The sequence below is a fragment of the Cupriavidus mimosae genome (assembly GCF_023952485.1).
GTDB classification, from domain to species: domain Bacteria; phylum Pseudomonadota; class Gammaproteobacteria; order Burkholderiales; family Burkholderiaceae; genus Cupriavidus; species Cupriavidus taiwanensis_C.
Genome location: NZ_JALHRY010000004.1, coordinates 1 through 55,065, shown reverse-complemented (window position 1 = coordinate 55,065; position 55,065 = coordinate 1). Strand labels below are relative to the sequence as shown.

The following is a 55,065-nucleotide window of genomic DNA, read 5'->3' as shown; positions in this document are numbered from 1 at the left end:
GCCAATCCGGCACGCGCACCATCCTGACCTGGTCCCTGTCCAGCCAGTATCCCTGCATTGGCTTCGACAATTTCGAGATCGGCGCGCAGGCTGCGCGCCATCTGTACGACCTGGGCCACCGCCGCTTCGGCATGATTTCCGGCATCGGCGCCCATAACGACCGCGCGCGACTTCGCACCGAGGGTTTCCTCGGCACGCTGCGTGCGCTGCGCGCGCCGCTGCCTCCAGGCGCCGTATGCGAGCAACCCTACACCTTCGCCGGCGGCCGGGCCGGCTTGCGCGCGGTGCTTGCCCATGCCCCGGCAACGCCGACGGCGATCTTCTGCGGCAACGACGTGCTCGCACTCGGCTGCCTGTTCGAGGCCACGGCCATGGGCCTGGAGGTGCCGCGCCAGTTGTCCATCGTCGGCTGCGACGACCTGCCGATCTCCGCCGAAGTCACGCCCGCGTTGACGACCATTGCGCTGGAAAGCAGCGAACTGGGCCGGCAGACCGCGCTCGCGCTGCTGCGCTGGCTGCAGGACGGCATCGAGCCGGGCCGGATGGAAATGCCGGTCGCGCTGGTACAGCGCGGCACCACCGCGCCGCCGGGCGAGCCAGCCTAGGTTGGCCGCGGTTTCACCCGTGCCGGCGCAGCGAACCAGCGCCGGCCTTTGCACAACCCTGAGGAGACACGACTTGACGATCCCATACCGATTCCCGCTCGGCCTGCTTGCCGCGGCAGCCCTCGTTGCTGCCAGCCCGGCCAACGCACAAGACTCCTGGCCCGCAAAGACCATCCGCTTCGTCGTGCCGTTCGCCGCGGGCGGCGCCAATGACCTGATGGCGCGCGCGGCCGCCGAAGGCGCCAGCAAGGCGCTGGGCCAGACCGTGCTGGTCGAGAACCGGCCGGGCGCGGGCGGCACCGTGGGCGCCGACCTGGTGGCGCGGAGCGCGCCGGACGGCTACACCTTCCTGATCAGCGCCGCCGGCGTGATCTCCAACAGCATGATCAAGAAGTCGATGCCGTTCAAGGACGACGCGCTGGTGCCGGTGGCGATGATCGGGCTGGCGCCGTCGGTGATCGTGGTGCCGAAGAACGCGCCCTACAAGGACCTGCGCGACTTCGTCGAGGCTTCGAAGAAAGGCAATGGCTTCAATTTCGCCACCGCCGGCACCGGCAGCACCCCGCATTTCGTCGCGGAGATCCTGAACGTGAAGTACGGCGCGAAGCTGCAGCCGGTGCCTTACAAGAGCGGATCGGAAAGCACCACGGCCGTGCTGGGCGGCCAGGTGGAAGGCACCTCCGAAGCCAGCATCATCGCACTGCCGCATATCCTGCACGACGGCAAGTTCAAGGCGCTGGCCACCACGTGGACGCAGCGCATCTCGGCCTACCCGCAGCTGTCCACCGCGGTGGAGCAAGGCTTTCCGGACCTGCAGATTGCGCACTGGGCCGGCGTCCATGCGCCCAGGGGCACGCCCGACGCCATCCTCGACAAGGTCGCCGCGGCAGTGGACAAGGCCATGAAAGATCCGGCCGCCGCCGCCAAGCTCAAGCAAGTGGGCATCGAGCCCGTCGGCGGCACGCGCGCGGACTTCATCAAGTTCGTCGACGCGGAACGCCGGCGCCTCGGTGAGATCGTCAAGGCGGCGAAGATGCAGGAGAAGTAGGCGCCTTGCCGCCACGCCGAAAAAGCGACCCGTGCCGGCCCCGGCTCAACCGGCAGTCGCCGCAGCGGCGTGGCGGCTGCCCCAGTTCTCTGCCTGCCGCTCCAGGTGCTGGCGGATAAAGTCCATCAGCGTGCGCGTGGCCAGGGTCGGAAAGCGGTTGGGCGCGGTCAGCATGTAGACGCTGTCGCCCACGCCTTCGGCTTCGCACTCGGCCAGCACCTCGCGCATCTGTCCCGATTGCAGTTGTCGCCAGACTGCATAGCGCGGCAGCAGCGCCACGCCAAGCCCTCCCATCACCGATTCGAACAGGAACGGATAGTCGCCTGACTGGATCCGCGGCGACACGCGCAAGGTCATCGGCGTGCCGGCCAACCATACCTTCAGCGTAAAGCGGCGTCCCAGCGATGCCGGCGCAATCATGTCGCAGCGCTCCAGGTCGGCTACGGTGCGCACCGGCCCGTGGCGGTCCAGAAACGATGCCGATGCGCACAGGCACCAGCCCACCTCGCAGATGCGCCGGGCCACATGGTCGTCGGGCGGCTGCGAAGTGATCTTCAGCGCCACGTCGACCTCGGCCGGAATCAGGTCGCCAATGTTGTCGTTGATCACCACGCGCAGCGAAATCTGCGGATAGCTGCGCGCGAATTCCAGCAGCAGCGGCGTCAGGTAGAGGTGGCCCAGCCCGGTCGGCAGGCGGATCCGCACGTCGCCGCGCACCACCTGGCCAAGGCTGTCGATGGCGGTATTGGCGGACTGCAGTTCATCCAGCATGCGCAGGCCATGCGCATACAGCAGCTGTCCCGCTTCGGTCAGCTCGACATGGCGCGTGGTGCGGCGCATCAGCTGTGCGCCCAGATGCTGCTCCAGCAGCTTCAGGCGGCGCGACACGTTCGAGCGCGTCATGCCGCTGCGCTGCGCCGCCGCCGTCAGCGTGCGCGACTCCACCATGGTGACGAAGAGCCGCACCAGGTTGAGATCGAAATCATTGTCAATCATCAGTCAACACCATTGGCACAAATCGAGGGATTGTTTCGGCGGAACGCCAACCCTAGCATAAAGCTCGTGTTTATCCCTGCCGACGAGCTCATGCCCCCACCCTCCACCACCAGCCCGGACGACACCGACCTGCCCTTTGCCGGCCTGCGCGTGCTGGACATCAGCCAGGGCATCGCCGGCCCGTATTGCGCCCACATCCTGTGGCAGCAAGGCGCGGAAGTCATCAAGATCGAGCCTCCCGCGGGCGACTGGGGCCGCAAGGTCGGTGTCTTGCGCGGCGATACCAGCGCGCTGGCACTGGCCTATAACGGCGGCAAGCGCAGCGCCTGCATCGATGCCACCACCGACACTGGCAAGGCCGTGCTGCTTGACCTGGCGCTGCAGGCCGACGTGCTGGTGCAGAACTTCCGCCCGCAGGTGGCCGGACGGCTGGGCGTGGGCTATGCGACGCTGGCCGAGCGACGGCCCGAGCTGGTCTATGTGTCGATCAGCGGGTATGGTCCGGACGGTCCGTATGCCGACTATCCGGCGTCGGACTCTGTCATGCAGGCGGATTCCGGACTCATGTTCGCCAACCGGGACGCCGATGGCAGCGCGCGCCGCATCGGCATGCTGCTGGCCGATGCCGCCACCGGCCTTTATGCCGCGCAGGCGTGCGCCGCGGCACTGTGCCGGCGCTATCGCAGCGGGCGCGGTGGCCATGTCGAACTGAACCTGTTCGAGGCCTGCTGCGCGCTGCAGGCCAACAACCTGCTCGAGCATGCCATCGGCGGCCCGTCCGCAGCGGGGCCAGTCAGCGCGCCCAACGGGGTCTATGCCAGCCGCGACGGCAGCCTGACGCTGCTGGCGCTGAACGACGCGCAGTTTGGCAAGCTGTGCCAGGCGCTGGACCACGCCGACTGGCTCGAAGACCCGCGCTTTGCCGACAACGCCGCGCGCATGGCTCATGCCGCGCTGCTCAACCAGCTGGTGGCGCGCTGCATCGCCACCCGCACCACCGCGCAATGGCAGGACATACTCAGCCGGCATGACGTGCTGCATGCCCCGGTGCGCACCTATGACGACGTGCTCGCGCATCCGCAGGCCGCGCATCGGCAAACCTTCCAGGCCATCGCGCAGCCCGGGCTGGGGCCGCTGCCCTTTGCCGGCATCCCGGCGCGCGGCTTGCGCCGGGATGCCGGCCCGGCGCCGGCCAACGGCGAACACACCGTCGAGATCCTGCGCGAGGCGGGCTTCAGCCAGCTGGCCATCGACGACTGGCTGCGCCAGGGCGTGGCGCGGCAGGCCCCAGCGGCCAGGGCAGGTGTCCAATGAAGGCGCTGGTGTGCGAACAATTTGGCAGTGTGCACGACGTCTCCGTGCAATCCATTCCCGAGCCGGCGCTGGCTGACCCGCACGCGGTCACGATCGCGGTCGAGTATGCCAGCGTAAGCCACGCCACCGGCCTGATGATTGCCGGGCAGTACCAAAGACGCCCGCCACTGCCTTTCGTGCCGGGGACCGAGGCCGTCGGCCGCGTGGTCGCCTGCGGCGATGCCGTCACGCGGCTGCGCCCGGGCCACCGCGTGGTGGCGATCGCGGACTGGGGCTGCTTTGCCGAACGGGTCACGGTGCCCGAATACACGGTCTATCGCGTGCCGGACGCGCTGCCCTCGACGGTCGCGCTGCCGGTTCCGATTTCGTACGGCACGGCCTATTGCGGGTTGGTGTGGCGCTGCGCGCTGCGCCCCGGCGATACCGTGCTGGTGCTGGGCGCGGGTGCGGGCGTGGGGCTGGCCGCGGTGGAGATTGCGCGCGAGCTCGGCGCCACCGTGATCGCCTGCGCCAGCACCGAGGCCAAGCGTGCCGACGCGCTGCGGCGCGGCGCCACGCACGCAGTGGCGCCGGCGGACCTGGCAAGCGCGGTCAAGGCCCTGACCGGCGGCCGCGGTGCCGACGTGGTGGTAGATCCCGTCGGTGGCGAGCTGTTCCAGCAGGCGCTGCGCGCGGCGGCGGCCAACGCCCGCATCCTCAGCATCGGCTTTGCCAGCGGCACCATCCCGCAGGCACCGGTGAACCTGCTACTGGTCAAGAACCTGACGCTGCACGGCTTCTTCTTTGGCCGCTATATCGGCTGGACGCCCGCCAACGAGCGCGCACAGCACGCCGCGGCGCTGCAGGACGTCATGGCAACGCTGTTCGACTGGGCCGCGCAGGGCAAGCTGGCGCCGACCGTGTCCGCGACGTATCCGATCACCGGCCTGGGCGATGCCCTGGCCGCGCTGGAATCCCGCCAGGTGGTGGGCAAGGTAGCGATAAAAATCAAGGAGACAGAGACGTGAACACCCGATATCCGAAATCACGTGCGATATGGACGCGGCTGCGCGCGGCGCTGGTGCTGTCGGCCGCCAGCGCGCTGCTGCCCGCTGCCGCCGGCGCGGAGGAATTTCCGCAACATCCTGTGCGCATGGTGCTGCCCTACCCGGCCGGCGGGCCCACCGACCTGCTGGCGCGCGTGGTGGCGGTCAAGATGGGCGAAAGCCTGGGCCAGGGCGTGGTGGTCGACAACAAGCCTGGCGCCAGCGGCATGATCGGTGCCGAAGCCGTGGCGCGCGCGGCCCCCGACGGCTACACCATCCTCGCCAATGCCTCGCTGCACGTGATCAACCCCAGCATCCAGCCGAAGATGCGCTATGACGCATTCAAGGATTTCGTGCCAATCACGCAGCTGGCCGATGTACCGCTGGTGCTGGTGGTCGGCAACGCCTCGCCGGTGAAGACCGTGCAGGACCTGATTGCCTATGCCAGGCGCGAGGGCGGCGCGCTCAACTTCGGCTCGGCGGGCAATGCCTCGGCCCAGCACCTGGCGGGCGAATCCTTCAAACTTGCGGCCAGGGTGCCGATGCAGCATGTTCCATACAAGGGCAGCGCGCCGGCGCTGACGGACCTGATGGGCGGCCAGATTCAGCTGATGTTCGATTCCATGCCGTCGGCCATGCCGTTCATCAAGTCGGGCAAGCTACGTGCCATCGCTGTTACCACCCCACGCCGCGCAAGCGCGCTGCCCGACATCCCGACCGTTGCGGAGTCGGGCTTGCCCGGCTTCGACATCAGTACCTGGTATGGCTTGTGGGCGCCGCGCGGCACGCCGGCAGCGGTGGTCGAGAAGCTTGCCGCGCATGCGGCTGCCGCGCTGAAACGACCCGATGTGCGCCAGCAATACGCGGACATGGGTGCTGAGCCGGTGGGCTCGTCACCCGCCGACTTTGCCCGCTACAACGCCGCCGAGGGCAGGAAATGGGCGGAAATCGTGCGCCGTTCGGGCGCGAAGGCAGACCAGTAGGCAATAGCGGCGACCGTCGCCTCCTCACATGACTCCGCCATCGCTTGCCGCCCTCACCGCCTGAACCACAACATCGACAACCCGCACGCCAACGCCAGCAATACCACCGCCCCTGCAGCGAACAAGGCACCCAGCTCGGTTTCCCTGCGCTCCAGTGCAAAGCGCGCGCTGAGCTGGCGGTACACCTGGCTCAGATCGGCCGCCGAGCCGGCGTGGAAATACTCGCCGCCGGTGATGGCGGCGACCGCGCGCAGCGCCGGTTCGTCCAGTTGCATGAAGTAGGCCAGGCTGGACTCCGGCGCGGACGTGACCTGCTGCGAGCCAAAGCCGACGGTGTAGACGCGCACGCCACGCTGGGCGGCCATGCGTGCCGCGTCGAGCGGGTCCGGGCCGGTGGTGCGCCGGCCGTCGCTGAGCAGGATCACCGCGCCGTGCGGGTACGAACCGGGCTGCGCCGCCTGCTGGTTCTGTTCGCGCCGGCGCGCGGCATCGGCCGCGGCGGCCTCGTCGAGCGAGGTGCCGCGTCCGGCGCGGTCCGAGCGGCTGCCGAACAGGATCACTTCGAGGTCGATGCCGTCTTCTGGAAACAGCACCGCCAGCGCCTGGAACAGGCCGCTGCCGGTGGCGGTGCCGCGCTGCAGCTGGAAACGATCGATCGCGTCGAGCATGTCTTGCCGGTTGTCGGTGGGCGGCAGCACCACCGCCGTGGTGCCGGCGAACGAGACAATGCCCAGCCGCACGCTGGCCGGCAGCCCGACCACGAGGTCGCGCGCGGCCTGCTGGGCGGCGCTGATGCGGTTGGGCGGCACGTCGGCGGCCTCCATGCTGCGCGAGGTGTCCATCGCCAGCACCAGGGTCACGGTGTCGGCCGGCAGCGTGATGGTGGCGCTGGGACGCGCGCAGGCCAGCAATGCCGCGGCCAGCGCGAAGAAGAACAGCAACGGTGGAATGTGGCGCCGCAGGCGTTGGCGCGGGCCGAGCGCGGCGCGCGGCAATGCAAGGCTTGCATACAGCACCGCGGCCTTCTTGCGCCGCGCGAGCAGGTACAGGTAAGCGGCTGCCAGCACCGGAAGCGCAAGCAGCAACCAGAGCATCTGCGGCCAGAGAAACTGCATGCCCTGCTCCTTGGCGCGTGGGTAAGAGGATGGTACTGTATTTTTTAAGGCGGGACGGGACCTCGGGGGCTGCGATGAAACGGGTGACGATCTACGGATGGGTCTCGGCGACCGTCGCGCTGGTTCTGGCCGCCGGCGTGGGCTCGGCGTGGCTGCTGCAGCCCAAGCCGCGCGCGCTGACGCAGAAGGATATCGACGCGGCCGTGCTGCACACGCTCGAGACCAAGCCCCTCCCGTCGCGCACCGCCATGGCGGCCGAGGCGGTGCGCGAGTCGGTGGTCGAAATCCGCAATTTCCCCGCGCCCGCGAAAAGCGCCGATGCGGCGTCCGCGCCGCAGGCCGAGCGTGATGCGGCCCCGCCGCCGGAAGCCCCATCCTCGACGCTGCCCGCCCCGACCGCCCCGCCCCTGCCCAACGAACGCCCGCCCGGCAACAGCGCGGAGAACCAGCCGGAATCCCGCCACATCGGCTCGGGCGTGGTGGTGACCGAGCGCGGCGTGATCCTTACCAGCCTCCACGTGATTGCGGGAGCGCGCCGCCTGGAGCTGACCTTCCACGACGGACACACCTCCGAGGCCACCGTGCTGCAGACGATTCCCGAGAAAGACCTGGCGGTGATCCAGGCCCGGTCGATACCCGACGACCTGCCCGCGGCAACGCTGGGTTCCAGCCGGGACCTGCTGCCCGGCTCCGAGGTGGTCGCGGTGGGATTTCCGTTCGGCATCGGGCCGTCGGTATCCGCCGGGGTGGTGTCCGGGCTGGACCGCGAGTTCGTCGCGTCGGACAACAAGCGGACCCTGGACAAGCTGATCCAGTTCGACGCCGCGGTCAATCCGGGCAACTCGGGCGGCCCGCTGGTGAACATGAACGGCGAGGTGGTGGGCATCGTCACCGCCATCCTCAATCCCGGCAACAGCGGCACCTTCATCGGCATCGGCTTCGCCACCACGATCGAAAGCGCCGGCGTATCCATCGGAACTTCTCCTTTCTGACGCGGGGACCTATGAACGACCAAGCCAGGGGCGCAGCCGACAGCGCCAACTTGATGGAACGCCTGCTGTACGAGGTGAAACGCGTGGTGGTCGGGCAGGACCACTTTCTCGAACGGGTGCTGGTGGCCATCCTGTCCGGCGGCCACCTGCTGGTGGAGGGCGTGCCGGGGCTGGCCAAGACCCTGACCGTCAATACGCTGGCGCGGACCATGAGCGGCACCTTCAAGCGCATCCAGTTCACGCCCGACCTGCTGCCAGCCGACCTGGTCGGCACGCGCATGTACAACCAGGGCACGGGCGAGTTCTCCACGGTGCGCGGCCCGGTCTTTGCCAACCTGCTGCTGGCCGACGAGATCAACCGGGCGCCGGCCAAGGTGCAGAGCGCGCTGCTGGAAGTGATGCAGGAGAAGCAGGTCACCATCGCCGGCGAAACCCATCGCGTGCCCGCGCCGTTCCTGGTCATGGCGACGCAGAACCCGATCGAGACCGAAGGCACCTACCCGCTGCCCGAGGCGCAGGTCGACCGCTTCATGATGAAGGTGCTGGTGGGCTATCCGTCGGAAGAGGAAGAAGTGGTGATCGTCAACCGCGTCACCGGCCCGCGCATCAGCGTAAGCCCGGTGGCCACGCCGGAGCACCTGACCGCGCTGCAGGAGGCCTGCCGCAAGGTGTATGTCGATCCCAGCCTGGTCCAGTACGCGGTGCGCGTGGTCGCGGCCACGCGCAAGCCGGGCGACTTCGGCCTGGCGGACCTGGACCGCTACGTGTCGTTCGGCGCCAGCCCGCGCGCCACCATCGGCCTGGTCGAAGGGGCGCGCGCGCTGGCCTACCTGCGCGGCCGCCACTACGCCCTGCCCGAGGACGTGGCCGACCTGGTGCCGGACGTGTTGCGCCATCGCCTGTCGCTCTCGTATGAGGCCATGTCCGACGGCGTCACGGCCGACCAGCTCATCACCCGCATCTCGCAGGCGCTGCCGGTTCCCGAGCGGCCCATGGAATCCCATGTTCGGGCGGCGGCGGACTAAGCCCCGGGACGCCCCGGACACCGCGACCGGGGTTGCGTCCGGCGTTGTATCCGGCGTGGCGCCCGCCGGCGCCGGCGCGAACCAGACCGACGCGCTGCTGCGGCGCCTCGAATGGACCGTGGTGCGCCGCCTCGACGGGCTGCTGCAAGGCGACTACCGCACGCTGTTCCGCGGCTTCGGCCTGGACCTTGCCGACCTGCGCGAATACCACCCCGGCGACGACGTGCGCCATATCGACTGGAACGTGACCGCGCGGCTGCAAACGCCGCATGTGCGCGAATACCAGGAAGACCGCGAGGTCGCGGCCTGGTTCTTGCTGGACCTGAGCGGCTCGATCGACTTCGGCTCGGGCAACGTACGCAAGCGCGACCTGCTGAGCGACTTCACCACGGTGATGGCGCTGCTGCTGACGCGCTATGGCAACCGGGTGGGCGCCGTGCTCTATGGCGGGGCCACCAACACGGACGCCACCGTGGTGCCGGCGCGCGCCGGGCGCCGCCAGCTGCTGCACCTGCTGCACCGCATGCGCGCCACGCCCGCCGCATCGCCGGGCGACACCCGCCTGCGCGACCTGCTCGAACGCGCCCGCGCGGTGGCAAGGCGGCGCTCGGTGGTGTTCGTGGTGTCGGATTTCATCAGCGCGCCCGGCTGGCAGGCGGCACTGGGCATGCTGGCGCGGCGCCATGAAGTGGTCGCGGTGCGGCTGGTCGATCCGCTGGAAACCGCGTTGCCGGACCTGGGACTGGTGGTGCTGCAGGATGCGGAGACCGGCGAGCAGTTGTTCGTCGACACGCACGACCCGTCCTTCCGCAAGCGCTTCGCCGCCGCCGCCGAGGCGCGAGAGGCGGAGTTGCGCCAGGCCTTCGCGCGCGCCGGGGTGGCGTGCCTGACGCTGTCGACCTACGCCCGGCTCGACCTGGCGCTGCTTAGCTTCGCGCGCCAGCGGCGGCGCCAGCAAGTCAGCGCCAGGGCAGCGAACATCGCCCGGGGGGCCGCATGATCGACGCGATCAGCCGCTTGCCCGTGTTCAGCTTCCTGTGGCCAGGCATGCTGTGGCTGTTCGCTCTGGTCGGGGGGCTGGCGGCGGGCTATGTCTGGCTCGATCGGCGCAGGCGGCACGCTGCCGTGCATTTCCCGGCGCTGAAGACCGCGGGCGTTGCCACCCGTGGCGGCAGTGGCTGGCGCCGCCACGTGGCGCCGGTGCTGATCCTGCTGGCGCTGGCCGCTCTGATCGCGGCGATCGCGCGGCCCCAGGCCGTGATGATGCTGCCTTCGCGCATCGAGACGGTGGTGCTGGTGATGGACCTGTCCGGCAGCATGCGGGCCCAGGATGTCAAGCCCAGCCGCCTGGGCGCCGCCCAGCAGGCGGCCACCACCCTGCTGGAGGCGCAACCCGCCGGCGTCAGCGTCGGCGTGGTTGCCATGGCCGGCACCGCCGCCGTGGCGCAGGCTCCCACCCGCGCCAGGGAAGCCGTTGCCACCGCGATCGAGCGCCTGCAGCCGCAGGGCGGCACCGCGCTGGGCAACGGCATGCTGATTGCGCTGACCACGCTGCTGCCGGACCTCACGCCCGATGCCGAGCGTCTGATGAACGACGACACGCCGCCGCCAAGACGATCACGGGCCCTGGCCAATCCGGCCGGCGACAGCGACCCAGTGCAGCCCGGCTCCTATACCGCCGGCGCGATCGTGCTGTTCTCCGACGGCGAAAGCAACGCCGGCCCGGCCGCGCTGCGCGCGGCACAGCTTGCCGCCGAGCACGGCGTGCGCATCTATACCGTGGGCGTGGGCACCCCCGAAGGCGTGGTGCTCTCGGTCGACGGCTGGTCGGCCCGCGTCAGGCTGGACGAGAAGGTGCTGAAGGAAGTCGCCGATGCCACCGGCGCCGAGTACTTCCGGCTGGAGGACGCTACCGAACTGAAGCGCGTATACCGCGCGCTCAACGCGCGGCTGGCGTTCGACAAGCGCAGCCAGGTCGAGATCACCGCGTTGTTCGCCGCGCTGGGCGCGCTGCTGGCGGCCTGCGCAGGACTGTTGTCGCTGTGGTGGTTCGGGCGCGTGATGTAGCGGGCGGCGGCCGGCGAATCAGCGCGCCGTGCGCGGCGTGACCGAGATCGCGATTGCCTCGGTGTAGACCGCCTGCACCTGCTCGCCGGCGCGCACCGCCTTCAGCTGCTTCGGGTCGGCGACATGCACGTCCACCATCCGGCCCTGCGGCCCCTTCAGCGTCACCATGCCGGTCTTGGTGTCGACCGCCACCACGTCCGCGGTGACCGTGACCTCGCGCCCGACCATGCCGCCCGGCTTGGCGCCCGGCGCGGCGCGCTGCGTGATCTCGCGCTCGCTGCTGGAGCGGATGCCGCTCTGGCGGTTCAGGCTGACCGACAAGGCCTGCGTGTATTCCGCCGTGACCGCATCGCCCACGCGCAGCTGCCCGAAGTTGCGCACGTCGTCGCCCACCTGCACGTCAGTGAGCTTGCCCTGCTCGTCCTTGAGGGTGATGGTGCGCGTGGCCGCATCGATGGCCGCCACCGTGGCCGTGGCCTTGACCGTGCCGGTGGTGCGCGACGCCCCCACGCCGGAAACCGAGTCGACGCGGGTCTCGGGTTGCGTCAGCGCTGTAGCGGACGCGGCGGCAAGCGCCGCCGCCACGATTAGCTTGCCGGGTTTCATGCCGTTCTCCCTGGTTCCAAGGTTGCCGTGGGCCGCCGTGCGCGCTGCCGGCCAGGGGCCGGCGCGCGTGACGGAAAGGCCTGTTAACCATAGCAGAGGGAGCAGCAAGCCGTTGGCGGCGTGCAGGACAACTCCATATGCTCACAGCGGCCCGGGCAGCGTCTTCAGGCCCACCCAAAGCACGCCGATGACAACATTGACCGGCACGCACAGCGCGCCGGGCACGTAGAACAGCGCCGACAGCGCCGGTGCGGACAACATCAGCTCCACCGCGCTGCCCAGCGCGTAGAAGAACACGCCGCACCAAAGCCAGCGCCGCATGTAGGTCAGCAACCAATGCGCGCGCGCCTGGTTGAAGTGCCAGGCGCGCGTGCGTTCGGCGCGGTTGCCGCGGCTGGCGTCCCGGAACAGCCAGCCGAAGAAGAAATAGCGGTACAGCAGGGCGCTAAAGCTCAGCTCTTGCATGATCACTCCTTTGGCCGCTGCCAGCCGGGGGAGTGCAGAAATCACCCGCGCTCGGGGCGCAAGCAGCGATGGCAGCGGCAGGCATACCACCAGCGTACCAAAGAAGTTGCGCTAACCCGAGCCACCGATGTCCCGGCATGACCGGCTGCACTGAGACAGTGCAGCCGGTCATGCGATGATCGCACACCGATCACTGCAGGCTGATATCGAGCTGCTGCACCACGCGCTTCTCGCGCTCGAACTGTTCGGCCGCGAACCTGGTGTAGTCCGCGCTGTTGAGGTGGACCGGCTCCAGGTCGATGGCCTCGAGCGAGCGCAGGTAGGCCGGGTCTTGCGCGGCGCGGAAGAACGCATCGTGCAGCTTCCTGACCACTGCCGGGTCCATGCCGCGCGGGCCGACGATGCCCACCAGCGAGCTGGCGCTGATGTCGTAGCCCCGCTCCTTCAGGGTCGGCACATCCTTGAAGCGCGCAAAGCGCGCGTCGCCGACGATGGCCAGCGGCCGCACCTTGCCGGCGACGGCGAATTGGCCCCAGCCCGGGTCCAGCACGGCATCGATGTCGCCGCCCATCAACGCCATCATTTCCTCGGCGCCGCCCTTGTAAGGCACGAAGGTAAATTTGGCGCCGGCGGCCCGGCCCAGCTTCTCCATCGAGATATGTCCCGAGCTGCCGATGCCGACCGCACCGTAGGTCACTTTGCCCGGGTTCGCCTTCGCGTAGGCAAGGAATTCTTCCAGCGTCTTCCAGCGCGCGTCGGCGCGCACCACCAGGCCATAGCGGTAGTTGGTCAGGCCGATGATGTAGGTAAAGTCCCTGAGCGGGTCGTATGGCGTCTTTTGCAGGTGCGGCATGCGGAAGATGTTGGCCGCGACCATCGACAGCGTGTAGCCGTTCGGCGCCGCCGTCTGGGACATCACCTGGGCCGCCAGCGTGGCGCCCGCTCCCGGCTTGTTGATCGGCACCACGCGCTGGTCCAGTTCCTTGCCGGCGGCTGCCAGCAGCGTGCGCAGCGAGCCGTCGGTAGGGCCGCCGGGCGGGAACGGAATCCAGAACTCGATGGGCTTGGCCGGGAAATCGCCCGCCGCCGTCGCGGCCGGCGCTGCCGCCGCGCAGATCGCCATTGCCGCCATGGCCCTGGCCACGACCGATAGCAAACGCCCTCCCACTCCACGCCTTGCGATAGCCATGCGCTGTCTCCTGGTTGTCGTTCTGGTGTTGGCGCCCGGCGTGCCGGCCGCGGGCGTTTTCGACAGACGTTAGAGCGTTGCGCCAGGCGGGCCAATTGCCGTTCTGTTCAATGTCATTGGCCGAAACGCCCGGCATGCGGGGCCGGACGCGCGGGCCGCTTCACGGGCCCATCGCTGCAACCACCGTGCCCAGCACGCGCACGCCCTGCTCTATCTGCGCGCTGGTCAGGCTGGCGTAGCCCAGCACCAGGCCGGCCGCACGCGGCCGGCCCGCCCCATGCGGCCGGGCATACAGCGCCGAGACCGGGTAGACGCCCACGCCGGCGCCGCGCGCGGTGGCCACCAGTGCCGGCTCGTGCCGCGGACGCAGTGATGGCAGCCACAGCACCACGTGCAGCCCGGCGGCGGTGCCGCTGACCTCGGCATCGCCGGGCAGGTGGCGCGCAATGCCATCGAGCAGGGCCGCGCGGCGGCGCTCGTTCTCGCGGCGCATGCGGCGCACGTGGCGCTCGTAGGCGCCGCCGTCGATCAGCGCGGCCAGCACGCGCTGCTCAAGCACGGGCGCATGGCGATCGGCCAGTCGCTTGGCCTGCTGGAACACCGGCACCAGTTCCGGCGGCAGCACCAGGTAGCCGAGCCGCAGCTGCGGCGAGAGCGCCTTGGAGAAGGTGCCGACATAGATCACGCGACCATCGGTGTCGATCGCCCGCAGGGTGTCGATCGGGCGCTGGCCGTAGCGGAATTCGCCGTCGTAGTCGTCCTCGACGATCCACGCATCATGGCGCCGCGCCCATTGCAGCAAGGCCTGTCGGCGCCCGATCGGCAGCACGCCGCCCAGCGGGAACTGGTGCGACGGCGTCACGTAAGCCAGCCGGACCCGGTCCGCCGCGGGCAGGCTGGCGGTATCCATGCCATGCCCGTCCACCGGGACCGGCAGGCACGTCGCGCCGGTGGCCTCGAAGCAGCGCCTGGCCATCAGGTAGCCGGGGTCTTCAAAGGCAAAGGCATCGCCATCGTCCAGCAACAGCCGCGCGCACAGGTCGATGCCCTGCTGCGAGCCATGCACCACCACGATCTGCCCGGCATCGCAGGCCAGCCCGCGCGCGCGGCGCAGATAGCCCTGCAGCGCGCGCCGCAGCGATGCCTCGCCTTCCGGCGCGGCGTAGCACAGGCTGTCGTGCTGGCGCAGCAGCTCGGCCTGCCAGGCGCGCCGCCAGGCCAGCGCCGGGAAGTCGCGCCAGGCCACGGCGCCGTACAGGAAATCGAAGCGCACCGGCTCGGCCGGCGGCGCTGCCGGCAGCCCCAGTGCCGCCACGCGGCGGCCGAACTGCGACAGCGCCGGTACCCTGGCGCGCCGCGCCCCATCGGGCCGGGCCGGCGGGGACGCCGCCAGCGGGCTGGCGATGCGGGCCGCCCGCCCCCTCGCCGTGACCAGGAAGCCCTCGGCCGCCAGCTGTTCGTAGGCGGCGGTCACGGTGGTGCGCGATACCCCCAGCTCGGCCGCCAGGCTGCGCGTGGACGGCGCCGGCGCGCCCGGCGGCAGCGTGCCGTCGGCGATCTGGGCGCGCAGCAGCTCATAGATGCGGCGTCCCGCGCCCGTGGCGCCGGGCCGGGTGCCGGCGGACGGCTCAAACTGGCCCATTCAAATTCCTCGAAACTGGACCTTCCGATTGTGCCAGTTGTCGGCGACAGTATCGAGCATCCGATCGCCCCGAGCCCCAACGATGTACCTCCCCGAACATTTCGCCGAGACCCGCCCCGAGGCCCTTGCCCGCATCATCCATGCGCACCCGCTGGGCATGCTGGTCACGCACGGCCAGCACGGCCTGGATGCCGACCATCTGCCCTTCGAATTCGACCCTGGTGCGGGTGCCCTCGGCGCTCTCACCGCGCACGTGGCGCGGGCCAACCCGGTCTGGCAGCGGTGCCCGACCGGCACATCGGTGATGGTGGTGTTCCGCGGCGCCGAGGCCTATGTCTCGCCGAACTGGTACCCGAGCAAGCATGAGACGCATCGTCAGGTGCCGACCTGGAACTACGAGGTGGTGCACGTGCACGGCATCCTCACCGTGCGCGACGACGAGCGCTTCGTGCGTGGCCTGGTCGCGCGCCTGACGCGGCGGCACGAGGCCGCCGAGGCCCGGCCGTGGAAGATGGGCGACGCCCCGCCCGACTACCTCGACGCCATGCTGCGCGGCATCGTCGGCCTCGAGATCGCCGTGACATCGCTGGTGGGCAAGCGCAAGCTCAGCCAGAACAAGGACACGCGCGACCGCCTCGGCGCGGCCGACACGCTGCACGCGCGCGGCTGCGCCGAGCTGGCGCAGTCGATGCGCAACGCGGGCTGATCCGCGTGCATCGGGCATTACGCCTGGAACGGCCTGCCCATCGGCTTGAGCCGGATGCCAGGGGCCAGCCGGGTCCAGGGCAGGTCCGCCGGATCGGCCGTCATCGGGCCCGGTGCCTTGGCCACCAGCACGGCATGCGCGATGCCCTGGAAATCGGCGCGGAAGTGCACCGAGCTCTTGTTGACCAGGATCTTCATCGCCTCGGGCTCGACCCCGCCCACCCGGAACAGGTTGCGGTCGAGCATCTGGGCCTTGCCGGCACTGACCACCACCTGCACATCGTCGATACGCAACAGTGCCACCGGGCCGACATCGGCCTGCATGCCGTGCATCATCGGCCCGCCGTAGCGGCATACGCCGTCGGACAGCTTCAGCACCTCGAAGCGGCCCTGCAGCGGCGCGTCGCCGGGCACCCCGGATACGCCGCCCAGCGCGACCTCGATGGTCGCGCCCACGCCGGCGCGGTGCGCCTCGGCCACCACGGCCGGGTCCCAGATCAGCCCGATCGCCGCCTGCCGCGCGCCCTGGCGCAACAGCGCGCGCAGCATGCCCATGGTGTTCGAATCGCCGCCCGCGCCGGGGTTGTCCTGCGTGTCGGCGATGACCACCGGGCGCGTGGCTCCCGCGGCCAGCCGCATCGCTTCGACCACGGCCTCGTCGGGCGAGAGGAACGGCACCTCCCAGGCGGGCTCGTCGGCCAGCATCCGCTCGTACAAGGCCTGCACCGCCGCTTCGGCCGCGCCGGCGTCGTCGCCATAGCCCCAGATCACCGGCCCGCACTCCGGGAAATCGGCGGCCGGAAAGCCCGGCGCGAACGACAGCGACACCACCTCGCCGTGCTCGCGCTGCTGCAACAGCGCGTACATGGCGCGCGCCGGTTCCAGCATCGTGCACATGCCGTTGATCGGGATCAGGAACGGCAGCCGGCGCACCGCGCGGTGCAACGGCCCCTTGCGCGCCAGCAGTCGCTGCAGCAGCGCCGCGGCGCGCGCGCCGGTCTCGGCCATGTCCACATGCGGGTAGGTGCGGTAGGCCACCAGCGCGTCGGCCGCCTGCAGCATGGCCTGCGTGACGTTGGCATGCAGGTCGAGCGAGGCAACCACCGGCACCCCGGGGCCCACCGCCGCGCGGATGCGCTCGAGCAGCGTGCCTTCGCCGTCGTCGGTGTGCTCGGCCACCATGGCGCCGTGCAGGTCGAGGTAGACCGCGTCGAAGCCGCCCGCGCTGGCCGCGCCGACGATCTCGCCGGCGATGCGCTCATACGCGTCCTCGGTCACGTGCGCGGACGGGCTGGCGCCGGCCCAGATCACCGGTAGCAGCGTCCAGCCGTAGCGCTCGGCCGCGGCCAGGAAGCCGCCGGCCGGGATGTTGACGTCGCGCAGCGCGCGCATGTCGGCGCCGCGCACCATCGCGGGAAAGCCCTCGCCGCGCTCGAAGCTGGCGTAAGTTGCCTTTGACGGCGCAAAGGTATTGGTCTCGTGCTGGAAGCCGGCGACCAGGATCCGTGTTGCCAAGGTTCTTCTCCGTGAAACAAAAGTCCGGCGTCATGCCGGCGACACCGCGCCCTGCGGCGCCGGCATCCGGTTGGCCACCAGCACCGCCGCGCCGGCCAGCAGCAGCGCCACCATCACCAGCAGGCCGGCCTGCATGCTGCCGGTGGCCGTGCGCACGGCACCGATGATGGTAGGACTGAGAAAGCCGCCGATCAGGCCGATGGTGTTGATCAGCGCGATACCGCCCGCCGCGGCATCGCCCTTCAGGTATTGCGAAGGAATTGCCCAGAACACGGTATAGGCGGCCCACATCATCGCCGTGGCAATGGTCATGCACAGCAGCGACACCGGCAGGTTGCCGCTGGACTGCGTGGCCAGGGCCAGTGCCACCGCGCCGGCAAACGCCGGCACCGCGCTGTGCCAGCGGCGCTCGCCGCGGCGGTCCGAGCTGCGGCCGATCACCAGCATCGCGATCGCCGCGGCAATATAGGGAATCATCGAATACAGGCCGATCTGCATGGTGTCGGTGACGCCGTCCGCCTTCAGGATAGACGGCAGCCAGAAGCTCACCGCGTAAATGCCGCAGATCATGGTGAAGTAGGCAAAGGCCAGCAGGTACACGCGCGGATCGCGCGCCACCTGGCCGAACGAGTGATGCCCGCCCGCCGGCGCCTGCAGTTCGGCGGCCAGCATGCGCTTTTCCGCGTCGCTGAGCCAGCTTGCGTCGGCCGGGCGGTCGGCCAGCACGCGTAGTGCCAGCGCGCCAAGCAGCACGCAGGGCAGCCCTTCGACCAGGAACATCCATTGCCACCCGGCCAGGCCGTGCGCCCCGGACAGCGCCGTCATCAGCCAGGTGGACAGCGGCGAGCCAAAGATGCCGCCGATGGGGCCAGCCAGCATCACCACCGCCATCACACGGGCCATGCGTTGCTGCCCGTACCAGTAGGTCAGGTAGAAGATCATGCCGGGGGCGAAGCCGGCCTCGAACACGCCAAGCAGGAAGCGCAGCACATAGAACGTGGTTTCGTCGCGCACGAACATCATGCCCGCCGAGGTCAGGCCCCACAGCACCAGGATGCGGCTGATGGTCTTGCGCGCGCCGATCCGGGGCAGCAACAGGTTGCTCGGGATCTCGAACAGTACGTAGCCGAAGAAAAAGATGCCTGCGCCCAGCCCGTACACCGCGTCGGAAAAGCCCAGGTCGCTCTGCATCTGCAGCTTGGCGAAGCCGATGTTGACGCGATCCAGGTAGGCAAAGGTGTAGCACAGCAGCAGGAACGGCAACAGGCGCCAGTTCAGCTTGCGGTACAGCGCCTGCTGCGCGGCGCTGGCGGCTGCAATGGCGGGGCGTGGGGGCAGGGTTGCGGACATGTCGATCTCTCCCGTGGTGGTCGGCTCTTGTGGACGCGATGTCTTTCGCTGGCAGGCGTTGATCGTCTGGCATCTGAAAAAACAGAGCAAGAGCAACTTAAGTCGGCTATCGTTGCCCTGCCGGCAACACAAAGAAACGCCGGCGCCTTCCACGCCAGACAACGAGGTCCCGACATGCGCGAACTGAACCAGCGCAGGCTGCGCTATTTTCACGAGGTACTCACGCACGGTTCGATCCGTGGCGCGGCCGACAGCATCAACACCTCGCCGTCGGTCATCACACGCCAGATCCGCCTGCTGGAAGAAGAGGTCGGCGCGCCGCTGTTCGACCGCCATGCGCGCGGCGTGCAGCCGACCGAAGCCGCCCAGCACCTGCTGGAGTACTGGCGCGGCTGCCGCGCCCAGCAGGAGCTGTTCGAAGACCGCCTGCAGGCCTTGCGCGGGCTGCAGCATGGCCAGGTGCGCATCGCCACCAGCGAGGGCTATGTCGACGGCCTGATGGATGAAGTGCTGACCGACTTCTGCGCGCGCTATCCGCGGCTGGACGTGACCGTCGACATCCTGCCGGTCAACAACGTGCTGCAGGAGGTGGCCGAAAGCCGCGCCCATATCGGCCTGGCCTACAACCCGCCCGGCCATGCCGACATCGCCTGGGTGGCGACGTCATCGCAGCCGGTGGTGCTGCTGGTGCATGCCGGGCATCCGCTGGCGCGCCGCGGCGGCAAGGTCGGCGTGCAGGAGCTGGCCGACTATCCGCTGGCGATGATGCCGCCGGCATTCGGGCTGGGACAGGTGGTGCAGATGCTGGCCTACGCGGAGAACATCCAGATCCGCCCGACGCTGACCACCAATTCGCTGGCGGTGCTGCGCCATTTCGTGAAGCGCCATGACGGCATCACGCTGATCGGCGGCTTTGCGGCCTACCGGGAATTGCAGTCCGGCGAACTGGTGACCTTGCCGATCGCGCATCCGCTGTTCGAAGCCGCCAAGGCGCGCCTGCTGGTCAAGGCGGGCCGGCCGATGGGCGTGGCGGCCAATACGCTGCTGGACTGCATCCTGCGCGACATGTCGATGTTCGCCAGCGCGCGCCGGCGCCGGAAGCGATAGGCCGCGGCCCGCTACTCCGGCACGAAGCCAATCGACCGCAGCAGCTCCGCCTGCCGCTCATAGGCCGCGCGGGCCTCCTTTGACAGCGCTTCGCTGCCGAGCGGCTGGCCGTTGTCCATGCCCATGTCTTCCACGTGCTTGCGGTAGCCCGGCTGCTGCACCACCGCCAGCGTGGCGTTGCGGATCTTCTCCTGCACCGCCGCCGGCACGTCCGGCGGCAGCCACAAGCCCATCCAGCCCGGCTCCGTCATCGCCAGGAAGCCGACCTCGGCGAAGGTCGGCACGTCCGGCAGCGCGGGAATGCGCTTCGGGTAGGCCACGGCATAGGCCCTGAGCTTGCCGGCCTTGATCAGCGGCAGCGAGGTGGCCAGCCCGTCGAACATCAGCGGCACGTGTCCGCCCATCACGTCCTGCAGCGCGGGCGGCGAGCCCTTGTAGCCGACGTGGCTCATGTTCACCCCCGCCAGTCGGTTGAACTGGACCCCGAGGGTCTGGCCGCGCATGCCGGCGGCATACGAGGCGTAGTCGATCTGCCCCGGCTTGCTCTTGATGTAGGCCAGCAGCTCGCTGAAGTTCTTCGCCGGCAGCTTCGGGTTGCCGACCAGGACCAGGCCGGTGCGCGCCACCTGGGCAATGGGCTTCAGGTCCTTGAACGGATCGAACGAGACCTTCAGCGCCAGCGGGGTCTCGGAGACGATGCCGCCCTGGATCAGCAGCAGCGTATGCCCGTCGTGCGGCGCCGACAACAGCGTGCCGACCGCGATCGCACCGGCGCCGCCGGGCTTCTGCTCGACGATCACCGGCTTGCCCAGCGACTGCGTCAGCCCCTCGGCGAGCAGGCGCGCGAGGATGTCGGCGGTGCCGCCGGCGGGACCGCCGACCACAATCCTGACCACCTTGGACGGCCACGCCTGGGCATGGGCAGCCGATGGTAACGCGGCCGGCAGCGCCAGGCCGAGCATGCATGACAGCAGCGCCCTGCGGCGCGCCGACGGTTGTGCTTGCTTCATGGTTGTCTCCGAATGTGCGAGGGTTCGGGTCAGCCAGCCGCCGCCCCTGCCCTTCTGCGGGCCGCCTGCCGGTGGCAGCCGGCCCGGTTCAGGCGGCCTTGCGCAGGAAGCCCTGGTTGCCGCCATTGCGGTTGGGCGCGAAGCCGTTGGCCGCCAGCGTCTCCTCGACCGTGTCGTAGAACACGCCGATCTTCTGGATCTCGCGCGCTTCCTGGGCGCTTGCCACCTTGCGGCCGAATTCGCCGGCAATGCGCACCAGCTGCTCGATCTGCTTCACGGTACTCATCTTGGCCGTGCGCGACTGGTTCCACAGGCAGTCCTCGGTCCCGCAGCGCACATGCAGCCCCAGCGCAATGCCCATCATGTTCACCGGCAGCACGTTGCGTACCGAGCTTTCGACGGTCAGCACCGCGCCGTCCGGCACCGCGCGGACGATGTTGGCCAGGTTGAACACGCTCGGCGCATCCATGCCGCCGCTGATGGCAACCCAGTTCATCACCAGCGGGCCTTTGTAGATGCCGCGCCGGATCAGCCGCTCGACCGATTCGAAGCTATTGATGTTGTAGCACTGGAATGCGCTCTGGATGCCGGCGGCGGACAGGCGGCGGATATGCTCCTCGACCCAGCCGGGCTGCGCGGGCACCGTCATTTCCTTGTACGCGTTGAAGATCGCAGGGTTCTCGCGCGAGGTGCCGCGGAAATCCGCCAGTTCGGCATGCTCGGTGACGTTCATCTGCGAGGTGTTCACGGTCACGGTGACCTGGTCCGGCACCGGATCGAGTTCGGCCAGCATATGGCGCGTGTCGTCGGACAGCCACTTCGCGGCATCGCCCTCGTTTTCCGGGGCGAAACTGATCGATCCGCCCACCTGGATGACCATCTCCGGCACCGCCTTGCGCACGCCGGCGATCAGTTCGTTGAACTTGGACAGGCGCTTCGAGCCCTTGCCGTCGAGTTCGCGCACGTGCAGGTGCAGCACGGTCGCGCCGGCGTTGTAGCAGTCAACGGCTTTCTGGATCTGGTCTTCCATCGTCACCGGGATATCTTCCGGGAAGTCGGACGGCAGCCAGCCCGGCGCATAAGGGGCCGCGGTGATGATCAGCGGCTGCTGGTTTTCAGGGAACAGGGACCCATCTAGGTAATGCACGGCATGTCTCCATTGATCGTGGCGTGGCCAGGCCTGCGGCGCTGGCGCGGCTCAGAACGGCTTGTCGCCGATGATGGCGGCGCGCTCCATCTTGCGCGGGGCCGGCCAGTAGTCCTGCACCGCGTAGTGCTGGGTGCAGCGGTTGTCCCAGATCGCCACGCTGTTGGGCTGCCAGCGGAAGCGCACGTGGTATTCGGGAATCGCCGCCTGGCTGATCAGGTAGTTCAGCAGATGGCTCGCGCCCGGGGTCTTGTCCTGCCCGTAGCGCACGTTCTCGGGCGTGTGGAAATTGACGAAGTGGGTAGAGAAGCCGCAGACATAGAGCACCTTCTCGCCGGTCTCCGGATGCGTGCGCACCACCGGGTGCTCGACCGCGGGGTACTGCGCCGCCAGTTTGGCGCGGTTCTCCGGGCTCATCGCCGCGCCGAAGGAATGCTCGATGCCGTGCTTGGCGCGCAGGCCGGCGATGCGCTGCTTGATTTCCTGCGGCAAGTGCTCGTACGCCGCGGCCATGTTGACCCAGATGGTGTCGCCGCCGACGGGCGGCGATTCGACGCAGCGCAGCACGCAGCCCATCGGCGGGCATTCGCGCCAGCTGCCGTCGGTGTGGTAGCTGTTCTCGTAGTTCTCGCGCTTGTCGCTGCGATAGATCTGCACCAGCCCGGGATGGTCGGGATCGCTGCCCGCCACCGGATGGTCCTCCAGTTCGCCGAAGCGCCGCGCGAACGCCACGTGGTCCGCGCGCGAGATCTCCTGGCCGCGCAGGAACAGCACCTTGTGCTCGAGCAGCAGCGACCTGATCTCGGCAAACAGCGCCGCATCGCGCGCGGCATCGGCCAGGCTGACGCCGCTCAGTTCGGCGCCGATGCTGCAGGTAAGTGGTTGGACTCGCATGAGGACGCTCCTTTACAGCACGAAGATCGATGAGCCGGTGGTCTTGCGCGACTCCAGGTCGCGGTGGGCCTGGACCGCATCCTGCAGCGCGTAGCGCTGGTTGATGCCGATGCGCAGCCGCCCGGCGGCCACGTGGCCGAACACTTCCGCGGCCAGTTCAGCCTTCTCGGCGGGATCGGCGATGTAGTCGGCCAGCGCCGGACGGGTCAGGTAGAGCGAACCTTTGCGCGCCAGCAGTTGCGGATCGAACGGCGGGATCGTGCCCGAGGCGGTGCCGACGCAGACCATCAGCCCGCGCCGCCTGAGCGAATCCAGCGAGCCCTGGAAGGTGCTGCGGCCGACGCTGTCGAACACCACCGATACGCCCGTGCCGTCGGTCAGTTCGCGCACCCGCGTTGCCACGTCCTCGCGGCTGTAGTCGATGACGTGGTCGCAGCCATGCGCGCGCGCCAGCTCGGCCTTGGCTTCGGTCGAGACCGTGCCGATCACGGTCAGGCCGAGCAGCCTGGCCCATTGCGAGACGATCAGTCCCACCCCGCCGGCGGCCGCGTGCAGCAGGATGGTCTCGCCGCCGCTGAACGGATAGATGCGGCGCATCAGGTAGGCCGAGGTCAGGCCGCGCATGGTCATCGCCGCGGCAGTCTCGAAGGAAATCGCATCCGGCAGGCGGATCAGCGGCGCGGCGGGCACCAGACGCTCCGTGCTGTACGCGCCCAATGTGTTGGTGAAGCCGGTATAGGTGACGCGATCGCCCTCCGAAATGTGGGTCACGCCGGGGCCGACGGCCTGCACCACCCCGGCAGCCTCCACGCCCATGCCGCTGGGCAGCGGCACCGGGTAGGTGCCGTTGCGGAAGTAAGTGTCGGCATAGTTGAGCCCGACCGCGACGTGGCGGATCCGTACCTCGCCCGGGCCCGGATCGCCGACTTCGGCGTCCTCGTAGCGGAGGACTTCGGGGCCCCCGGTCTCATACATGCGAATGGCTTTGGCCAAAGCTGTCTCCTGATTGTGGTGTCCTGCCCGCGCCGCTATCATTGGCGCGGCGCAGTCGATTGTCAGACAGCCGGGCCGCAGCGCCCTTGACCGATCGCGCCAGGATTTGCCATTTGACGACGGACACGACCAACGCCCCCACCCACTCTCGCGGCAGCCCCATGACCGTCCTTGTTCGCAGCGCATCGCTGACCAAATACCTGGGCATTGCCCGGGGCGCGGGCCTGGATCCGGTGCAGATGGTGGCCCGGGCCGGCCTGGACCAGGCGTGCCTGTACACGCCCGACCTGCGCATTCCCGAGCAGCGCCTGGCGCAAGTGCTGGAGACCTCGGCGCGCGAGACCAGCTGCCATTCGCTGGGCCTGATGGTGGGGGAATCGTGGCGCCTGTCGGACTTCGGCCCGGTCAGCCTGCTGTTGCAGCATCAGCCCACGCTGCGCGACGCGCTGGCCGAGATCGAGCGCTACCGCCACTGGCTGAGCGACTCGATCGCCATCCTGGTCACCGAGCATCGCGGTGTCGCGGTGCTGCACGTGACGCTGCAGACCGGGCGGCAACAGCCCGGCCGGCAGGCGATGGAGCTGACCGTGGCCGCATTGCACAGCCTGATCCGCGCCATCCTGGGCGAGTCGTGGATGCCGCACAGCGTGCATTTCGCGCATGCGGCGCCGGCCGACCTGCGCATCCACCGGCGCCTGTTCGGGCCGCGCATCGAATTCGGTTCAGACTTCGACGGGCTGGTGCTTGCCAGCGGCGACCTGGACCGCGTCAATCCCCTGGCCGATGCCAGCCTGGCCGGGTACGCGCGGGGTTTCCTCGACCTGCAGCCGGGGGCCGGCAAGCCCTCCCTCGCCGCGGACGTGCGGCGCACCCTCAACCAGTTGCTGCCGCGCGGACGCGGTGCGGTGGAACAGGTCGCGCAAAGCCTGGGCACCAGCCCGCGCACGCTGCAGCGCCAGCTGGAACAGGATGGCCTGACGTTCTCCGCACTGGTAAATGAAGTGCGCCGCGAACTGGCGCAACGCCATCTGCAGGATCCGCGGCGGCCGCTGGCGCAGGTCGCCACGCTGCTTGGGTTTTCGGAACCGAGCGCATTCTCGCGCTGGTTCGCGGCGCAGTTCGGCAAGTCGCCGACGCGCTGGCGCCAGCACGGCGCCTGAGGCGGACCGCTTACTTCAGGTACTTCATCGTGGCCACGCCGGTGGCCACCAGCAGCGCGCCATCCAGCCACACCTCGGCCCGTGAAAAGAAGATCGAACGCCCGCGGCGGTCGACCATCCCTTTCGCCGTCAGCAACTCTCCGGTCCCGTTGCTGAGGAAGTTCGATGTCAGCGACAGCGTGACCGCGTGCCGCGGGCTTTCGCCCGGCGCCGAGTAGAGCCCCGCATAGCCGGTGGCGGCATCGAGCAAGGTGCAGATCGTGCCGCCATGCACGACGCGGCTGCGGTTGAGCATATTGGGCGCGAGTGGCAGTTCCAGCTCGACATAGTCGTCGCGCCAATGGGTGATCCTGACCCCGATGCTTTCCAGTGCCGGATTGTCGAGGCTGTATGCCTCGCCCTTACATGCTGCCATTGCCGCGTCCATCGCCCAGATTTCCCTTTGCTTGATCAAGCCTCCTTTCTGCGCGATCTGCGTGTTTCCGACAATCTGTATTTCGCAAACCGGACCTTCCGCCTGCATGAATCCGGGCATGCGCCGCCGCACGCGCGGCTTTGACTCGGCCTGCAGAACGACCTAGGCTAGGTAGGCTTACCGCGCACTCGGCCACGCGCCAGGTGACGTACCGGCGATGTCGCGAGGTCCGCCAGGACCAGGGAGGGGCTCACCATGAACATGCGGCCAGATCCGACGTTTCACGCCTCGCCGGAGCTTGCGATCCACGCGCCAGCGGAATCCTTTGCTTACACGGTGCTGCTCAGCCCCGGCGGCGCGCAGCCCGACGCGCTCGCGGTAATCGACGTCAAGCCCGGATCGCCGACCTACAGCCAGGTGGTGCATACCGTGCCGATGACGCACCAGGGCGATGAACTCCATCACTTCGGCTGGAACGCCTGTTCGTCGGCGCTGTCGCCGCTGACCGGCCATGCGTTTCTGGAGCGGCGCTACCTGATCATCCCCGGGATGCGCTCGTCGCGCCTGTATATCGTCGACACCAAGCCGCATCCGACCCAGGCGCGCATCCACAAGATCGTCGAGCCCGACGAGATCTTCCGCAAGACCGGCTATTCGCGGCCGCATACCGTGCACTGCGGCCCGGAAGGCATCTATGTCAGCACGCTGGGCGGCGGCGGGCCGGACGGCACGGACGGCGCGCCCGGCATCTTCATCATGGACTGCGAAACCTTCGAGGTGCTGGGCCGCTGGGAGATCGACCGCGGCGAGCAGCAGAAGCACTACGACTTCTGGTGGAACCTGCCGCGCGACTACATGGTGTCGAGCGAATGGGCCCTGCCCCCGCAGTTCGAGAACGGGCTGGTGCCCGAGGATTTGCTGGGCAACCGCTACGGCCACAAGCTGCATTTCTGGGACCTGCGCGCACGGCGCAACGTGCAGACCATCGACCTCGGCGCCAATCACCAGATGGCGCTGGAAGTGCGGCCCGCGCATGATCCGGTGCGCGAGTACGGCTTCGTCGGCGTGGTGGTCGACACCACCAACCTGGAAGGCTCGATCTGGACCTGGTGGCGCGAAGATGGCAAGTTTCACGCCGAGAAGACGGCGACGATCCCGGCCGAGCCCGCCGATGCCAGCCAGCTGCCGCCACTGCTGCAAGGCTTCGGCGCGGTGCCGCCGCTGGTGACCGATATCGACTTGTCGCTGGACGACAAATTTCTCTATGTGTCGTGCTGGGGCACGGGCGAGATGCGCCAGTACGACGTCACCGATCCGCGCAAGCCCCGGCTGGCGGGCTCGGTCCATCTTGGCGGCATGGTCCGCCGCACCCCGCATCCCAACGGCAAGCCCTTCGCCGGCGGCCCGCAGATGGTGGAGATCAGCCGCGACGGCGAGCGTGTCTACTGGACCAACTCGCTGTATTCCACCTGGGACCAGCAGTTCTACCCCGACGGCATTCCCGGCGCGCAGGTCATGGCCCGCGCCGGAGCGGACGGCGGCCTGACGCTGGCCGAAGATTACTGGGTCGAGTTTCCCGAAGGCTACCGCGCGCACCAGATCCGGCTGGAAGGCGGCGACTGCTCGACCGATTCGTTTTGCTATCCCTCGGCCAGGGCTTGAGCGGGCACGACTGGGAACAGCTTGGCCTGTGGTCGGCGGTGCTGGCCAGCGGGCTCTATCACGGCGTCAATCCGGCGATGGGATGGCCGCTGGCAGTATCGAACGGCCTGCTGGCGCACAGCGGCCGCGCCCTGCTTGCGGCGCTGGGGTACCTGGCGGTCGGGCACGCGCTGGCGGTGCTGGCGGTGACGCTGCCGTTCGGCGTGCTGGCCGCGCTGGTCGCCTGGCAGGCGCAGATCCGCATCGGCGCCAGCGTGCTGCTGATCGGCGGCGGCATCGCGCTGCTGCTCAGGCGCGCCCATCCGCGCGCACTGGTGCGCATCGCGCCCTCGCGCCTGGCACTGTGGTCGTTCGCGGTGGCGATCGCGCATGGCGCCGGGCTGATGCTGGTGCCGATCTATCTTGGCCTGTGCCGCACCGATAGCGAGCCGGGGCACCAGGCGGCCGCCACGCTTGCCGGTGCCAACCTGGGCATGGCGCTGGCCGTCGCGCTGCTGCATACGCTGGCCATGTTTGCCATGGGCGGCGGCATGGCGTGGCTGGTCTACCGCTACCTGGGGCTGCAGTTCGTTTCGCGCAGCTGGTTCAACCTGGAGGCGGTCTGGGCCCTCAGCCTCATCCTGGTGGGGATGCTGGCGCTGGGGCTTGAAGCCTTTGGCTAGGCGCCAGGCTCAGCCGGCCAGTCGCGCCGCCAGCCGCCCGCGCGTGATGGCCGCGATCTGCGCCAGCGCCTCGTCCAGTTCCTGCTGCGTGCTGCGGCCGATGCGGCGCTCGAACGCGGCAAAGATACCTTCGCGGGTGTAGTGGCGCACGCAGATGATGAAGGGGAAGCCGTGGCGGGCCTGGTAGTCGGCGTTGAGCTGGTCCAGCGCGGCCTCCTGCTGCACCGACATCGCATCCAGTCCGGCGCTCTTCTGTTCGGCATTGGAATCCGCCGTCATGGTGCCCGCGCGGATATTGCGCGCCGACAGCTGCGGATGCAGGTTCAGGAAATCGCACTGGCGCGGCGCATCGAGCTTGCGCACCACGTCCATCATCGCGCCATGCAGCGCCGCCACCGAGGCGAACGGCCGCTGCGCCCATGCGCCTGCCGCGGCCTGCGGAAAGTGTTCGAACACGCTGCCGAAGGCCTCGGCAAAGGCCGCTTCGTCCAGGGCGTTGACCGACGCCAGGTCGAGGGGGTGAGACATGGAGGCTTCTCCCGTAGGGATTCCCGCAAGGGCAATCGTTGAATACGGGGCCGAGTATAGGAACGCCTCGCCGCAGCGGCGAGAGCCCGCGCCCTATAGATCGCATAACAGAAACCGATACCGCTAACGATGCATGTCGCGCAGGTCGCGCAGTGCCTGCGAGGCCGCGCTCAGCATGCCGCGCAACCACACGTGCGCGGCCGAGCGGTGGCGCGACGGATGCCACAGCTGGTAGAAGCGCATGAAGGGAAACTCGATCGGCGGCTCCAGCACCGCCAGCGGCACATGCTGCGCATGGTAGTTGGCGAAATGGCGCGCCGTGGTCAGGATCAGGTCGGTGCCGGGAATCAGGCTGGGCGCGAGGTTGAAGTAAGGACAGCTGATCCGGTTGTCGCGGTGCACGCGCATGGTGCTCAGGCCTGCATCCACCAGTCCGCGCTGGTCGCGCGAATACGGCGTCGGCACGATATGCGATGCGCCCAGGTAGGCCTGCGCGGTGAACTTGCCGGGCTGCGCGTGCACGCTGTCCTGCGCCACCACGCATACCACCTCGTCTTCCAGCAGCACCGACAGGTGCAGGTGTTCGGGCGGATTGGGCCAGTTGCCGATCACGATATCGACCGCGCCCGCCGACAGCGCCTGCTCATAGTCGAAGCTGGTCCCCAGCGGCAGCGCCGACAGCCGCGCATGCGGCGCGGCGCGGCGCACGGCGCGCACCACATGCGCAAAGAACGGCGGCGCCAGGTAGTCCGGCATCGCCACCACGAAGCTCTGCTCGGTGGTGGCCGGGTCGAAGCGGTCGTCCGACACCAGCAGGTTGTCCAGCGCGCTGAGCGCGGCCTGCGCGTTGCGCGCCAGCTGCAGCGCACGTTCGGTCGGCACCATCACGTTCTTCTCGCGCGTCAGGAGCGGGTCGTTGAAGATCGCGCGCAGGCGCTTGAGCGCGGCGCTGATGGCCGGCTGCGACTGGTTCAGGCGGATCGCCGTGCGCGACACGCTCTGCTCGGCGATCAGGATGCACAGCACGCGCAGCAGGTAGGTGTCGAACGGGTCGTCGGCGCGAATCATGTTGGGTCCGTGGCAGGGGAACAAAAGAAAGCATGGCGGGTGCGGCTGCCGCCGCTCGCGGCGGCGCGGGCACGTCCGGCCATGGCGACTTTGTAGCGTGTCGCGCACCGCACGGCAACCGGTGGAACCCGCACAGGCGCCGCCGCGCCGCGCGCGCGGCATCCCTGCAGCGGGCCGATCAGGGTAATCCATAGGTCCGCCGGCAGCCGCCGCGGATGTCCGCAAACCCGCGCCAGGCAAGGGTTGGCGGCCCATATCGGCGCTGCTATGGGGCCTATACCAGCCCCCTCGTTTCGCATCGGCGGGCCATTCATATACTTGCTCCCAACCCGGCGGACCGCATGCACCGCCACCAGGCCGCGGCCTGGCAGAACACCACAAGACAGGAGACATCATGTCGATCACGAAACAAGGGGTACCGGTCTTCGCCGGTACCGCCGAAGACGCCGAGGACAGCGTCTACCGCAAAGTTACCTGGCGCCTGCTGCCCTTCCTCGGGGTGTTGTGGGTGCTGGCGTGGCTGGACCGCGTCAACATCGGCTTCGCCAAGCTGCAGATGCTGGACGCGCTGCGCTTCAGCGAGGCCGTGTACGGGCTCGGCGCGGGCATCTTCTTCCTGGGCTACTTCTTCTTCGAAGTGCCGTCGAACATGCTGCTGCAGAAGATCGGCGCCAAGAAGACCATCATGCGCATCACCATCTGCTGGGGCGTGATCTGCATGCTGCAGAGCTTCGTCACCACGCCCACGCAGTTCTACATCCTGCGCTTCCTGCTGGGCGCGTTCGAGGCCGGCTTCTACCCCGGCGTGATCCTGTACCTGACCTACTGGTATCCGTCGCAGCGCCGCGCGCGCGCCTTCGGCACCTTCATGTCGGCATCCGCCATCGCCGGCGTGCTGGGCGGCCCGCTGGCCGGCTGGATCATGACCGGCATGGCGGGTGTCAACGGCATGCACGGCTGGCAATGGCTGTTCATCCTGGAGGGCATCCCGTCGGTGCTGGCCGGCATCTTTGCCTGGTTCTACATGACCGACAAGCCCGAGCAGGCGCACTGGCTGTCCGAGGCCGAGAAGCGCGTGGTGCAGGACGCGCTCAAGCGCGACCACGCCGCCATGGGCGAGCGTGGCGATGACTGGCGCGCGCTCTTCACCAACCCCAAGGTCTGGCTGCTGATCGCGATCTTCTTCTGCCTGCTGTGCGCCAACTCGACGCTGACCTTCTGGATCCCGACCATCATCAAGGACGTGGGCTTCACCACGCCGATGGCGGTGGGCTGGATCGCCGCGGTGGCCTACCTGTGCGGCGCCGCCGGCATGATCCTCAACGGCGCGCATTCCGACCGCCGCAATGAAGTGCGCTGGCACTTCAGCGGCGCGGCGCTGGTCGGCGGCGGTGCCATGGCCGTGCTGGCGGTGCTGCTGGGCGCGCAGGTGCTGTCGCCGGTGATCGCGCTGCTGGCCATGACCGCCGCGCTGGTCGGCACCATGAGCGCGATCCCGGTGTTCTGGCAACTGCCCAACCGCTACCTGGCCGGCAGCGCCGCCGCGGTGGGCGTGGCGCTGATCAACTCGGTGGCCAACCTGGCCGGCTTCGGTGCCCCGTACGTGATGGGGCTGGTCAAGAACACCACCGGCAAGCTCACCTCCGGGCTGTACCTGGTGGCGGTGATCGAAGTGCTGGCCGCGGTGCTGGTGCTGGTGGGCATCCGCCAGCTGCGCGGCAAGACCCCACCGGCAACTGTACGTTAAGGAGCCTGAGATGGACGACCATACCTTTGATCCTGCGCGCCGGCGCTTCGCGCTGCAATCGATGACGCTGGGCGGCGGCGCGCTGCTGGCCGGCGCCAGCTGGGGCGCCACGCCGGATGCGCCGGCGCCGAACCAGACCGCGGCGCCGGTGCAGCAAGGCGGGCTGAGCCCGCGCCTGACGCTGCATGCGCTGGACACCTACCACGGCACGCCCGCGGCCGGCATGCGCGTGGAGATGTTCCGCATCGACAATGGCCAGCGCGTGCCGCTGCAGACCGTCACGCTGGCCGCCAACGGCCGCAGCGAGCCGCCGCTGCTGATCGGCGACAGCTACCGCACCGGCACCTACGAGCTGATCCTGCACGCCGACGAATACTTCGCCGCGCGCAAGGCCAGCCTGCCGCAACCGTCGTTCCTGTCGAAGATTCCGCTGCGCGTGCGCGTCACCGACGCCGGCCAGCGCATCCACCTGCCCGTGCTGTTCGGGCCGTGGAGCTACAACTACTACCGCGGCAGCTGAGCGCGCGGCCCAATCCGGAGAGATCGCATCATGGCAGGTATCAGCACCCATGTGCTCGACGTATCGCTGGGCCGCCCGGTGGCCGGCATGCAGGTCGAGCTGTTCGACGTCGCGGTACAGCCGCCCCGGCTGCTCGCGCGCACCCGCACCAATCACGACGGCCGCACCGACGCGCCGATGCTGCCGCCGGCGCAGGCGCGCACCGGCGAGTTCGAACTGCGCTTCTGGGTGGCGGATTACTTCCGCACCCCCGACGTGTTCGCCGACATCGTGCCGGTGCGCTTCACCATCGCGGATGCCGCGCAGCACTACCATGTGCCGCTGCTATGTTCGCCGTGGAGCTTCGGCACCTATCGCGGCAGTTGAGCACCAGGGCGCAGGCCCGCGTCTACCGCGGCTTGCGCACCTCCGCCTCGTCGTGCGACAGCGCCTTGCCGTCGCCGGAGCGCGGCATCATCGGCGGCACCGGCTTGCCGGTGCGCTTTTCCACCAGTTGCGAGCGGCGCTCGCCGCGCGCGAACAGGTGGTGTTCCCCCCACTGGCGCAACGCCACCACGATGGGGAACAGGCTCTCTCCCATTTCCGTCAGCACGTACTCCTGGTAGGCACTGCCATCCGAGGCCGGCCGCGTCGCCAGGATGCCGGCTTCCACCAGCCGGCGCAAACGGTCGGACAGGATATTGCGCGCCACCGCCAGGCTGCGCTGGAAGTCGCTGAAGCGGTGCATGCCGTCAAAGGCATCGCGCACGATCATCAGCGACCAGCGGTCGCCGACCAGCGCCAGCGCGCGCGCCACGGGGCAGGTGTCTTCGCTCGGGTCCTTGCGGGTGACCATGTCTGGCTAGCCTTGGGCGCATCGCCCGCTGTCAAAGTAGTTGCATTTTAAAACCAGCCGGCTTACGCTTCAACTGGTTTTGATTTGCAACCACTTGGACGCGATATGGAAACCTGCTCGCGCGCACCGGATACGGCATCGCCCACCGTCCCCGCCGTCCCCACCATCCCCACCGCTCGCCCCGCGGCCTTGCCCGCACCGCTGTCGCGCGCCGCGGTGCTGCTGTTCGCCTGCGCCAGCGGGCTGAGCGTGGCCAACGTCTATTACGCGCAGCCGCTGCTGGACGCGCTGATGGCGGATTTCCACATCGGCGCCGCCGCCATTGGCGGCGTGGTCACTGCCACCCAGGCCGGCTGCGCGCTGGCGCTGCTGTTGCTGGTGCCGCTCGGCGACCTGCTGCCGCGCCGCCGCCTGATGCTGGCGCAGGTGCTGGCGCTGGCCGGAGCGCTGGCCGTGGTGGCGCTGGCTCCATCGGTCCCCGTGCTGCTGGCGGGGATGCTGCTGACCGGCCTGCTCGGCACCGCCATGACGCAGGGACTGATCGCGTATGCGGCCGCCGCGGCGGCGCCACGGGAACGCGGGCACGTGGTCGGCACCGCGCAGGGCGGCGTGTTTGCCGGCTTGCTGCTGGCGCGCGTGGTCGCCGGCGGCGTCAGCGACCTGGCTGGATGGCGCAGCGTCTATGTCTGCGCCGCCGCTGCCATGCTGGTGCTGGCCTTGCTGCTGTGGCGCTCTCTGCCGCTGCTGCCGGGCCCCGCACAGCGGATGCGCTATGCCAGCCTGGTGGGGTCGATGTTCGCGCTGCTGCGCCGCGACCGGGTCCTGCAGATCCGCGGCATGATCGCGCTGCTGATGTTCGCCGCGTTCAATATCTTCTGGAGCGCGCTGGTGCTGCCGCTGAGCGCCCCGCCCTACCAGCTGTCGCACACCGCCATCGGCGCCTTCGGGCTGGTCGGCGCGGCCGGTGCGCTGGCCGCGGCGCGCGCGGGGCGCTGGGCCGACCAGGGCCTCGGACAGCGCACCACATGCGCGGCGCTGGTGCTGCTGGTGGCCGCCTGGCTGCCGCTGTCATGGCTGGGCACCTCGTTGTGGCCGCTGGCGCTGGGCATCGTGCTGCTCGATCTGGGCGGCCAGGCCATCCACGTCACCAACCAGAGCATGATTTTCCGCGCCGACGCCACCGCGCACAGCCGGCTGGTCGGCGCGTACATGCTCTTCTATGCGACCGGCAGCGGCCTGGGCGCGCTTGCCGCCACGGCGACCTATGACGTTGCGGGATGGCGCGGCGTGTGCATGCTGGGCGCGGGGGTCAGCTTGCTGGCGCTGTTGTTCTGGGCCGGCACGCGGCGATGGATGGCGGCGCGCTGCTGACCAGTGCCAGCGGGGGCGCAACACCCGGCCGGTTCACTCGGGCTTGATGCCCGCGGCCTTGATCACCTTCGCCCATTTCACGGTTTCGCTGCGCACGAAGGCCGCCAGTTCCTCGGGCGTTGACGGCGAGGGTTCGCCGCCGCTGCGGGCAAAGTATTCGGCGGCAGCCGGACCGGTCAGTCCGTTGCGCATCAGGCCGCTCATGCGATCCACCACCGGCTTTGGCGTCCCGGCCGGGAAGAAGGCTGCCGCCCACGCCACCATCTCATAGCCCGGCAGGCCGCTCTCGGCCATGGTCGGCACATCCTTCAGCACCGGATTGCGGCGCGCGGTGGTCACGGCGACAGCGCGCAGCTTGCCACCCTGGATCAACGGCATGGCTGGCGATACATCACTGATCATGAAGTCGACCTGGTGTCCCATCAGGTCGGTGAGGGCCAGCGGCACGCCCTTGTACGGCACGTGCAGCGCCTGCACGCCGGCCAGCATCTTGTAGAGCTCGCTGGCGATGCGGGTGGACGAACTGCCGCTCGCAAACGTGAGGGCCCCTTGCCTGGCCCGCGCCAGCTCGGTCAGGTCCGCCAGCGTGCGCACCGGGCTGTCGGACGGCACCACCAGCACCAGCCCGCTCTTGACGATCAGCGATGCCGGCGCGAAATCCCTGACCGGATCGTAGGGAAGCTTCTTGAACAAGGACGCGTTGGCGGCATGCGTGGTATTGGTGGTCACCAGCATGGTGTAACCGTCGCCCGGCGCGCCGGCGGCCGCCTTGGCCGCAATGAAGCCGTTGGCGCCCGGGCGGTTGTCGACCACGACGGGCTTGCCGGTCTGCGCAGTGATGCGCTCGCCGATGAAGCGGGCGCTGCTGTCGGTGCCGCTGCCCGCCGGGAACGGCACGATCACGCGGATCGCCTTCTCAGGGTACGGGCCGGGGTCTGCGGCCCGCGCGGCCCCGATCGTTGCTGTCGCCGCCAGTGGCAGCAGCAGGCTGGCCACCGCTTTGCGCATGCATGGATGAATCATGGTTGTCTCCTCGTGCCTTTGGCATCTATTGATGGTTGGTGCGCTGGCTGCGGTCCGGGTCAGCCGCAGGCGTCGTGCGCGCGCACCAGGATGGCCTCGCACCCGCCAGCCAGCGCGGCGAAGCTGAAACGCCCGTCCTCCGGCACAAAGACCCAGTCGCCGGAATCCGCGGTGAAGCCGTGGCCGTTGATCTCGCCGCTGACCGACCCCGACTGCAGGAACAGCACCTGCTCGGTGCCCGGCACCGTATGGGCTTCGGCACCGCCAGAGGCTTGCACGGCGAGCTGGCAAATATCCAGGTGACGCGCATTGACCGTCTCGCGCGTGATAACGGGCCGGGCAAGCGCTCCGTGGTAGTGAGGCAGGCTGCGCGCCGCGGCGTGCATCGGCACCTCGCACACGGTGTCCGCGTGGGCGCGGCAGCGCGGGTCGTCCGCGCCATCGGCCACCATGGCGGCGTCGGGGTTTTCGCTGTATGGCGGCGCGTAGACCACCATGACCTGCACCGGCGCTTCGCTGACCACTTCGAAGCGGTGGAATACCCCCATCGGGTTAAAGCTCCAGTCTCCCGCACGCAGGAGGTGCGAGCGGCCCGCGCTCTCCCCAAGGCCCTCGCCCTGCAGCAGGTACGACGCCTGCTCCAGGTTCGGATGCGCATGGGGCAAGGCGCCGTGGCCGCGAGCGATCGTGCCCAGCAGCACTTCGACGCGCCGCGCGCCGACGGTCTCCCTGCCAATGACGCGCTGGTTGGCGGTGCCGGTATGGTTCGCCGGGGAATACGCGGGCACATCGGCCGCGCGCCGTACGAATGGCGATGTCATGGCTGGTCTCCTTGCTAGTCTTCTTCGCGGGCGGCGGCCTTGGGGATGGCCAGTTCGGGGTAGCGCTCGGTCAGCTGGGCTGGCATTTCCACGTCCAGGATGAAGCGGTCGCCGCGATACCAGAAGCGGCCTGCCGTCAGCACGTTGCCATCGACATCCAGCGTGGTGCGGACCATGCGCGCCACCGGTGCCGCGAAGGCGTAGTCCAGCGCGCGCGCCAGCATGGCATCGGCCGGTTCCACGGTCATGGTCTGGCGCATCATGCCAAGGCGGTCGCCCAGCTGCTGCCGCAACAGGTGGGCGATCTTGTGGTGATTCTCGGCGCCGCGCGGAAAGCTGGCGAACACCGGTTCCGCCACATACAGATCGATCAGGCAGAACGGCACACCGTCATGCACATGCAGCTTGCGCAGCATCACGTAGCGGTCCATCAACACGCCGCAAGTGGCAAGCCCGGGTGCCAGGCTCACACCCTTGCGCTTTTCCAGGATGCGGATCTCGAGATCGCCGGCGCCGACCGAGACATCATTGATCGCCGAGCGCATGCCCTCGCCGGGGCCTGACGGCGCCATGATGACGTGGGTACCCCGCCCGCGCTGGCTGCTGATCAGCCCTTCCTCGGTCAGCAGCGCATAGGCCTGCCTTACCGTGACCTTGGCAATGCCATAGGTGTGCGCAAGATGCTCCACCGTAGGCAACTGGTGCCCGACCGGATACTCGCCCGAGACGATCTTGTGGCGCAGCACGCTGGCCAGCTGGCGGTAGCGGGTCACGCCGCCGGCATTGTCGTCGCTCAGTGCAACGCCGTCGTTGGCCGCTATTTTTTGCGTGGCGCGCGTCATGGCAGCAGGCTCCGCGGTACGCGCACAGGCATGGTCAGCAGGATCTGCGCCATTCCCTTGCCCAGCGAGTCATTGCGCAGCGATGCCATGCCGCCGCCGTCAAGCGCGGATTCGCAAACGAAGTTCATCGCGTCAAAGCCCGGCAAGTCGTAGCGTGCAACGCTGCCCTTCACCAGGTGGCCCAGCCAGTCCGCCACCCGGCAGGCGGTGACTTCGGCGCGCAGCACGGGCAGGTACTCCGGCCGGCGTGCCATCAGGCCGATATTGGAGATATCGCCCTTGTCGCCGCTGCGCCCGTAGGCCAGCCGGATCAGCGGCACCTCGATGCAGTCGCCGCGGGCCGGCCCGGCGCTGGCAGCCGGCGCTTGCGCCGCTGCCGGCACGGCATCCTCTTCCGGCATGCGCGCGGCGGGACTGGCGACGGCGGTGCGCACGCCATCCATCACCACTGTGGGGGCCAACGCGGCCTTGTCCAGCAGGAATGCGTATTGCCGGATCGACGGCGATGGACTGGCGCGTCCGCCGCCCGATCCCGTGGTGCCCGGCGCCCAGCTGGTGCCGGCTGCCGCGATCTCGCGCGCGAACAGCTCCAGCGCCGCCTTCTCGGCATGCATGACCGCCAGCCGCATGATGGCCTCGCGGGTATGGCGCGTGGCCGCATGCGGCCCGAAACAGGATTCGGCGCCGAGGACTTCGACCCGGCTCCGGGTGTAGTCGCCCCAGCCGTTTTCCGCGAAGAGCCGGCGCGTGCGGGCGAGGATTGCTTCGGCCGTGCGCTCTGCCTTGGCCACGGCATCGATCCCGACGATGGTTAACTGGGCATTGCACCGGAACCCGTCCAGGTAGGTGGCGCTGACCTTGTAGCAGGGCCCCGGGGCCCGCCCCCGCGCGCCGCGCACTTCGACCAGGTTCGGCCCGGCCCGGCGCAGCGCCACCTGCGTGAAATCGCAGGTCACATCGGGCAGCAGGTAGGCCGCGGGGTCGCCGATCTCATACAGCACCTGCTCGCCCACCGTGGCGGTACTGACCAGCCCACCGGTGGCCGGCGGCTTGCCCACCAGGAAGCTGCCGTCCGCCCTGCACTCGAGCACCGGATAGCCGATGTTCGGCCAGTCGGGCACTTGCTCCCAGTCGGTATGCAGCCCGCCAGTCGCCTGGCAGCCGCATTCGATGATATGGCCGGCCAGGCTGCCCTGCGCGAGCCGGTCATAGTCGTCCGCCTGCCAGCCGAACTCGTGCATCAACACGCCCAGGGTCACGGCGCTGTCCACGCAGCGCCCGGTAATGACGATCTGCGCGCCCTGGTCCAGCGCCTGGCGGACCGGCAGCGCGCCAAGATAGGCATTGGCGCTGACCAGCTGGTCCGGCAGTGGCATGCCCTTCTGCAGGTCCGCAATGCCCGCCTGGCGCAGCGACGGCAGCAACGGCATGACATCGTCGCCCTCGACCACGGCGATGCGCACGTCGATGCCCTGCTCGGCGGCGATTGCCGCCAGCGCCTGCGCGCAGCCTTGCGGATTGATGCCGCCGGCGTTGCTGACAACGCGGATATTGCGCGCCACGATGTCGCGCAGCAGGCTCTTCATCGTCACCGTGACGAAGTCGGTGGCATAGCCAAGTTCCGGCTTGCGCAGCCGCGCCGCGGCCAGCACTGACATAGTCAGCTCGGCCAGGTAGTCGAACACCAGGTAATCGATGTCCCCATGGCGCACCAGTTGCGGCGCGCCCACGCTGCTGTCCCCCCAGAAGCCGGAGGCACCGCCGATGCGGACGGTCTTGTCATGCATGGTCCATTCTCCTTGCTTACTTGCCAGTCCAGTTCGGCTTGCGTTTTTCGCGGAAGGCGAGCTGTCCCTCGCGCGCGTCCTCGGTCATGGCGAACAGGCCGATCTGGCTTTCCGTGAATGCCATCGACTGCTCGAACGGCATGGCCTCGATGTGTTTGAGCGTGTAAAGGCCGCGCCGGATCGCCGCGGGCGATTTGTCCATCAGCCGGCGCAGCAGCCAGTCGAGCTTGCCGTCGAGGTCCGCGCTGACATGGTTGACCAGTCCGGCCGCCAGCGCGTCCTGCGCGGACAGCGGCTCGCCACACAGGCAAAGTTCATTGAGCACGCGCCGCGGCACCAGGTGCTGCAGCACGCTCAGCACCTGCGCCGGGAAGACGCCCACCTTGACCTCGGGCAGGCCGAACACCGCGCGATCGCTGGCGACCGCCAGGTCGCACATGGCCATCAGGCCCATGCCGCCGGCCATGCACGCGCCATTGACGCGCGCAACCAGCGGCACATTGGAGCGCCGCGCGCGGCGCAGCAGGTCGGCCAGCCGCTGGCCCGGCTCCGCGTAGTCGAAAGCAAAGGCCTTGCCGCTGTGCAGGTCGGCGCCCGCGCAAAAGGCCTGGTCGCCCGCGCCGGTGATGACCACGGCGCGAATGCCGGGGTCATCATTGGCACGCTCGATGCCTGCGTGCAGCCCGTCCAGCACCGCCGCATTGATGGCGTTGCGGCGCTCGGGCCGGTTGATGGTCAGCCACAGCACAGCGCTACGGACTTCGCTCAACAGTTCTTCATGCATGCTCCGCTCCCGCTTGTGCCGGTGACGGGCGCGCTTCGCAAGATGCGCCGCACGCCATCAGGCCGTCGATATCGGCTTCGCTGTAGCCGGCTTCGCGCAGCACCTCGCGGCTATGCTCGCCGAGGGAGGGCGCATGGCGACGCTGCGCCGGCGGGGTACCGTGCCATTCGCTGGGCACGGCCATTTCGCGGATGCGGCCCACCGCCGGATGGTCGGCTTCATTGAAGAAGCCAATGTCGTTCAGGTGCGGGTCATCGAGCAGCGAGGCAAAGGTGTGCATTGGAAACACCGGGATATCGGCCTCCTTCAGCAGCATCCGCCATTCCTCGGTGGAGCGCCTGGCCAGTTCGTCGCTGACCATGGCATAGAGCTCGGTAATGTGGGCGGTCCGGGTGGTCATGTCGGCAAAGCGGGGATCGCTGTCGTACAGCTCGGGCTTGCCGATGACCTTCAGGAACGCGCGCCAGTGGTGGTCGTGGTAGATCAGGCAGCAGACATGGCCGTCCAGCGTCCGGTAAGGCCGGCGCTCGGGGGACAGCAGCCGCGGATAGCCGAATCCGCCCCTGGCCGGCACGAAGGTCTCGCCATAGAGATGGTCGCCCAAGACGTAGGGCACCATGGTTTCGAACATCGGCACATCGACGCGCTGGCCGCGGCCGGTGCGCTCGCGCGCATAGAGCGCGGCGCAGATCACGCCGAAGGCATAGAGGCCCACGGAACGGTCCGCGATGGTCAGCGGCAGATAGCGCGGCATGTCGCCGGTGCCCAGGGCGACTGCCTCCGGCAAGCCGGTGGCGGCCTGGATCAGGTCATCGAAGGCCGCCTGGGGGGCATAGCGCCCGCGCTGCGAAAAGCCGAACATGCCGACATAGAGCAGCCGCGGATTGACCTGCGCCAGCGTCTCGTAGTCCAGTCCCAGGCGCTGCATGGCCTGCGGCCGCACGTTGTAGGCGAGCACGTCCGCGCTCTCGACCAGCCGCAACAACGCTTCGCGCCCCTGCGGCGACTTCAGGTCCAGCACGATGCTGCGCTTGTTGCGGTTCAGCCCCAGGAACAGCGGCCCCATCTTGTCATTGCCACCGGGCCCGATGCCGCGGGTGCTGTCGCCTGCGGGCGGCTCCACCTTGATCACGTCCGCGCCCAGGTCACCCAGCATCTGCGTGGCCGAGGGCCCCATGAATACCGCCGTGATATCCACGACCCTGACGCCAGCCAGCGCTCCAGTGCTTGTCTCCATCGTCGCTCCTGTCTTGTTTCTATAGTTCTATGTATAGAACTATATGCGAAAGAAGATCAGGGACGCAAGCGGGCGCCACGGCGTTTCGGCGGCAAGAAAGCCGTAGAATCCCCGCTGGCAACCTATCTCAAGACCGTGAAAGCCCTTTCCCGCCTCAACATCAAACCGTTCACGCTGGCCTGCGCCGCACTGCTGGCCTCCGTTTCCGTCCACGCCGCAACCACCGCAGCCCAGCCCGAGCCGGCCGGCAATACCGCGGCACCGCTGGGCCTGGAACTGGGCAAGGCCAAGTGCTCGCGCCTGTCGCCACCGCAGAACCATGCCAAAACCGGCACCTCCGAATGGGCCGGCGGCGATATGGTGGAATTGAAGCACCTCGAGCGCTTCCATCTGAACGGCCTGTCGCGCGTGGTGCTGAACTGCGATGCGCAGGATGCGGTGGCGCTGGTCACCATGACCTTCGAGCGCCCTGCCATGGAAGAGGTGCGCAGGAAGCTTGACGAACGCTATGTCCCCGTGCGCAAGACCGAAGGCGCGGCGGAGAACGGCTATGCCGAATGGAGTGCCGCCAATGGCAGCCTGGAGTTGCTCTACGGGCGCGACGGCAAGCACTTCACCGTGGCTTACTGGGCCAGGGGCGCCAAGGCCAGGTACTTCTCCTACAGCGGCGGCGGCAGGAAGCCTGCGGCCCCGCCACAGCCTGCGCCGCTGTAGCGCAGGGTCGCGGCGCGGACCTGCAGAGCCGCGTCGCCAGGCGCTCCCGGGCGTCGAAATCATCACTGCACAACTTTGATGCGCTGGATGATTCCTTTGTATGGAAGGCGCCGTCTCGCCTATGCTGTCCAGTGCGGCAACGAAAAAGAGAACCCGCGCAGCATCACATGCACTGAAAACAAGAAGGGGCAAGTCCCCACAAGCGGGAAGCGCAGCGGCTGGCGCCTCCCTGCTTTTGCCTTGGCCTGAGTCACGGGGTGGATCGATCGCACACGAGCATGTGGGGGCTCGTGGGCGGGATGCGCCGTTGACGACAACATGACAGACCAATTCCTGTTTAGTAAGCCGTTCACGTTTCTCGCCTGCGCCGGCATGACAGAAGTCAGGGACGGCATCGAGGCACTGGAAGCGCTTCCGGGCCACCTGTTCTGGCTGGAGAACGAGGATTTCATCCGTCGGGTCTACGTGCCCGATTTCCTGGAGCAAAGCCGCGCCGCCCTCGACGCCGCGATGCCGGGCGGGCCGGAGCTGATCGACGCCCTCGCGCCCGAGATCCGCCGCAGCCCGGCCGTGCTGCCGGCATTGCGGCAGCTATCCGCGGACCAGGCCGCGCTGGCCCACTCGTATTGCTACTGGGGCTATTGCGCCGATGTGGTCGGGCGCGCCCAGGGCATCCCGCGCAGCGCCATCGCGCGCCAGTTCGAGCGCGCCGCCGCCGCGCGCGACGGCGCGCACAAGCTGCAATGGCTGTGCCCATGCTGCGGCGGCCGGGCGCAGTATCAGGTCGATGGTTTGCTGGCATCGCAGCGGCCGGTGCGCCAGGGCGGCTTTTCGCTCGAATGCGCGCATTGCGGACACCAGGAGCGGCTCTATGCCGGCTTCCTGCACGCGGGCCGGCTCGAATGCCGCTGCGCGCTGTGCACCAGTTTTGTCCAGTCGCTGGCCGGCCAGCTGGCGCGGGCCGCGCGCAAGCTGTGCGCCAGCCTGGAAGACTATGCGTGGATGCACGCGGTGGACACCGCCGCGGAAATCGGCGAACTCAAGGATGCCTCGCTGCAACGGATTGCACACGGGGACAAGCCTTCCGCCAACGCGATGGCGTTTGCGGCAGCAGCCCAGTCCGGCGAGATGCGCGCCATGCCGGAACTGCTCGCCCGCATCGACCCCACGCTGGAGAACCGGCTCGACAAGAACCCCAGGGCCTGGGCGCTCTTGTGCGAGCTGCTGCGCGAAGGCGTGGTCGATAGCGAATGCGCCATCTATGACCACGACGGCCGCAAGCACGTGGCGCTTGAAATTGCCTTGCTCGACGACGACCCGGCGCTGGACGGCGGCACCGCGCAGGACTATCTCGCGACCCTGCTGCGCGGCTACCAGCCGGCCGAGCCCGAGGCCTTCGTCGGCTGGCTGAAAGCGATGAAGCGGCTGCGCCTGTGCACCGGCCGGTTCAATGCGGCCGTCGACGTATCGTGGAAACCCAACCTGGAGCACTGCCGCATCCTGACCGCGCGCTGGCTGCAGGACTCGGCGCCACTGGCGCCATTGGCCGCGCACGGCAGCGCCCCGTGGCCGCTAGCGCAGCGCGCGCGCACCCCGGAACGCCCGGTGTATCTCGACGCCGAACTGGAGGCCGTGCAGCTGCTCAAGTCGCTGGGCTATATCCTGCTCAGTCCGGAAGACATCCGTTCGCAACGGGATCCGGCCGAGTCCACCGGACTCGACTGAGCGATCGGTGGCGGCGCTGACCGCCGCGTACCACGCATATCGAAGCGCGGATTTATTCGTTGGTGCAGGGGCGCGGTCCGCGTACGTTCGGGGGTTCTGACATCGAACGCCCCGCACACCATGACCGCTTCCCGACGCCAGTTCCTGCGCCGCGGCGCCGCCGCCACGGCCGCGCTTGCCTCCGGCCCAATCCTCGGCATCACCACCTTCGCTGCCGGCCCCGCCCACGCGCAGGGACGCCAGGTGCTGAAGGCCGGCGACCAGAAAGGCGGCCTGCGCGCCCTGCTGGAATCCGCCAACGCGCTCGAGGGCCTGGCCTACGAGATCCAGTGGACCGAGTTCCCCGCCGCGGCACCGCTGGCCGAGGCGCTCAACGCGGGCGCGGTCGACAGCGGCCCGATCGGCGATGCGCCGGCCATCTTCGCGCTGGCCGCCGGCACGCGCATCCGGCTGATCGGCGCAAACCGCTCTGACCCCTACGGCACCGCGGTGCTGGTGCGGCCCGACTCGCCACTGCGGCAGGCGGTCGACCTGAAAGGCAAGAGCATCGGCACCAACCGCGGCTCGATCGGGCACCTGATCGCGCTCAAGGCGCTGGAATCGGCCGGACTGAAACCGGAGGACGCCAACCTGCGCTTCCTGCCGCCCGCGGATGCCAAGCTGGCGCTGAGCAGCGGCTCGATCGATGCCTGGGCCACGTGGGAGCCCTATACCGCGATGGCCGAAACCAGCCAGCACGCGCGGGTGCTGGTCAACGGCCGCGGGCTGTGGTCCGGCCTCAGCTACCTGGCCGCGACCGACGCCGCGCTGGCAAACAAGCGCGCGGTGCTGCAGGACTTCCTGCACCGCGTGGTGCGCGCGCAGCAATGGTCCTACCAGCATGTGCCGGAATTCTCGGCGACGCTGGCCCGCATCATCGGCATCTCGCCGCAGGCAGCGCGGCTGCAGTTCGAGCGGCGCCGCACGCAGTGGCGCAGCATCGACGCCGGGCTGATCGCCGAGCAGCAGCGCACCGCGGACTTCTACCTGAAATCCGGCCTGCTCCGGCAGCGGCTCGATGTGCGCCAGACCTTCGACTCCGGGTTCTCCCTGAGCGCCTGAACGCGCTGGCCCGGCACGTTGACCGCGCAAGCGGCGCCGACGAATCCCCGGCGCCGGCCGCGGCCGGTACAGGAATTCCATGATTGACGCAGCCCCGCGCCACCGCTCCCCGCGGCCCGGCGCGGCCTGCGCGCGCGCGGCCGGTTCTGGTCCCACCGAATCCCGGCAACTGGTCCTATAGGCCCGGAATCGGGCTCACCTATAAAGCCGTGACCCCCAAACCCATTTCTCATCCGAGGAGCACAACCATGCGGTGGATCAAGCAGATTGCGATGTATTTCGCGCTGGCGGCGGCGCTGGTGCCGACCGCACATGCCCAAAGCAAGAATGTAGTGATTGCTTACCAGGACATGGTCGTACCCTGGCGCTATGCGCAGGACATGAAGGAGCTGGAAAAGCAGACCGGCTACACGGTCTCGTTCCGGCAGTTCGGGGGCGGCGGCGATGTGATCCGCGCCATGGCCTCGGGCCAGATCGCCATCGGCGAAGCCGGCACCTCGCCAATCGCCTCGGCACTGTCGCAAGGACTGGATGTCGAGCTGTTCTGGATTCTGGACGATATCAACGCGGCCGAAGCCATGGTCGCGCGCAACGGCAGCAAGATCGCCAGCGTCGCGGACCTGAAGGGCAAGCGCATCGGCGTGCCGTTCGTGTCGACCACGCACTACCACACGCTGGTCGCGCTGGAGCGCGCGAAGATCAATCCGAAAGACGTGCGCATCGTCAATATGCGCCCGCCCGAGGTGGCCGCCGCCTGGGAACGCGGCGATATCGACGCCACCTTTATCTGGGACCCGGTGCTGGCCAAGCTCAAGCAGTCCGGCACGGTGCTGACCACCTCGGGACAGATCGCCGCCGACACCGGCAAGGCGACCTTCGACGGCATGATCGCCAACAAGAAGTTCGCGCGCGAGAACCCCGAGTTCATGGTCAAGCTGGTGCGCGTGCTGGCCGCGGCGGATGAAAACTACCGCAAGAACAAGGCGACGTGGACCGCCGACTCGCCCATGGTGAAGGCCGTGGCCAAGGTCTCCGGCGCCAAGCCCGAGACCGTGCCGGCCAGCATGGCGCTGTACAGCTTCCCCACGCTGCAGGAGCAGGTCTCCGAACGCTGGCTCGGCGGCGGCGCGGCGCGCGCGCTGCAGTCGGCGGCGCAGTTCCTCAAGGAGCAGGGCACCATCCAGACCGTGCTGCCGGACTATGGCCCCGGCGTCAACGCGGAATGGGCAAAGCGGGCGCTGCGCTGACCACGCCCCCCAGTCGCTGAAGCTGGCCGCCGCTCCCCTGCTTTCATGCGGCGGTCCCGTAGATCCTGTTGCGGAAGCCCATCATGTACCAACTCGAAATCGATAATGTCAGTGTCAACTACGGCACGGCCGGCGGCGCGAAGACGCTGGCACTGTCGCAGGTCAACCTCACCATGGAGCGCGGCGATTTCGTGGTCGCGCTGGGTGCCTCGGGCTGCGGCAAGACCACCCTGCTGTCGTGCATTGCAGGCTTCATGGAGCCGTCGGAGGGCGAGATCCGGCTGAGCGGCAAGCCCGTGCACGGCCCCGGCGCCGAGCGCGGCGTGGTGTTTCAGAAGCATGCGTTGATGCCATGGCTCAGCGTCGAGGACAACGTTGCGCTGGGCCTGCGCCTGCGAGGCGTCAACCGTGCCGAGCGGCTGCGCATCGCCCATGAAAAACTCGCCGCGGTCGGGCTGGAAAGCGTCGCCGCCAAGCCGGTCTACCAGCTCTCGGGCGGCATGCAGCAGCGCGTTGGCATAGCCCGCGCGCTCGCCTGCGATCCGGCGGTGATGCTGATGGACGAGCCGCTGGGCGCGCTCGACGCGCTCACGCGCGAGTCGATCCAGGCGCTGATCCTGAAGCTGTGGGCGCGCGAGCAGAAGATCGTCTTCTTCATCACGCACAGCGTGGAAGAGGCGCTGTTCCTGGCCACGCGGCTGATCGTGATGACGCCCTCGCCCGGGCGCATCGCCCATACCTATGAACTGCCGTTCGCGCGCCGCTTCATTGAATGCGGCGACGCCCGCGCAGTCAAGTCCGACCCGGAGTTCATCCGCTACCGCGAAGAGATCGTCGACCTGATCCATGCCACCGCCTGAGGAGAAGCAGATGTCCGCTACCGTCCAACGCATCGAGCCGCCGCCGCATGCCCCCGCGGCGTCCGCGGCCGCACCAAGCCGCCCCATGAAGACCGTGTCGGGCTACCGCCTGCCCGGCGAAGGGTCAAGCTCGCGCATTTCCACCATCACCGTGGTGCTGCTGCTGGCGCTGTGGTGGCTGGCCAGCCACCTGCGCTGGCTGCCGCCGCTGTTCCTGCCCACGCCCGAGTCGATCTTCACCGCCTTTATCGATGCCTGGCAGGGCAACCTGCAGGGCGGCCAGCCGCTGACCGAGCATTTTGCCGCGAGCATGCTGCGCGTGTTCGGCGCCTTCGCGCTGGCGGTCGCCACCGCGGTGCCGATCGGCGTGATGATGGGCGTGTCGCGCATCGCCCGCGGCATCTTCGATCCGCCGATCGAGTTCTACCGCCCGCTGCCGCCGCTGGCCTACCTGCCGCTGATCGTGATCTGGTTCGGCATCGACGAGACCTCCAAGGTGCTGCTGATCTTCCTGGCCTGCTTCGCACCGCTGGCGATGTCGGCGCAGGCGGGGGTGCGCTCGGTCACGATCGAGCAGATCAACGCCGCCTATTCGATGGGCGCGAGCCCGTGGCAGGTGGTGCGCCATGTGGTAATCCCGGCGGCGCTGCCCGATATCCTGACCGGCATGCGCATCGCCATCGGCTTTGGCTGGACCACGCTGGTCGCCGCCGAGATGGTCGCGGCCACGGCCGGGCTGGGCCAGATGGTGCTCAATGCATCAAACTTCCTGCGCACCGACGTGGTGATCATGGGCATCGTGCTGATCGGGCTGATCGCCTACGTGTTCGACCTGCTGATGCGCAAGCTGGCCAAGTGGCTGGTGCCCTGGAAGGGCAGGATGTGATGCCGGCGGCCCCGGGGCAAGCCCGCGGGCCGGTTGCGCGGTAACATGGCGGGCACCTCGCCGGGCGTGGCCCGGCGACTCCTGCAAGCCCGCCATGAACCGCTGCCCTTCCCTCTCCTCCCTCGCCCGCCTGTGCGTGGCCGTAGCCGGCATGACCTGCCTGGGCAGCGCCCGCGCCACCGATATCGATTGCGACCCGTCCGCCAGACCGGCCGTCGCCACCCACGCGCAGCGGCTGGTCTGCGAATCCGCGCTGTTTTCCATGGGCTATCAGCGTATTTACGCCGACCAGCAACGGCTGCTCAAGGCGGGCGCCATCACCGACGCAGACATCGCCGCGTTCCGGAACAAGCGTGATCGTTGCGACACGGCCGCCTGCCTGGATGCCGTGTTCCGGGAGTGGCGGACCTTCGCGGCTCAGGCCCGGGCCAGGCCATAGGCGCCGTGTGCCTGGCCCGCCGCGCAAGCCACCCGATGCCGCGGGGTATGCCAGCTGCCCGGCCTTGATACAATCCCGGTTCACACAACGGCAGACATCATGGGCTTCGAACAACTGGCAGCACTCAGGGACCAACTCGCCAAGAAGGCGGCCGCGGAATCCAGGAAGGGCGAGCGCAAGGGCCCGCGCAAAGGCGCGGCCAGCGGCACGACCAGCGGCACAACCGGCGAGGCGTCCAAGGGCGCATCCAAGGGCGCGCCGAAGCGCCCCCGTGACGGCGAGCGTACCGGCGCCGGTGCGGACACGGCAGGCGCCAGGGGCCGCCGCGCGGCGCCTGCCGCGGCGCCGGCCAAGCAGGTCGATCCGGTGGTGCATTCCATTGCCCGGCTGCAAAAGCACTTCCCCAAGGCTTTCCCCAAGAACCCGGCTCCCAAGGTGCCGCTGAAGATCGGCACCTTCGAAGACCTGACCCAGCATGCGACAAAGCTAGGCCTGGACGAGGCCGAGCTGCGCGAGGCGATCCGCACCTGGTGCAGCGGCGCGCGCTACTGGTCATGCATGGTGGAAGGCGCCAAGCGGCTGGACCTGGACGGCAACGAGGCCGGCGTGGTCACCCTGGCGGATGCCAAGCGCGCCCAGCAACTGAAGGCGCGCCGCGCCGGCGCCGCGCGCCAGAAGGCCAAGGCTGCAGCGCCTGCAGCCGCTGCAGCGCCTGCCGCTGCGGCCGCTGCGGAGTCAGCCGAGGCGTCTGCCGAGGCACAGGAGCCGGCGACGCCGGCGACGCCTGATACCCCGGATACGCCCTGATCCGCGCCGCCGGCCGTCCGGCGGCGCCTACCCCAGCACCGCGCGCGCGATCACCGTCCGCTGGATTTCCGACGAGCCCTCGTAGATGCGCAGGATGCGCGCATCGCGCACCAGCCGCTCCAGCGGCATTTCGCGCGTGAAGCCGTAGCCGCCGTGGATCTGCAGCGCGGCATCGGTGACGAACCCCACCATTTCCGAGGCATAGAGCTTGGCCATCGAAGCCTGCTCGGTAAAGGGCTCGCCGTCGCGGCGCCGCGCCGCGGCCTGCAGCGTCAGCAGCCAGGCCGCCTCCAGCCGCGTGCGCATATCCGCGAACATCCATTGCAGGCCCTGCTTGCGCGCCAGCGGTTCGCCGCCCACCTGGCGCTGCCGGGCCCAGTCCACGGCGCAGGCCAGCGCCGCCTCGGCAATGCCCAGGCTGGTGGCAGCGACGTCGAGCCGGCTGTTGTCGAGCACCTTCATCGCGGTGCGGAATCCCGTGCCCTCCGGCCCGAGCCGGTTGGCGGCGGGCACGAAGCAGTCGAGCGCCACCTCATGGGCCGGGGCGCCGTGGATGCCCATCAGTTTCTCCGCTGGCGCCACCTGCACGCCGTCGCTGCGGCGGTCCACCACGAAGGCGCTGATGCCGCGCGTGCCCGCGGCCGGGTCGGTCTTGGCATAGACCACGATAAAGTCCGCCGCCTCGGCGTTGGAGATAAAGTGCTTGACCCCGCGCAGCCGGTAGCCATCGCCTTCCGGCATGGCGCGCGTGGCCATGTCGGCCGGGTTGGACCCGGCGCGCGGCTCGGTCAGCGCGAAGGCGCCCAGCCGCGTGCCGGCCGCCGCATCGGGCAGATAGCGTGCACGCTGGCTGTCGTCGCCGCCGATCAGGATGGAATCGGTGGCCAGGTAGTGTGCGCCAAGCATCGATGACGTCGACGCGCAGGCCTTGGCAACCTCCACCAGCGACAGGATCAGCGCCACCGGCGATGTTTCCGTGCCGCCCCAGCGTTCCGGCAGGTTCATCCCCATCAGGCCGAGTTCGGCCAGTTGCGGCACATAGCGCGTGGTGGACGTTTCCGCGCGGTCCACTTCGGCCGCCTTTGGCGCCAGTTCGCTCTGCGCGAAGCGGCCGATGGCATCGGCGATTTCCAGGTCGCCCGGCTCGACGCCCAAACGTTTACGCATGTTGTGTCTCCTTGCTGAAATCGTGCGCGGCCAGGATGGCCTCGGTGTGCTGCCCCAACTCAGGCGCGGGCGTGACACGGTTGGGGCCATAGCCCGAGAACTTCACCGGCTGCGACGGCAGCCGCACGGTGCTTCCATCCGGCCCGGCCACTTCGGTCAGCAAGCCGCGATGGATGGCCTGTTCGCTCTCCAGCGCCTGCCTGACATTGCGGATCGGCGCGACCGGAATGCCCGCCGCGCCCAGCAGGCGGTTCACCTCGGCGACGGAGCGGCCTGACGACCATGCTTCCAGGCCCGCGCGCAGCGCGGGCTCGAAGCGGCAGCGCGATTCATCATCGGCAAAGCGCGGGTCATGCGCCATCTCCGGGCAGCCGATGGTCTCGGCCAGCGTGTGGAACAGCTTGTTGTTGAGCACCGCCACTACGTAGAAGCCATCCGCGGCGCGGTACACGCCAAACGGCGCGGACGAGGGATGGCGGTTGCCCACCCGTTGCGGCGCCCGCCCGGTGGCGGCATAGCGCGCCACCAGCGTCGCACTCAGGCTGAGCGTGGCGTCGAACATCGACACATCGACATGCGTGCCGCGCCCGCTCTTTGCGCGCGCCAGCAGCGCGGCCAGCACGCCCCATGAGGCAAAGAGCCCGCTGACCGCATCGGAGACCGCCTCGCCCAGCATGGTCGGCGCGCCGTCCGGCGCGCCGGTGGCATCCATCAGCCCGCACATCGCCTGCAGGATGATGTCGTAGGCCGGCCGGTGCGATTCCGGCCCGGTCTGGCCGAAGCCCGACACGCTGGCGTAGACCAGCGACGGATTCAGGGCCCGCAGCGCCTCGTAGCCGATGCCGAGCTTGTCCGCCACGCCAGGGCGGAAATTCTCCACCACCACGTCGGCGCGCTCGCACAGCGTGCGCGCCAGTTCCAGCCCCGCTGCGGTCTTCAGGTCGATGACGATGCTCTGCTTGTTGCGGTTCATCGCCGAGAACAACCCGCTCCTGCCATCGACGAAGGGCCCGACGGCGCGGTAGTCGTCGCCGCCTGGCGGCTCGACCTTGATCACCTCGGCGCCGAGGTCGCCCAGCAGCGCCGTGCAGTAAGGGCCGGCCAGCACCCGCGAAAAGTCGATCACGCGGATGCCGGCCAGCGGCAGGTCGGAATGGTTGGAATCGCTGGAAGGGTCCAAGGCTTGCTCCTTGATGGCTTGCGTTTCAGTGGCTCGATTCTGCGCAGCGCAAGCTATCAAGTAAAATATGGAATTCGACTAGCACCTATAGGATTTCCTGATGCCTGTCTCCCGCATCTCGCTGCGGCGGTTGCGCTACTTCGCCGCGACTGCGGAAACCGGCAGCACCACGGCGGCGGCGCGGCTGCTGAACGTGTCGCAGCCGTCCATCTCCGTGGCCATCCGCGAGCTGGAGACCCTGTTCGAGGAAGCCCTGTTCGCCCGCGACGCCGGCGCGCGCATGACCCTGACCCGCTTCGGCGCGCGCAAGCTGGCGGAAGCGCGCCACATCCTGGGCGTGGCCACGGCGTTTGAAGTCGACAAGCGCGGCGACGGCGCGGCCGGCGAAGTGCAGATCGGGGTGTTCCGCACGCTGGCGCCGGTCTACCTGCCGGTGGTGCTGCGCATGGCGCGCGAGCGTTATCCGAACCTGGCGGTGCGCTTTGTCGAGGGCGACCTGGCCCAGCTGGAAGACTGGCTGCATGGCGGGCAGATCGAACTGGCGCTGAGCTACGACGTCGGCATGCCCGAGGACCTCGAGCGCGAACGGCTGGCCGAGCTGCGGCCCTACGGCCTGGTGCCCGCCGGATCGCGGCTGGCCCGGCGCCGTGGCAGCATCTCGCTGCACGACCTGGCGCAGGAGCCGCTGATCCTGATCGACCTGCCGCACAGCCGCGAATTCCTGATGGCGCCGTTCTGGCAATACGGGCTGCAGCCCGAAGTGCGCTACCGCGCCACTTCGCTGGAGCTGGCGCGCGGCATGGTGGCCAACGGCCTGGGCGTGGCGCTGCTGATCACGCAGGCACCTGCGTCATCGCAGATCGCCGCCGTGGTGGAAAAACCGATACGCGAAGAGACCGTGCGCCAGCCGCTGGTGATCGCCCGCGCGGCGCGCGCCACGCGGTCCCGTGCGTCGGAATTGCTGGCCGAATGCGTGCGCGCCGCCGTGGCGGAGGCAACCGCGGCATCAGCCCACGCGCGCCCACGCGCTACCTGAGTTCCGTTATCGCCAGCGCCACTGTGGTAGCGTGGCGCTTTCCGCCTGGCTTGCTCCCATGACCGACTTCGACGCCGACGCCCTGAAACGCCTGGTCACCGTCACCATGCCCTTTGGCAAGCACAAAGGCACGCTGATCGCCGACCTGCCTGGCAATTACCTGAACTGGTTCGCGCGCGAAGGTTTTCCGCCGGGGCAGATCGGCGCGCTGCTGGCGCTGATGCATGAACTGGATCACAACGGGCTGGCGTATTTGCTGAAGCCGTTGCGGGGCCACGCATCGCCCAAATGAATCCAGCCTCAAGTCACCGGCGCCGGATTGAACAACACCAGCGCATTGCGGATCTGCCAATGCTCCGCCCATGACTTCTTGCCGCTGGCCACGGCCAGCAGCGTGTGGAACAGCTCCCAGCCCACTTCCTCGATGGTGGCTTCGCCGGTGGCGATGCGGCCGGCGTTGATGTCCATCAGGTCGTGCCAGCGCCGCGCCAGGTCATTGCGGGTGGAGACCTTGATCACCGGCACTTCGGCCAGGCCGTATGGCGTACCGCGCCCGGTGGTGAACACGTGCAGGTTCATGCCGGCGGCAAGTTGCAGCGTGCCGCAGACAAAGTCGCCGGCGGGCGTGGCGGCGTAGATCAGGCCTTTCTGCGTGACTTTTTCCCCCGGGCCGCTGACGCCGTGGATCGGCCCGGTACCGGACTTGACGATCGAGCCCATCGCCTTTTCGACGATGTTGGACAGGCCACCCTTCTTGTTGCCCGGCGTGGTGTTGGCGCTGCGATCGACCTGGCCTCGCTCCAGGTAGCGGTCATACCAGGCCATCTGGCGCACCAGCGCCTCGGCCACCTCGGGCGTGGCGGCGCGTGCGGTGAGCTGGTCGATGCCGTCGCGCACCTCGGTCACTTCGGAGAACATCACCGTGGCGCCGGCGCGCACCAGCAGGTCGGTGGCAAAACCCACCGCCGGGTTGGCGGTGACGCCGGAGAACGCATCGCTGCCGCCGCACTGGACCCCCACTACCAGGTCCGACGCCGGGCAGGTCTCGCGCCGGCGCGCGTTCAGGCGCGCGAGATGCTTTTCCGCCGTGGCCATGATCGATTCGATCATCGAGGCAAAGCCCACATGCTGCTCGTCCTGCAGGCAGACCACGTCGGGCTCGCCCGCTTTCTGGATCGGAATGGTGCCGGCGCCGATCAGGCGCGCCGGCTGCAGCTTTTCGCAGCCCAGGCTGACGATCATCACCTCGCCGCCGAAGTTGGGGTTCAGCGCGATATTGCGGATGGTGCGGATGGGGATGCCGGCGTCGGGCGCGTCGATGGCCACGCCGCAGCCATAGGTGTGCTCCAGGCCGACCACGTCGTCGACGTTGGGGTACTTCGGCAGCAGTTCTTCCTTGATGCGTCGCACCGCGAACTCGACCACGCCCTCGACGCACTGCACCGTGGTCGTAATGCCCAGGATGTTGCGGGTGCCGACCGAGCCGTCGGCATTGCGATAGCCCTCGAAGGTATAGCCCTCCAGCGGCGGCAGCGGCGTCACGCGCGTGCCCACCGGCAGGTCCTCAAGCCCGGGCGCGTCCGGCATGCGGATCACGCGCTCATTGACCCAGCTGCCGCGCGGCAGGTACTTGAGCGCGTAGCCGATCACCACGTTGTAGCGGATCACCGCGTCGCCTTCGCGCAGGTCGGCCAGCGCGACCTTGTGGCCTTGCGGGACGGCTTCGGCCAGCACCAGGCCGCACGGGAACGTGGTGCCTGCCGGCAGGCCGCCGTCATTGGCGACGATGGCGACGTTGTCAGCGCCGTGCATCGCAATGTAGAGGGGGCGCGCCGCCTGCGGGGCCACGGTAGGTGCTGCTGCCATGTTCTCTCCGGCCCCGAAATCCCTTCAGGGCATGTGTTACGTTGTCTGACAACATTTTATCTGACTCGACCCCGTTTTGGTTGGGGGTTATCCCTGAACACGTAGCATTGCGGGGCGAAGACCGCTTCACATGATCTCCATGTTGTACGACAACATATAAAAAGGCGTAACTAAACATCGGGCGCGAGGGGCTTCTGCTGCACTGCAAAATGACCGCCACCGCCGACATCGCCTATAAGAGTGCAACCGGTTTCATGCAGCCGAGACCGACGATATCGACGCGCCGGACATGCGCAACGTATGGTCCGGCGCCCCATTCCATTCCGCATCGCTGGTCGTTCAGCACGGCCAGATACACGAAAGGAGGCATGACTCATGCGCTGGAAGCAACGTCCGCAAGGTTCCAACTGGGGAGACTTCGGCCCCGACGACCAGCTTGGCCGCATCAACCTGATCGGGCCCGAGCAGGTCATCAAGGGCGCGCGCGAGGTGCAGGCCGGCCTGAGCTTCTGCCTGTCGCTGCCGCTGGACTACCCCGGCGGCAACAAGCTCAATCCGCGCCGTCATCCGCCAGTGCTGCGGCCGACCTTCCGCGACGACGCGCCGTACACCAACTTCCCGCTGGCAAAGATGGACCCTGCCGCGACCGATGTCATCAGCGACGACCAGGTGCTGATGTGCCTGCAGTACAGCACCCAATGGGACGCGCTGGCGCATGTGGGCGCGCTCTTCGACGCCGACGGCGATGGCCGCGCCGAGCGGGTCTACTACAACGGCTACCGCGCCAACGAGCATATCGTCGGCCCGGTCGACTATGCCGAGGACGACAACTTCGCGGCGCACCCGTGCGGCCACGACCACAGCGCGGCGCACGCGCTCGGCATCGAGAACTTCGCGGTCAAGGGCATGCAGGGACGCGGCGTGCTGGTGGACCTGGCGCATGTCTTCGGCATGGACTTCCGCAACGTCGGCTACGACGACCTGATGCGCGCAATGGAGGCCACCGCGGTGGAAGTCGAACGCGGCGACATGCTGTTGCTGCGCACCGGCTTTGCCGAAGTGGTGCTGTCGATGCAGCGCGAGCCGGACGAGGCCGTGCTGCATCACAGTTGCTGCGCGCTCGACGGGCGTGATGACAAGCTGCTGAACTGGATCACCGATGCTGGCATCGCGGCGCTGATCGCCGATAACTATGCGGTGGAGCGCTACCCTGCCCGCCCGGCACCCGACGGCGAATCGCACCATCCGTTGCTGCCGCTGCATCACCATTGCCTGTTCAAGCTGGGGTTGCCATTGGGAGAGCTGTGGTATTTGCGGGAGCTGGCGGACTGGCTGAGGGGGAATCGGCGGACGCGGTTTCAGTTGACGGCGCCGCCGTTGCGGTTGCCCGGGGCGGTTGGGTCGCCGGTTACGCCGGTTGCTACGGTGTAAGGGTGCCCATCTTCGGCATTTTGGGCTGGGATCGCTCTTGGCGGGCGCGGCTGTTTCGCCGGCGTAGCCGGCGAGTCACTTTTTGGCCGAGCGCCAAAAAGTAACCAAAAAACGCGTCGCCTGTGCGGCTGGCAATCAATTTCACGGTGTTGGTGGCTCGGGCGGCGGTGCTTTCCGTTTGGGCGTGGGTGCCCGTTCGGCCCTGCTACGCTATGTGAGTCAGGGGCGGTGCCTGCGATCACCCACTATTGGACAATCCCAATGAGGGTGTAGGCAGCCTGCTGCCGGCCGTATCGCGGGGACGCCTGCGGCTGCTGCGCAGGCTCGATTGCGGTCACGGGCATGGGGCGT

At 68.7% G+C, this 55,065-nt stretch carries 54 protein-coding genes (1 of these 54 only partly in view); 29 read left to right on the top strand and 25 right to left on the bottom strand.

Annotated elements, in window-relative coordinates; genetic code table 11:
* Positions 1-605, top strand: the 3' portion of a protein-coding gene (locus tag MKD50_RS08910) for a LacI family DNA-binding transcriptional regulator (protein ID WP_252666911.1). The gene continues 385 nt to the left of window position 1, outside the view; the window shows 605 of its 990 coding nt (coding positions 386-990); its start codon lies off the left edge, out of view; the stop codon is at positions 603-605.
* A 73-nt stretch (positions 606-678) separates the two neighbouring features.
* A complete protein-coding gene (locus tag MKD50_RS08905) occupies positions 679-1,653 on the top strand; it encodes a tripartite tricarboxylate transporter substrate binding protein (RefSeq protein WP_371925308.1) in 975 nt (324 codons plus the stop codon).
* Positions 1,654-1,698: 45 nt separating this feature from the next.
* On the opposite strand, the gene MKD50_RS08900 is transcribed toward MKD50_RS08905, so the two are convergent.
* Positions 1,699-2,649, bottom strand: coding sequence for a LysR family transcriptional regulator (locus tag MKD50_RS08900; protein WP_115700127.1), 951 nt, complete (start codon positions 2,647-2,649; stop codon positions 1,699-1,701).
* A gap of 90 nt (positions 2,650-2,739) precedes the next feature.
* Between MKD50_RS08900 and MKD50_RS08895 the strand changes: the two genes are divergently transcribed.
* The 3 genes from MKD50_RS08895 to MKD50_RS08885 are packed head-to-tail and all read left to right on the top strand — an operon-like array spanning position 2,740 to position 5,971.
* On the top strand, positions 2,740-3,963 hold the full coding sequence (locus MKD50_RS08895) for a CaiB/BaiF CoA transferase family protein (RefSeq protein ID WP_252666910.1): 1,224 nt from the start codon (positions 2,740-2,742) through the stop codon (positions 3,961-3,963).
* Positions 3,960-4,970 (top strand): NADPH:quinone oxidoreductase family protein, encoded by a 1,011-nt coding sequence (locus tag MKD50_RS08890; RefSeq protein WP_252666909.1) that lies wholly within the window; start codon positions 3,960-3,962, stop codon positions 4,968-4,970. Before MKD50_RS08895 ends, MKD50_RS08890 begins: the two co-directional genes overlap by 4 nt.
* On the top strand, positions 4,967-5,971 hold the full coding sequence (locus tag MKD50_RS08885; RefSeq protein ID WP_240071951.1) for a tripartite tricarboxylate transporter substrate binding protein: 1,005 nt from the start codon (positions 4,967-4,969) through the stop codon (positions 5,969-5,971). The genes MKD50_RS08890 and MKD50_RS08885 overlap by 4 nt, the downstream gene beginning before the upstream one ends.
* Before the next feature lie 53 nt (positions 5,972-6,024).
* On the opposite strand, the gene MKD50_RS08880 is transcribed toward MKD50_RS08885, so the two are convergent.
* Positions 6,025-7,086 carry a VWA domain-containing protein gene (locus tag MKD50_RS08880; RefSeq protein ID WP_115700124.1) on the bottom strand — a complete coding sequence of 354 codons (1,062 nt, stop codon included), beginning with the start codon at positions 7,084-7,086 and terminating at the stop codon, positions 6,025-6,027.
* Positions 7,087-7,160: 74 nt separating this feature from the next.
* Between MKD50_RS08880 and MKD50_RS08875 the strand changes: the two genes are divergently transcribed.
* Genes MKD50_RS08875 through MKD50_RS08860 form a run of 4 tightly spaced genes read left to right on the top strand, consistent with a single transcriptional unit; the run spans position 7,161 to position 11,170 of the window.
* On the top strand, positions 7,161-8,078 hold the full coding sequence (locus MKD50_RS08875) for a S1C family serine protease (protein WP_115700123.1): 918 nt from the start codon (positions 7,161-7,163) through the stop codon (positions 8,076-8,078).
* A gap of 11 nt (positions 8,079-8,089) precedes the next feature.
* Entirely contained in the window at positions 8,090-9,103 is a 1,014-nt protein-coding gene (locus MKD50_RS08870; protein WP_115700122.1) for an AAA family ATPase, read from the top strand.
* Positions 9,081-10,103: a DUF58 domain-containing protein gene (locus tag MKD50_RS08865; protein WP_115700121.1), complete on the top strand. Its 1,023-nt coding sequence runs from the start codon at positions 9,081-9,083 to the stop codon at positions 10,101-10,103. The genes MKD50_RS08870 and MKD50_RS08865 overlap by 23 nt, the downstream gene beginning before the upstream one ends.
* Positions 10,100-11,170, top strand: a complete 1,071-nt coding sequence (locus tag MKD50_RS08860) for a VWA domain-containing protein (RefSeq protein ID WP_252666908.1) — start codon at positions 10,100-10,102, stop codon at positions 11,168-11,170. Before MKD50_RS08865 ends, MKD50_RS08860 begins: the two co-directional genes overlap by 4 nt.
* A gap of 18 nt (positions 11,171-11,188) precedes the next feature.
* Here MKD50_RS08860 and MKD50_RS08855 read toward each other — a convergent pair whose 3' ends face one another.
* From MKD50_RS08855 to pdxR, 4 genes are all read right to left on the bottom strand, one after another.
* Entirely contained in the window at positions 11,189-11,776 is a 588-nt protein-coding gene (locus tag MKD50_RS08855) for a hypothetical protein (protein ID WP_115700119.1), read from the bottom strand.
* Positions 11,777-11,917: 141 nt separating this feature from the next.
* On the bottom strand, positions 11,918-12,241 hold the full coding sequence (locus MKD50_RS08850; protein ID WP_115700118.1) for a hypothetical protein: 324 nt from the start codon (positions 12,239-12,241) through the stop codon (positions 11,918-11,920).
* A 190-nt stretch (positions 12,242-12,431) separates the two neighbouring features.
* Positions 12,432-13,430: a tripartite tricarboxylate transporter substrate binding protein gene (locus MKD50_RS08845; protein ID WP_240071948.1), complete on the bottom strand. Its 999-nt coding sequence runs from the start codon at positions 13,428-13,430 to the stop codon at positions 12,432-12,434.
* 160 nt (positions 13,431-13,590) lie between these two features.
* Complete coding sequence (gene pdxR / locus MKD50_RS08840; RefSeq protein WP_252666907.1) at positions 13,591-15,072, bottom strand: MocR-like pyridoxine biosynthesis transcription factor PdxR; 1,482 nt, start codon at positions 15,070-15,072, stop codon at positions 13,591-13,593.
* A gap of 82 nt (positions 15,073-15,154) precedes the next feature.
* Between pdxR and MKD50_RS08835 the strand changes: the two genes are divergently transcribed.
* Complete coding sequence (locus MKD50_RS08835) at positions 15,155-15,778, top strand: FMN-binding negative transcriptional regulator (protein ID WP_252666906.1); 624 nt, start codon at positions 15,155-15,157, stop codon at positions 15,776-15,778.
* A gap of 17 nt (positions 15,779-15,795) precedes the next feature.
* Here MKD50_RS08835 and MKD50_RS08830 read toward each other — a convergent pair whose 3' ends face one another.
* Both MKD50_RS08830 and MKD50_RS08825 read right to left on the bottom strand, forming a co-directional pair.
* Complete coding sequence (locus MKD50_RS08830) at positions 15,796-17,292, bottom strand: M81 family metallopeptidase (RefSeq protein ID WP_252666905.1); 1,497 nt, start codon at positions 17,290-17,292, stop codon at positions 15,796-15,798.
* Between the two features lie 30 nt (positions 17,293-17,322).
* Positions 17,323-18,642, bottom strand: a complete 1,320-nt coding sequence (locus MKD50_RS08825; protein ID WP_252666904.1) for an MFS transporter — start codon at positions 18,640-18,642, stop codon at positions 17,323-17,325.
* Between the two features lie 174 nt (positions 18,643-18,816).
* Between MKD50_RS08825 and MKD50_RS08820 the strand changes: the two genes are divergently transcribed.
* The gene (locus MKD50_RS08820) at positions 18,817-19,749 is read left to right on the top strand and encodes a LysR family transcriptional regulator (protein WP_252666903.1); all 933 of its coding nucleotides are present in this window, start codon (positions 18,817-18,819) and stop codon (positions 19,747-19,749) included.
* Between the two features lie 11 nt (positions 19,750-19,760).
* Here the strand turns inward: MKD50_RS08820 and MKD50_RS08815 are convergent, their stop codons facing one another.
* The 4 genes from MKD50_RS08815 to MKD50_RS08800 form a co-directional block, all read right to left on the bottom strand.
* Positions 19,761-20,759, bottom strand: coding sequence for a Bug family tripartite tricarboxylate transporter substrate binding protein (locus MKD50_RS08815; protein WP_115700111.1), 999 nt, complete (start codon positions 20,757-20,759; stop codon positions 19,761-19,763).
* Between the two features lie 88 nt (positions 20,760-20,847).
* Positions 20,848-21,906 carry a beta-keto acid cleavage family enzyme gene (locus tag MKD50_RS08810; protein ID WP_252666902.1) on the bottom strand — a complete coding sequence of 353 codons (1,059 nt, stop codon included), beginning with the start codon at positions 21,904-21,906 and terminating at the stop codon, positions 20,848-20,850.
* Positions 21,907-21,957: 51 nt separating this feature from the next.
* Positions 21,958-22,800 carry a TauD/TfdA dioxygenase family protein gene (locus MKD50_RS08805; protein ID WP_252666901.1) on the bottom strand — a complete coding sequence of 281 codons (843 nt, stop codon included), beginning with the start codon at positions 22,798-22,800 and terminating at the stop codon, positions 21,958-21,960.
* A gap of 12 nt (positions 22,801-22,812) precedes the next feature.
* Entirely contained in the window at positions 22,813-23,793 is a 981-nt protein-coding gene (locus tag MKD50_RS08800) for a quinone oxidoreductase family protein (protein WP_115700109.1), read from the bottom strand.
* Between the two features lie 161 nt (positions 23,794-23,954).
* Between MKD50_RS08800 and MKD50_RS08795 the strand changes: the two genes are divergently transcribed.
* Positions 23,955-24,953: an AraC family transcriptional regulator gene (locus MKD50_RS08795; protein WP_252666900.1), complete on the top strand. Its 999-nt coding sequence runs from the start codon at positions 23,955-23,957 to the stop codon at positions 24,951-24,953.
* A gap of 10 nt (positions 24,954-24,963) precedes the next feature.
* Here MKD50_RS08795 and MKD50_RS08790 read toward each other — a convergent pair whose 3' ends face one another.
* Complete coding sequence (locus MKD50_RS08790; protein ID WP_240072110.1) at positions 24,964-25,368, bottom strand: PaaI family thioesterase; 405 nt, start codon at positions 25,366-25,368, stop codon at positions 24,964-24,966.
* 255 nt (positions 25,369-25,623) lie between these two features.
* Here MKD50_RS08790 and MKD50_RS08785 point away from each other — a divergent pair, with 255 nt between their 5' ends.
* Positions 25,624-27,030 (top strand): selenium-binding protein SBP56-related protein, encoded by a 1,407-nt coding sequence (locus tag MKD50_RS08785; RefSeq protein ID WP_240071943.1) that lies wholly within the window; start codon positions 25,624-25,626, stop codon positions 27,028-27,030.
* Positions 27,027-27,692, top strand: coding sequence for a hypothetical protein (locus MKD50_RS08780; protein ID WP_256503689.1), 666 nt, complete (start codon positions 27,027-27,029; stop codon positions 27,690-27,692). The genes MKD50_RS08785 and MKD50_RS08780 overlap by 4 nt, the downstream gene beginning before the upstream one ends.
* Positions 27,693-27,701: 9 nt before the next feature.
* Here the strand turns inward: MKD50_RS08780 and uraD are convergent, their stop codons facing one another.
* A complete protein-coding gene (gene uraD, locus MKD50_RS08775; protein WP_062803363.1) occupies positions 27,702-28,220 on the bottom strand; it encodes a 2-oxo-4-hydroxy-4-carboxy-5-ureidoimidazoline decarboxylase in 519 nt (172 codons plus the stop codon).
* A 123-nt stretch (positions 28,221-28,343) separates the two neighbouring features.
* Complete coding sequence (locus tag MKD50_RS08770) at positions 28,344-29,288, bottom strand: LysR family transcriptional regulator (RefSeq protein ID WP_115700104.1); 945 nt, start codon at positions 29,286-29,288, stop codon at positions 28,344-28,346.
* Between the two features lie 394 nt (positions 29,289-29,682).
* Between MKD50_RS08770 and MKD50_RS08765 the strand changes: the two genes are divergently transcribed.
* From MKD50_RS08765 to uraH, 3 genes are read left to right on the top strand one after another with little or no spacing between them, the layout of a single operon-like run.
* Entirely contained in the window at positions 29,683-31,035 is a 1,353-nt protein-coding gene (locus MKD50_RS08765; RefSeq protein ID WP_240071942.1) for an MFS transporter, read from the top strand.
* A 10-nt stretch (positions 31,036-31,045) separates the two neighbouring features.
* A complete protein-coding gene (locus MKD50_RS08760; RefSeq protein WP_115700102.1) occupies positions 31,046-31,555 on the top strand; it encodes a hydroxyisourate hydrolase in 510 nt (169 codons plus the stop codon).
* A gap of 30 nt (positions 31,556-31,585) precedes the next feature.
* Positions 31,586-31,921 (top strand): hydroxyisourate hydrolase, encoded by a 336-nt coding sequence (gene uraH, locus MKD50_RS08755; protein WP_012355646.1) that lies wholly within the window; start codon positions 31,586-31,588, stop codon positions 31,919-31,921.
* A gap of 22 nt (positions 31,922-31,943) precedes the next feature.
* Here the strand turns inward: uraH and MKD50_RS08750 are convergent, their stop codons facing one another.
* Positions 31,944-32,390 carry a winged helix-turn-helix transcriptional regulator gene (locus MKD50_RS08750; protein WP_115700101.1) on the bottom strand — a complete coding sequence of 149 codons (447 nt, stop codon included), beginning with the start codon at positions 32,388-32,390 and terminating at the stop codon, positions 31,944-31,946.
* 105 nt (positions 32,391-32,495) lie between these two features.
* Here MKD50_RS08750 and MKD50_RS08745 point away from each other — a divergent pair, with 105 nt between their 5' ends.
* Positions 32,496-33,761: an MFS transporter gene (locus MKD50_RS08745; protein ID WP_240071941.1), complete on the top strand. Its 1,266-nt coding sequence runs from the start codon at positions 32,496-32,498 to the stop codon at positions 33,759-33,761.
* 33 nt (positions 33,762-33,794) lie between these two features.
* Here the strand turns inward: MKD50_RS08745 and MKD50_RS08740 are convergent, their stop codons facing one another.
* From MKD50_RS08740 to MKD50_RS08715, 6 genes are read right to left on the bottom strand one after another with little or no spacing between them, the layout of a single operon-like run.
* Complete coding sequence (locus MKD50_RS08740; RefSeq protein ID WP_252666899.1) at positions 33,795-34,784, bottom strand: Bug family tripartite tricarboxylate transporter substrate binding protein; 990 nt, start codon at positions 34,782-34,784, stop codon at positions 33,795-33,797.
* 59 nt (positions 34,785-34,843) lie between these two features.
* Positions 34,844-35,605 (bottom strand): cupin domain-containing protein, encoded by a 762-nt coding sequence (locus MKD50_RS08735; protein ID WP_115700098.1) that lies wholly within the window; start codon positions 35,603-35,605, stop codon positions 34,844-34,846.
* Positions 35,606-35,619: 14 nt separating this feature from the next.
* Positions 35,620-36,447, bottom strand: coding sequence for a GntR family transcriptional regulator (locus MKD50_RS08730; protein WP_252666898.1), 828 nt, complete (start codon positions 36,445-36,447; stop codon positions 35,620-35,622).
* A complete protein-coding gene (locus MKD50_RS08725) occupies positions 36,444-38,234 on the bottom strand; it encodes an acyclic terpene utilization AtuA family protein (RefSeq protein ID WP_252666897.1) in 1,791 nt (596 codons plus the stop codon). Before MKD50_RS08725 ends, MKD50_RS08730 begins: the two co-directional genes overlap by 4 nt.
* Before the next feature lie 16 nt (positions 38,235-38,250).
* On the bottom strand, positions 38,251-39,018 hold the full coding sequence (locus MKD50_RS08720; protein ID WP_252666896.1) for an enoyl-CoA hydratase/isomerase family protein: 768 nt from the start codon (positions 39,016-39,018) through the stop codon (positions 38,251-38,253).
* Positions 39,011-40,255: a CaiB/BaiF CoA transferase family protein gene (locus tag MKD50_RS08715; protein WP_252666895.1), complete on the bottom strand. Its 1,245-nt coding sequence runs from the start codon at positions 40,253-40,255 to the stop codon at positions 39,011-39,013. The genes MKD50_RS08720 and MKD50_RS08715 overlap by 8 nt, the downstream gene beginning before the upstream one ends.
* Positions 40,256-40,390: 135 nt before the next feature.
* On the opposite strand from MKD50_RS08715, the gene MKD50_RS08710 reads away from it, so the two are divergent.
* From MKD50_RS08710 to MKD50_RS08675, 8 genes are all read left to right on the top strand, one after another.
* Complete coding sequence (locus MKD50_RS08710) at positions 40,391-40,969, top strand: hypothetical protein (protein WP_115700093.1); 579 nt, start codon at positions 40,391-40,393, stop codon at positions 40,967-40,969.
* 318 nt (positions 40,970-41,287) lie between these two features.
* Positions 41,288-42,694: a hypothetical protein gene (locus MKD50_RS08705; RefSeq protein ID WP_252666894.1), complete on the top strand. Its 1,407-nt coding sequence runs from the start codon at positions 41,288-41,290 to the stop codon at positions 42,692-42,694.
* Positions 42,695-42,814: 120 nt separating this feature from the next.
* On the top strand, positions 42,815-43,795 hold the full coding sequence (locus MKD50_RS08700) for an ABC transporter substrate-binding protein (RefSeq protein ID WP_115700091.1): 981 nt from the start codon (positions 42,815-42,817) through the stop codon (positions 43,793-43,795).
* A 248-nt stretch (positions 43,796-44,043) separates the two neighbouring features.
* Positions 44,044-45,042 (top strand): taurine ABC transporter substrate-binding protein, encoded by a 999-nt coding sequence (gene tauA, locus MKD50_RS08695; protein WP_115700090.1) that lies wholly within the window; start codon positions 44,044-44,046, stop codon positions 45,040-45,042.
* 83 nt (positions 45,043-45,125) lie between these two features.
* Positions 45,126-45,902 carry a taurine ABC transporter ATP-binding protein gene (locus tag MKD50_RS08690; protein ID WP_062804169.1) on the top strand — a complete coding sequence of 259 codons (777 nt, stop codon included), beginning with the start codon at positions 45,126-45,128 and terminating at the stop codon, positions 45,900-45,902.
* A 10-nt stretch (positions 45,903-45,912) separates the two neighbouring features.
* Positions 45,913-46,788: an ABC transporter permease subunit gene (locus MKD50_RS08685; protein WP_115683281.1), complete on the top strand. Its 876-nt coding sequence runs from the start codon at positions 45,913-45,915 to the stop codon at positions 46,786-46,788.
* Between the two features lie 94 nt (positions 46,789-46,882).
* Positions 46,883-47,227, top strand: coding sequence for a hypothetical protein (locus MKD50_RS08680; protein WP_240071935.1), 345 nt, complete (start codon positions 46,883-46,885; stop codon positions 47,225-47,227).
* A 99-nt stretch (positions 47,228-47,326) separates the two neighbouring features.
* On the top strand, positions 47,327-48,034 hold the full coding sequence (locus tag MKD50_RS08675; RefSeq protein ID WP_115700086.1) for a ProQ/FinO family protein: 708 nt from the start codon (positions 47,327-47,329) through the stop codon (positions 48,032-48,034).
* Positions 48,035-48,061: 27 nt separating this feature from the next.
* On the opposite strand, the gene MKD50_RS08670 is transcribed toward MKD50_RS08675, so the two are convergent.
* Together MKD50_RS08670 and MKD50_RS08665 are read right to left on the bottom strand one after the other, a co-directional pair.
* A complete protein-coding gene (locus MKD50_RS08670) occupies positions 48,062-49,201 on the bottom strand; it encodes an acyl-CoA dehydrogenase family protein (protein ID WP_252666893.1) in 1,140 nt (379 codons plus the stop codon).
* Positions 49,194-50,381, bottom strand: a complete 1,188-nt coding sequence (locus MKD50_RS08665; protein ID WP_252666892.1) for a CaiB/BaiF CoA transferase family protein — start codon at positions 50,379-50,381, stop codon at positions 49,194-49,196. The genes MKD50_RS08670 and MKD50_RS08665 overlap by 8 nt, the downstream gene beginning before the upstream one ends.
* Positions 50,382-50,481: 100 nt before the next feature.
* Between MKD50_RS08665 and MKD50_RS08660 the strand changes: the two genes are divergently transcribed.
* Together MKD50_RS08660 and MKD50_RS08655 are read left to right on the top strand one after the other, a co-directional pair.
* A complete protein-coding gene (locus MKD50_RS08660) occupies positions 50,482-51,417 on the top strand; it encodes a LysR substrate-binding domain-containing protein (protein WP_252666891.1) in 936 nt (311 codons plus the stop codon).
* 58 nt (positions 51,418-51,475) lie between these two features.
* Entirely contained in the window at positions 51,476-51,709 is a 234-nt protein-coding gene (locus MKD50_RS08655; RefSeq protein ID WP_252666890.1) for a DUF3820 family protein, read from the top strand.
* 8 nt (positions 51,710-51,717) lie between these two features.
* On the opposite strand, the gene garD is transcribed toward MKD50_RS08655, so the two are convergent.
* A complete protein-coding gene (gene garD / locus MKD50_RS08650) occupies positions 51,718-53,283 on the bottom strand; it encodes a galactarate dehydratase (RefSeq protein WP_252666889.1) in 1,566 nt (521 codons plus the stop codon).
* Between the two features lie 375 nt (positions 53,284-53,658).
* Here garD and MKD50_RS08645 point away from each other — a divergent pair, with 375 nt between their 5' ends.
* A complete protein-coding gene (locus MKD50_RS08645) occupies positions 53,659-54,714 on the top strand; it encodes a cyclase family protein (protein WP_115700080.1) in 1,056 nt (351 codons plus the stop codon).
* The last annotated feature ends 351 nt before the right edge of the window (positions 54,715-55,065 follow it).

What these genes read in the sequence shown, in the direction of transcription:
- MKD50_RS08900 (WP_115700127.1), bottom strand. Translation starts at nt 2,649, where the DNA reads ATGATTGACAATGATTTCGATCTCAACCTGGTGCGGCTCTTCGTCACC.
- MKD50_RS08895 (WP_252666910.1), top strand. Translation starts at nt 2,740, where the DNA reads ATGCCCCCACCCTCCACCACCAGCCCGGACGACACCGACCTGCCCTTT.
- MKD50_RS08890 (WP_252666909.1), top strand. Translation starts at nt 3,960, where the DNA reads ATGAAGGCGCTGGTGTGCGAACAATTTGGCAGTGTGCACGACGTCTCC.
- MKD50_RS08880 (WP_115700124.1), bottom strand. Translation starts at nt 7,086, where the DNA reads ATGCAGTTTCTCTGGCCGCAGATGCTCTGGTTGCTGCTTGCGCTTCCG.
- MKD50_RS08875 (WP_115700123.1), top strand. Translation starts at nt 7,161, where the DNA reads ATGAAACGGGTGACGATCTACGGATGGGTCTCGGCGACCGTCGCGCTG.
- MKD50_RS08870 (WP_115700122.1), top strand. Translation starts at nt 8,090, where the DNA reads ATGAACGACCAAGCCAGGGGCGCAGCCGACAGCGCCAACTTGATGGAA.
- MKD50_RS08865 (WP_115700121.1), top strand. Translation starts at nt 9,081, where the DNA reads ATGTTCGGGCGGCGGCGGACTAAGCCCCGGGACGCCCCGGACACCGCG.
- MKD50_RS08860 (WP_252666908.1), top strand. Translation starts at nt 10,100, where the DNA reads ATGATCGACGCGATCAGCCGCTTGCCCGTGTTCAGCTTCCTGTGGCCA.
- MKD50_RS08855 (WP_115700119.1), bottom strand. Translation starts at nt 11,776, where the DNA reads ATGAAACCCGGCAAGCTAATCGTGGCGGCGGCGCTTGCCGCCGCGTCC.
- MKD50_RS08850 (WP_115700118.1), bottom strand. Translation starts at nt 12,241, where the DNA reads ATGCAAGAGCTGAGCTTTAGCGCCCTGCTGTACCGCTATTTCTTCTTC.
- MKD50_RS08845 (WP_240071948.1), bottom strand. Translation starts at nt 13,430, where the DNA reads ATGGCTATCGCAAGGCGTGGAGTGGGAGGGCGTTTGCTATCGGTCGTG.
- pdxR (WP_252666907.1), bottom strand. Translation starts at nt 15,072, where the DNA reads ATGGGCCAGTTTGAGCCGTCCGCCGGCACCCGGCCCGGCGCCACGGGC.
- MKD50_RS08835 (WP_252666906.1), top strand. Translation starts at nt 15,155, where the DNA reads ATGTACCTCCCCGAACATTTCGCCGAGACCCGCCCCGAGGCCCTTGCC.
- MKD50_RS08825 (WP_252666904.1), bottom strand. Translation starts at nt 18,642, where the DNA reads ATGTCCGCAACCCTGCCCCCACGCCCCGCCATTGCAGCCGCCAGCGCC.
- MKD50_RS08820 (WP_252666903.1), top strand. Translation starts at nt 18,817, where the DNA reads ATGCGCGAACTGAACCAGCGCAGGCTGCGCTATTTTCACGAGGTACTC.
- MKD50_RS08815 (WP_115700111.1), bottom strand. Translation starts at nt 20,759, where the DNA reads ATGAAGCAAGCACAACCGTCGGCGCGCCGCAGGGCGCTGCTGTCATGC.
- MKD50_RS08805 (WP_252666901.1), bottom strand. Translation starts at nt 22,800, where the DNA reads ATGCGAGTCCAACCACTTACCTGCAGCATCGGCGCCGAACTGAGCGGC.
- MKD50_RS08795 (WP_252666900.1), top strand. Translation starts at nt 23,955, where the DNA reads ATGACCGTCCTTGTTCGCAGCGCATCGCTGACCAAATACCTGGGCATT.
- MKD50_RS08790 (WP_240072110.1), bottom strand. Translation starts at nt 25,368, where the DNA reads ATGGCAGCATGTAAGGGCGAGGCATACAGCCTCGACAATCCGGCACTG.
- MKD50_RS08785 (WP_240071943.1), top strand. Translation starts at nt 25,624, where the DNA reads ATGAACATGCGGCCAGATCCGACGTTTCACGCCTCGCCGGAGCTTGCG.
- uraD (WP_062803363.1), bottom strand. Translation starts at nt 28,220, where the DNA reads ATGTCTCACCCCCTCGACCTGGCGTCGGTCAACGCCCTGGACGAAGCG.
- MKD50_RS08770 (WP_115700104.1), bottom strand. Translation starts at nt 29,288, where the DNA reads ATGATTCGCGCCGACGACCCGTTCGACACCTACCTGCTGCGCGTGCTG.
- MKD50_RS08765 (WP_240071942.1), top strand. Translation starts at nt 29,683, where the DNA reads ATGTCGATCACGAAACAAGGGGTACCGGTCTTCGCCGGTACCGCCGAA.
- MKD50_RS08760 (WP_115700102.1), top strand. Translation starts at nt 31,046, where the DNA reads ATGGACGACCATACCTTTGATCCTGCGCGCCGGCGCTTCGCGCTGCAA.
- uraH (WP_012355646.1), top strand. Translation starts at nt 31,586, where the DNA reads ATGGCAGGTATCAGCACCCATGTGCTCGACGTATCGCTGGGCCGCCCG.
- MKD50_RS08750 (WP_115700101.1), bottom strand. Translation starts at nt 32,390, where the DNA reads ATGGTCACCCGCAAGGACCCGAGCGAAGACACCTGCCCCGTGGCGCGC.
- MKD50_RS08745 (WP_240071941.1), top strand. Translation starts at nt 32,496, where the DNA reads ATGGAAACCTGCTCGCGCGCACCGGATACGGCATCGCCCACCGTCCCC.
- MKD50_RS08740 (WP_252666899.1), bottom strand. Translation starts at nt 34,784, where the DNA reads ATGATTCATCCATGCATGCGCAAAGCGGTGGCCAGCCTGCTGCTGCCA.
- MKD50_RS08735 (WP_115700098.1), bottom strand. Translation starts at nt 35,605, where the DNA reads ATGACATCGCCATTCGTACGGCGCGCGGCCGATGTGCCCGCGTATTCC.
- MKD50_RS08730 (WP_252666898.1), bottom strand. Translation starts at nt 36,447, where the DNA reads ATGACGCGCGCCACGCAAAAAATAGCGGCCAACGACGGCGTTGCACTG.
- MKD50_RS08725 (WP_252666897.1), bottom strand. Translation starts at nt 38,234, where the DNA reads ATGCATGACAAGACCGTCCGCATCGGCGGTGCCTCCGGCTTCTGGGGG.
- MKD50_RS08720 (WP_252666896.1), bottom strand. Translation starts at nt 39,018, where the DNA reads ATGCATGAAGAACTGTTGAGCGAAGTCCGTAGCGCTGTGCTGTGGCTG.
- MKD50_RS08715 (WP_252666895.1), bottom strand. Translation starts at nt 40,255, where the DNA reads ATGGAGACAAGCACTGGAGCGCTGGCTGGCGTCAGGGTCGTGGATATC.
- MKD50_RS08705 (WP_252666894.1), top strand. Translation starts at nt 41,288, where the DNA reads ATGACAGACCAATTCCTGTTTAGTAAGCCGTTCACGTTTCTCGCCTGC.
- MKD50_RS08700 (WP_115700091.1), top strand. Translation starts at nt 42,815, where the DNA reads ATGACCGCTTCCCGACGCCAGTTCCTGCGCCGCGGCGCCGCCGCCACG.
- tauA (WP_115700090.1), top strand. Translation starts at nt 44,044, where the DNA reads ATGCGGTGGATCAAGCAGATTGCGATGTATTTCGCGCTGGCGGCGGCG.
- MKD50_RS08690 (WP_062804169.1), top strand. Translation starts at nt 45,126, where the DNA reads ATGTACCAACTCGAAATCGATAATGTCAGTGTCAACTACGGCACGGCC.
- MKD50_RS08685 (WP_115683281.1), top strand. Translation starts at nt 45,913, where the DNA reads ATGTCCGCTACCGTCCAACGCATCGAGCCGCCGCCGCATGCCCCCGCG.
- MKD50_RS08680 (WP_240071935.1), top strand. Translation starts at nt 46,883, where the DNA reads ATGAACCGCTGCCCTTCCCTCTCCTCCCTCGCCCGCCTGTGCGTGGCC.
- MKD50_RS08675 (WP_115700086.1), top strand. Translation starts at nt 47,327, where the DNA reads ATGGGCTTCGAACAACTGGCAGCACTCAGGGACCAACTCGCCAAGAAG.
- MKD50_RS08670 (WP_252666893.1), bottom strand. Translation starts at nt 49,201, where the DNA reads ATGCGTAAACGTTTGGGCGTCGAGCCGGGCGACCTGGAAATCGCCGAT.
- MKD50_RS08660 (WP_252666891.1), top strand. Translation starts at nt 50,482, where the DNA reads ATGCCTGTCTCCCGCATCTCGCTGCGGCGGTTGCGCTACTTCGCCGCG.
- MKD50_RS08655 (WP_252666890.1), top strand. Translation starts at nt 51,476, where the DNA reads ATGACCGACTTCGACGCCGACGCCCTGAAACGCCTGGTCACCGTCACC.
- garD (WP_252666889.1), bottom strand. Translation starts at nt 53,283, where the DNA reads ATGGCAGCAGCACCTACCGTGGCCCCGCAGGCGGCGCGCCCCCTCTAC.
- MKD50_RS08645 (WP_115700080.1), top strand. Translation starts at nt 53,659, where the DNA reads ATGCGCTGGAAGCAACGTCCGCAAGGTTCCAACTGGGGAGACTTCGGC.